The sequence below is a fragment of the Nitrospinaceae bacterium genome (assembly GCA_018669005.1).
Taxonomy (GTDB): domain Bacteria; phylum UBA8248; class UBA8248; order UBA8248; family UBA8248; genus UBA8248.
This window is the reverse complement of sequence record JABJAL010000072.1, coordinates 1-56,382: the sequence shown is the minus strand read 5'-3', so window position 1 is coordinate 56,382 and position 56,382 is coordinate 1. Positions and strand designations below refer to the sequence as shown.

General features: G+C 53.6%; 58 protein-coding genes (1 of these 58 only partly in view). 43 read left to right on the top strand and 15 right to left on the bottom strand.

What is annotated here, in order from left to right; translation table 11 throughout:
* From gyrB to HOJ95_09795, 7 genes are all read left to right on the top strand, one after another.
* Positions 1–2,143: the 3' portion of a DNA topoisomerase (ATP-hydrolyzing) subunit B gene (gene gyrB / locus HOJ95_09825; protein ID MBT6394991.1), read on the top strand. Its footprint begins 368 nt before the window's first position; only the last 2,143 of its 2,511 coding nucleotides appear in the window; its start codon lies off the left edge, out of view; it ends in the stop codon at positions 2,141–2,143.
* 384 nt (positions 2,144–2,527) lie between these two features.
* The gene (gene gyrA / locus HOJ95_09820; GenBank protein ID MBT6394990.1) at positions 2,528–4,951 is read left to right on the top strand and encodes a DNA gyrase subunit A; all 2,424 of its coding nucleotides are present in this window, start codon (positions 2,528–2,530) and stop codon (positions 4,949–4,951) included.
* A 15-nt stretch (positions 4,952–4,966) separates the two neighbouring features.
* Entirely contained in the window at positions 4,967–6,352 is a 1,386-nt protein-coding gene (locus tag HOJ95_09815) for an SUMF1/EgtB/PvdO family nonheme iron enzyme (GenBank protein MBT6394989.1), read from the top strand.
* Between the two features lie 62 nt (positions 6,353–6,414).
* On the top strand, positions 6,415–6,918 hold the full coding sequence (locus tag HOJ95_09810; protein ID MBT6394988.1) for a hypothetical protein: 504 nt from the start codon (positions 6,415–6,417) through the stop codon (positions 6,916–6,918).
* A gap of 33 nt (positions 6,919–6,951) precedes the next feature.
* The gene (locus HOJ95_09805; GenBank protein MBT6394987.1) at positions 6,952–7,845 is read left to right on the top strand and encodes a sulfurtransferase; all 894 of its coding nucleotides are present in this window, start codon (positions 6,952–6,954) and stop codon (positions 7,843–7,845) included.
* A gap of 42 nt (positions 7,846–7,887) precedes the next feature.
* The gene (gene truD / locus HOJ95_09800) at positions 7,888–9,186 is read left to right on the top strand and encodes a tRNA pseudouridine(13) synthase TruD (protein ID MBT6394986.1); all 1,299 of its coding nucleotides are present in this window, start codon (positions 7,888–7,890) and stop codon (positions 9,184–9,186) included.
* Positions 9,187–9,215: 29 nt separating this feature from the next.
* Positions 9,216–10,118: a complex I NDUFA9 subunit family protein gene (locus HOJ95_09795; protein ID MBT6394985.1), complete on the top strand. Its 903-nt coding sequence runs from the start codon at positions 9,216–9,218 to the stop codon at positions 10,116–10,118.
* A gap of 42 nt (positions 10,119–10,160) precedes the next feature.
* Here the strand turns inward: HOJ95_09795 and tcuA (HOJ95_09790) are convergent, their stop codons facing one another.
* Complete coding sequence (tcuA, locus tag HOJ95_09790; protein ID MBT6394984.1) at positions 10,161–11,651, bottom strand: FAD-dependent tricarballylate dehydrogenase TcuA; 1,491 nt, start codon at positions 11,649–11,651, stop codon at positions 10,161–10,163.
* Positions 11,652–11,776: 125 nt separating this feature from the next.
* Between tcuA (HOJ95_09790) and HOJ95_09785 the strand changes: the two genes are divergently transcribed.
* Complete coding sequence (locus HOJ95_09785) at positions 11,777–12,232, top strand: arsenate reductase ArsC (protein MBT6394983.1); 456 nt, start codon at positions 11,777–11,779, stop codon at positions 12,230–12,232.
* A gap of 5 nt (positions 12,233–12,237) precedes the next feature.
* Positions 12,238–12,543: a hypothetical protein gene (locus tag HOJ95_09780; protein MBT6394982.1), complete on the top strand. Its 306-nt coding sequence runs from the start codon at positions 12,238–12,240 to the stop codon at positions 12,541–12,543.
* An 11-nt stretch (positions 12,544–12,554) separates the two neighbouring features.
* On the opposite strand, the gene mutY is transcribed toward HOJ95_09780, so the two are convergent.
* On the bottom strand, positions 12,555–13,709 hold the full coding sequence (mutY, locus tag HOJ95_09775) for an A/G-specific adenine glycosylase (protein ID MBT6394981.1): 1,155 nt from the start codon (positions 13,707–13,709) through the stop codon (positions 12,555–12,557).
* A gap of 98 nt (positions 13,710–13,807) precedes the next feature.
* Between mutY and HOJ95_09770 the strand changes: the two genes are divergently transcribed.
* The 13 genes from HOJ95_09770 to HOJ95_09710 all read left to right on the top strand — a co-directional run bounded on the left by HOJ95_09770 (position 13,808) and on the right by HOJ95_09710 (position 24,983).
* Positions 13,808–15,001, top strand: a complete 1,194-nt coding sequence (locus tag HOJ95_09770; protein MBT6394980.1) for an ABC transporter substrate-binding protein — start codon at positions 13,808–13,810, stop codon at positions 14,999–15,001.
* A gap of 361 nt (positions 15,002–15,362) precedes the next feature.
* A complete protein-coding gene (locus HOJ95_09765) occupies positions 15,363–15,824 on the top strand; it encodes an Rrf2 family transcriptional regulator (GenBank protein ID MBT6394979.1) in 462 nt (153 codons plus the stop codon).
* Complete coding sequence (locus HOJ95_09760) at positions 15,821–17,041, top strand: IscS subfamily cysteine desulfurase (protein ID MBT6394978.1); 1,221 nt, start codon at positions 15,821–15,823, stop codon at positions 17,039–17,041. The genes HOJ95_09765 and HOJ95_09760 overlap by 4 nt, the downstream gene beginning before the upstream one ends.
* Positions 17,042–17,123: 82 nt before the next feature.
* A complete protein-coding gene (gene iscU, locus HOJ95_09755) occupies positions 17,124–17,537 on the top strand; it encodes a Fe-S cluster assembly scaffold IscU (protein ID MBT6394977.1) in 414 nt (137 codons plus the stop codon).
* Between the two features lie 113 nt (positions 17,538–17,650).
* Positions 17,651–17,983, top strand: a complete 333-nt coding sequence (locus HOJ95_09750) for an iron-sulfur cluster assembly accessory protein (GenBank protein ID MBT6394976.1) — start codon at positions 17,651–17,653, stop codon at positions 17,981–17,983.
* Between the two features lie 120 nt (positions 17,984–18,103).
* A complete protein-coding gene (gene hscB / locus HOJ95_09745) occupies positions 18,104–18,751 on the top strand; it encodes a Fe-S protein assembly co-chaperone HscB (protein ID MBT6394975.1) in 648 nt (215 codons plus the stop codon).
* Positions 18,751–20,580, top strand: coding sequence for a Fe-S protein assembly chaperone HscA (gene hscA, locus HOJ95_09740; protein ID MBT6394974.1), 1,830 nt, complete (start codon positions 18,751–18,753; stop codon positions 20,578–20,580). The genes hscB and hscA overlap by 1 nt, the downstream gene beginning before the upstream one ends.
* 23 nt (positions 20,581–20,603) lie before the next feature.
* Positions 20,604–20,966 carry a 2Fe-2S iron-sulfur cluster binding domain-containing protein gene (locus HOJ95_09735; protein MBT6394973.1) on the top strand — a complete coding sequence of 121 codons (363 nt, stop codon included), beginning with the start codon at positions 20,604–20,606 and terminating at the stop codon, positions 20,964–20,966.
* A gap of 17 nt (positions 20,967–20,983) precedes the next feature.
* Entirely contained in the window at positions 20,984–21,205 is a 222-nt protein-coding gene (gene iscX / locus HOJ95_09730; protein ID MBT6394972.1) for a Fe-S cluster assembly protein IscX, read from the top strand.
* Between the two features lie 12 nt (positions 21,206–21,217).
* The gene (locus HOJ95_09725) at positions 21,218–22,030 is read left to right on the top strand and encodes an enoyl-CoA hydratase/isomerase family protein (GenBank protein MBT6394971.1); all 813 of its coding nucleotides are present in this window, start codon (positions 21,218–21,220) and stop codon (positions 22,028–22,030) included.
* A gap of 7 nt (positions 22,031–22,037) precedes the next feature.
* A complete protein-coding gene (locus HOJ95_09720) occupies positions 22,038–23,240 on the top strand; it encodes a CoA transferase (protein MBT6394970.1) in 1,203 nt (400 codons plus the stop codon).
* Positions 23,241–23,299: 59 nt separating this feature from the next.
* The gene (gene rsmI / locus HOJ95_09715) at positions 23,300–24,004 is read left to right on the top strand and encodes a 16S rRNA (cytidine(1402)-2'-O)-methyltransferase (GenBank protein MBT6394969.1); all 705 of its coding nucleotides are present in this window, start codon (positions 23,300–23,302) and stop codon (positions 24,002–24,004) included.
* Positions 24,005–24,119: 115 nt separating this feature from the next.
* The gene (locus HOJ95_09710) at positions 24,120–24,983 is read left to right on the top strand and encodes a hypothetical protein (protein MBT6394968.1); all 864 of its coding nucleotides are present in this window, start codon (positions 24,120–24,122) and stop codon (positions 24,981–24,983) included.
* A 1-nt stretch (position 24,984) separates the two neighbouring features.
* Here HOJ95_09710 and HOJ95_09705 read toward each other — a convergent pair whose 3' ends face one another.
* The 3 genes from HOJ95_09705 to HOJ95_09695 form a co-directional block, all read right to left on the bottom strand.
* Positions 24,985–26,295 (bottom strand): MFS transporter, encoded by a 1,311-nt coding sequence (locus tag HOJ95_09705; GenBank protein MBT6394967.1) that lies wholly within the window; start codon positions 26,293–26,295, stop codon positions 24,985–24,987.
* A gap of 121 nt (positions 26,296–26,416) precedes the next feature.
* Positions 26,417–27,328 carry a histone deacetylase gene (locus HOJ95_09700; protein MBT6394966.1) on the bottom strand — a complete coding sequence of 304 codons (912 nt, stop codon included), beginning with the start codon at positions 27,326–27,328 and terminating at the stop codon, positions 26,417–26,419.
* Positions 27,328–28,527 (bottom strand): CoA transferase, encoded by a 1,200-nt coding sequence (locus HOJ95_09695; protein MBT6394965.1) that lies wholly within the window; start codon positions 28,525–28,527, stop codon positions 27,328–27,330. Before HOJ95_09695 ends, HOJ95_09700 begins: the two co-directional genes overlap by 1 nt.
* A gap of 190 nt (positions 28,528–28,717) precedes the next feature.
* Here HOJ95_09695 and HOJ95_09690 point away from each other — a divergent pair, with 190 nt between their 5' ends.
* The gene (locus HOJ95_09690) at positions 28,718–28,891 is read left to right on the top strand and encodes a hypothetical protein (protein ID MBT6394964.1); all 174 of its coding nucleotides are present in this window, start codon (positions 28,718–28,720) and stop codon (positions 28,889–28,891) included.
* A 137-nt stretch (positions 28,892–29,028) separates the two neighbouring features.
* Here the strand turns inward: HOJ95_09690 and HOJ95_09685 are convergent, their stop codons facing one another.
* Positions 29,029–29,448 carry a hypothetical protein gene (locus HOJ95_09685; GenBank protein MBT6394963.1) on the bottom strand — a complete coding sequence of 140 codons (420 nt, stop codon included), beginning with the start codon at positions 29,446–29,448 and terminating at the stop codon, positions 29,029–29,031.
* 2 nt (positions 29,449–29,450) lie between these two features.
* Positions 29,451–30,410, bottom strand: a complete 960-nt coding sequence (locus tag HOJ95_09680; protein MBT6394962.1) for an LLM class flavin-dependent oxidoreductase — start codon at positions 30,408–30,410, stop codon at positions 29,451–29,453.
* Positions 30,411–30,877: 467 nt separating this feature from the next.
* Here HOJ95_09680 and HOJ95_09675 point away from each other — a divergent pair, with 467 nt between their 5' ends.
* From HOJ95_09675 to HOJ95_09655, 5 genes are all read left to right on the top strand, one after another.
* Positions 30,878–31,129, top strand: a complete 252-nt coding sequence (locus HOJ95_09675) for a hypothetical protein (protein MBT6394961.1) — start codon at positions 30,878–30,880, stop codon at positions 31,127–31,129.
* A 109-nt stretch (positions 31,130–31,238) separates the two neighbouring features.
* The gene (locus tag HOJ95_09670) at positions 31,239–31,502 is read left to right on the top strand and encodes a hypothetical protein (protein ID MBT6394960.1); all 264 of its coding nucleotides are present in this window, start codon (positions 31,239–31,241) and stop codon (positions 31,500–31,502) included.
* Between the two features lie 196 nt (positions 31,503–31,698).
* The gene (gene tcuA / locus HOJ95_09665) at positions 31,699–33,198 is read left to right on the top strand and encodes an FAD-dependent tricarballylate dehydrogenase TcuA (GenBank protein MBT6394959.1); all 1,500 of its coding nucleotides are present in this window, start codon (positions 31,699–31,701) and stop codon (positions 33,196–33,198) included.
* 205 nt (positions 33,199–33,403) lie between these two features.
* Complete coding sequence (locus HOJ95_09660) at positions 33,404–34,708, top strand: DUF1015 domain-containing protein (protein MBT6394958.1); 1,305 nt, start codon at positions 33,404–33,406, stop codon at positions 34,706–34,708.
* 19 nt (positions 34,709–34,727) lie between these two features.
* The gene (locus HOJ95_09655) at positions 34,728–35,333 is read left to right on the top strand and encodes a YihA family ribosome biogenesis GTP-binding protein (GenBank protein ID MBT6394957.1); all 606 of its coding nucleotides are present in this window, start codon (positions 34,728–34,730) and stop codon (positions 35,331–35,333) included.
* Positions 35,334–35,425: 92 nt separating this feature from the next.
* On the opposite strand, the gene HOJ95_09650 is transcribed toward HOJ95_09655, so the two are convergent.
* Complete coding sequence (locus HOJ95_09650) at positions 35,426–37,690, bottom strand: xanthine dehydrogenase family protein molybdopterin-binding subunit (GenBank protein MBT6394956.1); 2,265 nt, start codon at positions 37,688–37,690, stop codon at positions 35,426–35,428.
* A gap of 234 nt (positions 37,691–37,924) precedes the next feature.
* Here HOJ95_09650 and HOJ95_09645 point away from each other — a divergent pair, with 234 nt between their 5' ends.
* The 4 genes from HOJ95_09645 (at position 37,925) to HOJ95_09630 (ending at position 39,750) form a co-directional block, all read left to right on the top strand.
* Entirely contained in the window at positions 37,925–38,215 is a 291-nt protein-coding gene (locus HOJ95_09645; protein MBT6394955.1) for a hypothetical protein, read from the top strand.
* A gap of 21 nt (positions 38,216–38,236) precedes the next feature.
* On the top strand, positions 38,237–38,455 hold the full coding sequence (locus tag HOJ95_09640; GenBank protein MBT6394954.1) for a hypothetical protein: 219 nt from the start codon (positions 38,237–38,239) through the stop codon (positions 38,453–38,455).
* Positions 38,456–38,556: 101 nt separating this feature from the next.
* Complete coding sequence (locus tag HOJ95_09635) at positions 38,557–39,339, top strand: hypothetical protein (protein MBT6394953.1); 783 nt, start codon at positions 38,557–38,559, stop codon at positions 39,337–39,339.
* Positions 39,340–39,363: 24 nt separating this feature from the next.
* The gene (locus tag HOJ95_09630) at positions 39,364–39,750 is read left to right on the top strand and encodes a CBS domain-containing protein (protein MBT6394952.1); all 387 of its coding nucleotides are present in this window, start codon (positions 39,364–39,366) and stop codon (positions 39,748–39,750) included.
* 25 nt (positions 39,751–39,775) lie between these two features.
* Here HOJ95_09630 and HOJ95_09625 read toward each other — a convergent pair whose 3' ends face one another.
* Complete coding sequence (locus HOJ95_09625; protein MBT6394951.1) at positions 39,776–40,000, bottom strand: hypothetical protein; 225 nt, start codon at positions 39,998–40,000, stop codon at positions 39,776–39,778.
* Between the two features lie 1,009 nt (positions 40,001–41,009).
* Here HOJ95_09625 and HOJ95_09620 point away from each other — a divergent pair.
* From HOJ95_09620 to HOJ95_09610, 3 genes are all read left to right on the top strand, one after another.
* On the top strand, positions 41,010–41,411 hold the full coding sequence (locus tag HOJ95_09620) for a CBS domain-containing protein (GenBank protein ID MBT6394950.1): 402 nt from the start codon (positions 41,010–41,012) through the stop codon (positions 41,409–41,411).
* 73 nt (positions 41,412–41,484) lie between these two features.
* Positions 41,485–42,129, top strand: coding sequence for a methylated-DNA--[protein]-cysteine S-methyltransferase (locus tag HOJ95_09615; protein MBT6394949.1), 645 nt, complete (start codon positions 41,485–41,487; stop codon positions 42,127–42,129).
* Between the two features lie 213 nt (positions 42,130–42,342).
* Positions 42,343–42,918: a cysteine dioxygenase family protein gene (locus HOJ95_09610; protein MBT6394948.1), complete on the top strand. Its 576-nt coding sequence runs from the start codon at positions 42,343–42,345 to the stop codon at positions 42,916–42,918.
* Between the two features lie 152 nt (positions 42,919–43,070).
* Here the strand turns inward: HOJ95_09610 and HOJ95_09605 are convergent, their stop codons facing one another.
* The 5 genes from HOJ95_09605 to HOJ95_09585 form a co-directional block, all read right to left on the bottom strand.
* Positions 43,071–44,111, bottom strand: coding sequence for a flippase-like domain-containing protein (locus HOJ95_09605; GenBank protein ID MBT6394947.1), 1,041 nt, complete (start codon positions 44,109–44,111; stop codon positions 43,071–43,073).
* 9 nt (positions 44,112–44,120) lie between these two features.
* Positions 44,121–44,801, bottom strand: a complete 681-nt coding sequence (locus HOJ95_09600; GenBank protein ID MBT6394946.1) for a hypothetical protein — start codon at positions 44,799–44,801, stop codon at positions 44,121–44,123.
* A gap of 92 nt (positions 44,802–44,893) precedes the next feature.
* A complete protein-coding gene (locus tag HOJ95_09595; protein MBT6394945.1) occupies positions 44,894–45,598 on the bottom strand; it encodes an SDR family oxidoreductase in 705 nt (234 codons plus the stop codon).
* A gap of 24 nt (positions 45,599–45,622) precedes the next feature.
* Positions 45,623–45,994, bottom strand: coding sequence for a TfoX/Sxy family protein (locus HOJ95_09590; GenBank protein ID MBT6394944.1), 372 nt, complete (start codon positions 45,992–45,994; stop codon positions 45,623–45,625).
* A gap of 3 nt (positions 45,995–45,997) precedes the next feature.
* Positions 45,998–46,708, bottom strand: coding sequence for an SDR family oxidoreductase (locus HOJ95_09585; protein MBT6394943.1), 711 nt, complete (start codon positions 46,706–46,708; stop codon positions 45,998–46,000).
* A 365-nt stretch (positions 46,709–47,073) separates the two neighbouring features.
* Between HOJ95_09585 and HOJ95_09580 the strand changes: the two genes are divergently transcribed.
* From HOJ95_09580 to HOJ95_09565, 4 genes are all read left to right on the top strand, one after another.
* Entirely contained in the window at positions 47,074–49,557 is a 2,484-nt protein-coding gene (locus HOJ95_09580) for a tetratricopeptide repeat protein (protein MBT6394942.1), read from the top strand.
* A gap of 241 nt (positions 49,558–49,798) precedes the next feature.
* On the top strand, positions 49,799–50,527 hold the full coding sequence (locus HOJ95_09575) for an HAD hydrolase-like protein (GenBank protein MBT6394941.1): 729 nt from the start codon (positions 49,799–49,801) through the stop codon (positions 50,525–50,527).
* Positions 50,524–51,192, top strand: coding sequence for a hypothetical protein (locus HOJ95_09570; protein MBT6394940.1), 669 nt, complete (start codon positions 50,524–50,526; stop codon positions 51,190–51,192). Before HOJ95_09575 ends, HOJ95_09570 begins: the two co-directional genes overlap by 4 nt.
* A 9-nt stretch (positions 51,193–51,201) precedes the next feature.
* Positions 51,202–51,714, top strand: coding sequence for a hypothetical protein (locus tag HOJ95_09565; protein ID MBT6394939.1), 513 nt, complete (start codon positions 51,202–51,204; stop codon positions 51,712–51,714).
* A gap of 70 nt (positions 51,715–51,784) precedes the next feature.
* On the opposite strand, the gene HOJ95_09560 is transcribed toward HOJ95_09565, so the two are convergent.
* A complete protein-coding gene (locus tag HOJ95_09560; GenBank protein ID MBT6394938.1) occupies positions 51,785–51,985 on the bottom strand; it encodes a cold-shock protein in 201 nt (66 codons plus the stop codon).
* A 208-nt stretch (positions 51,986–52,193) separates the two neighbouring features.
* Here HOJ95_09560 and HOJ95_09555 point away from each other — a divergent pair, with 208 nt between their 5' ends.
* The 4 genes from HOJ95_09555 to HOJ95_09540 all read left to right on the top strand — a co-directional run bounded on the left by HOJ95_09555 (position 52,194) and on the right by HOJ95_09540 (position 56,378).
* A complete protein-coding gene (locus HOJ95_09555; GenBank protein ID MBT6394937.1) occupies positions 52,194–53,078 on the top strand; it encodes an NAD(P)-dependent oxidoreductase in 885 nt (294 codons plus the stop codon).
* 69 nt (positions 53,079–53,147) lie between these two features.
* On the top strand, positions 53,148–54,071 hold the full coding sequence (locus HOJ95_09550; GenBank protein ID MBT6394936.1) for a TRAP transporter substrate-binding protein: 924 nt from the start codon (positions 53,148–53,150) through the stop codon (positions 54,069–54,071).
* Between the two features lie 119 nt (positions 54,072–54,190).
* A complete protein-coding gene (locus tag HOJ95_09545; GenBank protein ID MBT6394935.1) occupies positions 54,191–55,333 on the top strand; it encodes an aminopeptidase P family protein in 1,143 nt (380 codons plus the stop codon).
* A gap of 325 nt (positions 55,334–55,658) precedes the next feature.
* Positions 55,659–56,378, top strand: a complete 720-nt coding sequence (locus HOJ95_09540; GenBank protein MBT6394934.1) for a DUF1847 domain-containing protein — start codon at positions 55,659–55,661, stop codon at positions 56,376–56,378.
* Positions 56,379–56,382 lie beyond the last annotated feature (4 nt).

Below are 56,382 nucleotides of genomic sequence, written 5' to 3'. Positions count from 1 at the left end.
GGTTTCGGGTGGACTGCATGGTGTTGGTGTTTCCTGTGTGAACGCCCTTTCGGAGTGGATGTCAGTTGAAGTAAGAAGGGGAGGAAATTTATATACCATTTCCTTTGATCGCGGAAAAGCAAGAGCGCGCCTTAAAAAAGAGCGCAGCGTAAAAACCACAGGAACCACAGTAACCTTTAAGCCGGACCATGAAATTTTTGAGGTGTTGGAGTTTAATTTCGACACCCTCGCCCATCGATTGCGAGAGCTGGCATTTTTAAATAGCGGACTAAGGATTATTTTAGAGGACGCCAGGGAAAACAAAAAGGAAGAATTTTTTTATAAAGGTGGAATTGTTTCTTTCGTGGAACATCTAAATCGCACCAAAGATCCAGTTCACAAAAAACCTGTTTATATTCATACGGAGCGCGACGAGAAAATTGTCGAGTTAGCGTTTCAGTATAATGATGGCTACAACGAAACCCTACATACCTATGCTAATAACATAAACACCACCGAGGGCGGCACTCACCTTATAGGGTTTAGGACATCGCTGACCAGGACCATTAATCGCTACGCTACAAAAAACAATATGCTCAAAAACACGCCACCACCCACGGGCGACGATGTGCGAGAGGGCCTGACGGCTATCTTGAGCGTGAAGCTGCCAGAGCCGCAGTTTGAAGGGCAAACGAAAGCCAAACTCGGAAATTCGGACATGAAGGGAATAGTCGAGCAAGCTGTTAATGAGGGGCTGGGTAATTTTTTTGAAGAAAATCCAGCGGTTGCTAAGCGCATTGCAACAAAGGCAATCCAGGCGGCGCAGGCTCGTGAGGCGGCAAGAAAGGCCAGAGACCTGACTCGCCGAAAGGGGGCGCTCGATAGTGGCTCTTTGCCCGGCAAGCTTGCCGATTGTTCAGAGCGCGATCCTGCGCTTTGTGAATTATTTTTAGTTGAGGGTGAGTCGGCAGGTGGTTCCGCGAAACAGGGCCGCGACCGAAAATTTCAGGCGATACTCCCCCTAAAGGGAAAAATTTTAAATGTAGAGAAAGCGCGGCTTGATAAGATGTTGGGTCACGAGGAAATCAGGACGATGGTTACGGCCATCGGAACAGGAATAAAGGAAGATTTCGATACAGATAAACTTCGCTATCACAAAATTGTTATTATGACGGATGCCGATGTTGATGGCTCGCACATTCGAACTCTTCTTCTTACATTTTTTTTCCGTCATATGAGGCAACTCATAGAAGACGGAAATCTCTACATCGCACAGCCGCCGCTTTATAAGGTAAAGAGGGGCAAAAACGAGACCTATATCAAAGACGATACTGCGTTTGAGGATTATATTATTTCTGGAGGAATAGCAGACGCAGAGGTGGTCTCAGAGAAAAACGGCGCCCCAAAGAAAAGCAAAACTACAAAGAAAGCCAAGACAGGTGCCAAGGCGGCCGGAACGATGAAGGGAAATAAATTACGCGATCTTTTGTTGCTGCTGGGTGAGGCGGAAACAGCAACCGCTCATTACAAAAGGCGCGGCGTTGATGTCCGGATCGTTCAGCTTTTGGCGGATGAGCCGAAGCTGGACGCAAAGAGCATTCTTTCTGCCAAGGGCACCAAAGAACTCGAAAAAATGGTAAATCGGCTTTTCAAAGAAGAGCACCCAAACGATGGGAAGGCAAGTTTTGAAATTAGAAAAGATGAAGAGACCGGTGAGTTCCGAGGGATAATAGTTCATTCCAGAATGTCGGACAGGGATCTCCTTACCCGTGTTGACGCTTTTTTGCTCGACTCAAGGGAGTTTAAAACACTCCGTTCGGCCTCGGAGCAAATTATTGAAATCGGGCAGCCCCCGTTTATTGTTAAAAGCGGGGAGAGTGAAATATTTGTTAATCAAGGAGAGGATCTGCTTCATCAATTCAGATCGCTTGGGCAGAAGGGCTTGACGATCCAACGCTACAAGGGTCTTGGCGAAATGAACCCGGACCAGCTATGGGAGACGACTATGGATCCCGAGCAGCGCATTTTACGCAAGGTGACGATTGATCTAGAGAACCTGGTCGCGACTGAGGATATTTTCTCCACCCTCATGGGTGATGCTGTGGACCCGCGTAGAACTTTTATTGAAAAGCACGCCCTCGAAGTACAAAATCTAGACGTATAGAATTGGCTTGAGAAGAAAAGGCATACACTGCCACCAGGGACGCGTTCACACGGAAGCGCGAGGCCAGCGAGGGGTGGGGGTGTGGTCCAGGGTTTTGCCTCGTGCTTAGCTGGGGACATTTTAGGGGCTCTGGGTGCGTGTTTATGGGGGTGGCTAGACCAAGAAATTTTGCGCGATTTATCCCCGTCGGCAACCCCTTGAAAAGAGGGGTGAAATGAAGCCCTGTTTCCGCGCAAATGATTGTTTTATCAAGTTATAGCCAATAAACTGTGCTATATTGAAGATTCAGTTGATCGCCCGCCTGATCAAATCTGGGACCCGACGTCAGGTCTAACGAAATAGCGCTTGCATTTGCTTGCCGCAAGCGAGGAGAAAACCAGAAGTATGGATAATTTGAGCGACGTAAGAATTGATGATGAGATGAGCACGTCCTTCATGGACTATGCGATGAGCGTCATTATCGCACGCGCGCTGCCGGATGTAAGAGACGGCCTAAAACCGGTTCATCGACGCATTCTCACCACCTTGCACGATCTTGGATTGAATCATACGAAGGCATTTCGTAAATGCGCGAAGATAGCGGGCGATGTTAGCGGAAACTACCACCCTCATGGCGAGGCGGTGGTCTACCCGGCTCTGGCTCGAATGGCCCAGGATTTTTCGATGCGCGGCGTTTTGGTGGATGGCCAGGGCAACTTTGGTTCCGTTGACGGCGACCCGCCTGCCGCGATGCGCTACACCGAAGCGCGCATGACAGAAATTGCAGAAAATCTCCTTGTTGATATCGACAAAGAAACTGTGGATTTTGTCGACAACTACGACAATACGCGCAAAGAGCCTGCCGTTCTTCCCTCAAAGATTCCCAATCTCCTTCTTAACGGATCGACAGGCATCGCCGTTGGTATGGCGACTAATATTCCCCCGCACAATTTGGGTGAGATTTGTGAAGCTTTGCTTCTTGTCCTTGATGATGAGGACATCACCATCGATAAGTTGATGAAGGCAATTCCCGGGCCCGATTTTCCTACGCACGGAATTATTTATGGGCGCCAGGGAATTCACGATTATTTTAATACTGGTCGCGGCCACCTTCAGCTGCGCGCAAAAGCCAACCTTGAAATTGAAGAGAGGACCGGACGCCAGCGGATTATCATTAGTGAAATTCCCTACACTGTGAACAAGGCGAGGCTGATAGAGAAGATTGCCGACTTGGTGCGCGATGGGCGTGTAAAAGAAATTTCAGACATTCGAGATGAAAGTGATCGATCTGGTATGCGCATTGTTGTTGAGCTTAAGCGAGATGCGGTGGGCGGGGCCGTCCTCAACCGCCTCTACAAACACACTCAAATGCAGATCACCTTCAGCGTTATCATGATCTCCCTGGCAAACAATCAGCCGAAAGTGATGAACATCAAGGAAATGATGGTTCATTTCCTTCGCTTCCGCAGGGAAATACTTCTTCGACGCACTCGCTTTGATTTACGCAAAACAGAGGCCCGGGCCCATATATTAGAGGGCTACCGGATTGCCTTGGATAATATTGATGCCGTGATCAAGCTCATCCGCGCGAGCAAAACCGCCGAGATTGCGCGCGATGGGCTGGTGAAAAAGTTTAAGCTCTCGCTGATACAGGCCCAAGCCATTCTTGAAATGCGGCTTCAGCGCCTGACAGGCCTTGAGCGCGACAAAATCGAGGAAGAGTACAAGGAGCTCATCAAGTCGATTAAATATTTTAATCGTATACTGGTGGAGGAAAAACTTCAGACTAAAATTATTCACGAGGAAGTTGAGGAAGTTAAGAATAAATTTGCTGACAAGCGCCGCACCGTGATCGTTGAGCAGTCTGGAGAGATCGACATTGAAGACATGATCGTCGAGGAAGATATGGCGGTCACGGTTTCTAACACAGGCTACATTAAAAGAAATGCCATAAGTCTTTACCGCTCGCAGAGGCGCGGCGGCAAGGGCGTCGTGGGGATGAACACAAAGCAAGAAGATTTTGTGGAACATCTTTTTGTGGCGTCGACGCACGACTACCTTCTGTTTTTCTCCAGTATTGGCCGGTGTTATTGGCTCAAGGTGCACGAGATACCGCAGGCGGGTCGTGCCGCTCGGGGTAAGGCGGTGGTGAATGTCCTTAACCTTACGGCCGGAGAAAAAATAACGGCTGTTTTGCCGGTTCGCAAATTTGAGCCGGATCGTTATGTTTTCATGGCCACCAAAAACGGAACCATCAAAAAAACTGAACTAACCGCGTTCAGTCGTCCCAGGGTAGGCGGAATTATTGCGCTGGGGCTCGATAAGGGCGATGAGTTGATAGGTGTTGGCCAGACGGACGGAACGCGCGAAATTTTCATTGGAACCGAGCTTGGAAAAGCGGTTCGATTCCTCGAGTCCTCTGTTCGGCCTATGGGCAGAACTGCCAGGGGCGTCAGGGGCATAAATCTCGCCAAGGGCGATGTTGTTGTTGGTATGGAAATCGTTACCTCGGGCGATGCAATACTTACGGCGACCGAACTTGGATTCGGCAAACGCAGCGTTATCGACGACTACAGAATTACCAATCGAGGTGGCAAGGGTGTTATTAATCTCAAGATAACCTCAAAAAATGGCAAGGTAATTGGTGTTCGCAGGGTGAGCGAGGAGGACGAGTTCATGCTGATCACCACTGGCGGGCAGATGATTCGTGCCCACGTCAAAGATGTTTCCGTTATCGGACGATCCACGCAGGGAGTCCGGTTGATTGGGGTGAAGGGGACAGACAAGGTGGCGGCCCTTGCCCGGATCGAGGAAGCTGGAAACGCTTAGTTTGCGGAGTGGCATGTGTGGAAGTCTAGCGCCCGAATTTCGAGGATCGAGCTTTGTTTTTTGCTGACGTTAGCACTCGCAGGTTGCGCTGAGCGTCAAGAAAAAGCCACACCCTCCCGCCAGGCCGCCACGATTGTTGTTTCTGCTCCCAAGCCCAAAATTCCCAAGCCCCCTCCCGGCCCCTCCAACCTAGAGATAGCTGCATTAGAAAGCGAAAAAGGCGAGCGGGCGTATCGAAACGAATATTACAAAATAGCTGAACGCCATTTTCGAGCCGCCATGAAGCTGGCGCCTGGCGAACTGCACCCCATGTCAGGACTTGCCTGGACTCATTATGACTCGGGAAAATGGGACAAGGCGTTTCTGTTGTTTCAAAAAGCATACAAGCGACACCCTAAAGACGCGGGTTTGCGCCGCGGGCTTGGGTATTTGTATTACCGCTACGGCTGGGCCCTTGAGGCAAAAAAAATGCTCGGCTCCCTCGACAAGGAAAAATGGCCCGAGCTCTCGAATGTCGATGATGAGCTGAACAAAAGAAAATTGGCTGGCCTGCCCACCCCGGAGCTTCCGAGCGAAGACAATGTGTCGGATCGGCTCTTTGGATTCCTTAAGCCAAAGCCATCGAAAAAGAAAGAGAGGGTCCCTGATAGCCTACTGGAGGTCCTAAGGGCCGTGCCTCCCAAAAAAAAGAAGAAAACCCCTGAGCCCAAAAGAAAAAAATTAGTTCCGCCGCCCGCAAAAGCAGAGGCGTATGCTCAAAAGCCATCGTCTCAAGATATGGCAAAGATCCCTGGCGGCAAGTTTGTGCTAGCGCCCTCGGGGAGGGTGGGGTCTTTTCGCTTGGATCGACTTGAAGTAACGAACGCACTTTATGCGGCTTATGTAAAAGAAATGAGAGTCCCTGAGCCCCCTTTCTGGAGATGGGCTCGATTCTCTGGGCCGCATCTTCCTGTAGTGGGGGTTACCTGGCATGAAGCCAGGGCCTACTGTGGTTGGGCAGGCAAAAGACTTCCTACTGAAGATGAATGGGAATTTGCAGCCCAGGGGGGAGAAAAAAGACGGCGTTATCCTTGGGGAAAAAAGTTTAGGTCCCGGCATGCTGTGTTTGGCCTTAGGCCGGACAGGGGGGCTCCGAGGGCGGTGGGCCGCCATCCGGGCGGCGCAAGCTTTCATGGCGTGGAGGATTTGGCCGGAAATGTGTGGGAGTGGGTCGAGAGCAAATACGGGTTAAATCGCCGCAATCTGAAAACTGTTAAACTCAATGGGGTGGCGTACAGGGCCCTTCGAGGCGGCTCTTGGGTTAATAGCCGCTCGGCCCTTGCCAGCGATAGCCGAACGGGTGATTTGCCTGGGAGCAGGAGGCCCGTATACGGATTTCGCTGTGCAGCGGATTCTCCCTGAGCGTTTTTGTGGTAAATGTGTTTTGTCGAAAAACAAAATTATTGAGCCGGAGGATGTGAAGAATGATATTAAGTCGATTCGCGAAGTTATTTTCAGTGGCGGTCCTGGTGTTGGCGGTTTACCCAATTAGCCTTTGGGCGCAGACGCCAACAGAGCCCACATCGCCCATTCCTGCCATACCTGGGATTACTGCGCCATCCGCCACGCCATCCCCCGGGGCTCCCTCGCCCACGATAACGCTGCCGCAGACTCAGCGCCCTATCGATCTGGTAGTTACTGTTACGATGTCCAACGGGACTTCAGAAACATTTTCACGCGAAATTGATGTTATGGAGATTGTGCAACTACCGGATGGGCGTATCAATATGGTTCATCTTGTATTGGTCTCCGGCGGCGAGCGAAATACGCACATTTGGTATAATAATTCCGGTATCTCGAAGTTTAGTTATCGGTTTGTGACGGCGGAGGGAAAAAATAAAATCCGCATGCGCATTGTCCAGCCTTCAGCGCCAAGTCGGGATTTGACCGAAAGAGTAGAGCCGCTCAGCTCTAAGGATTTTCAATAATTATTGACGAAGAGTTTGTGATGAGGATTTAACATGACAATTAAAGGTTACGCCAATCCCGATCTTGTCTGGTCGCCAGAGAAACTCAAAGAGCGCATCGGCGAGCAGAAAGGCGAGGATCTTATTATTGTTGACGCTCGCCCGGCGCCGAATTGGAGCGATGGTCACATAGAGGGCGCGGCCCATCTGGATATATATGGCATTTCGCTTATTGATACCCGACCGCAAGCGCTAGCGGCGTTTACTTGGATGCTGGCGTACTTAATGGAAATCAGGGGCGTCGATTACGGCAAGACCGTCGTGTTTTATGAGGAGACCTCCGGATTTCGTTCAGCGCGCGGGTTTTGGTTTCTAGAATACCTGGGCCATGAGGACGTTCATGTCTTGGACGGCGGGATTGCCGCATGGAAGGCGGCGGGTAATCCGGTGACAAGGGATGCGTGGCCAATGGCGCAGGGTGCGCAAGATGCGGGCCCTGGCGGCGCAAAAAGTATTGTGCGCACTAGTTTCGCCAGCCACCTTAAGGGGCCGGTAGAGAGCCGGATCGCGACAGCGTCTTATATACTGGATAATCTCGATAGTCCCGATACGATTGTTCACGACACCCGAAGCGCCGAGGAATATTACGGAGAAAATGTACGAGCCGCGCGCGGAGGGGCCATCCCCGGCTCGCGGCATCTTGAATGGATGGATTTCGTTGGCCCCGATGGCGCTTTTCTTCCAGCGGCCGAATTGAGGGGGATGGTTGAGGGAATTGGCTGCACCCCCGACAAGGAAATTATTCCACTTTGCCAGGGCGGTTATCGTTCCGCTCACGCTTATCTGGTCTACCGCTTGCTCGGATATACACGCGCCAGGAATTATCTGGGCTCCTGGAAGGAGTGGGGAGACCGGACCGATCTGCCAATCGAGGTGCCAAAGCGTTAGCATTTTCCTGTGCGCCGCTTTCGGTTTCCCGGAGGCTCGCTGATGTCGGCTGTTGAGGGGCGCTTTCTGACCGAAGCCGTCCCCGGAACAGGTGGAGTGATCCGCACCGAGCCAGAGGACTTTCGCGTTGAGGAAATTTCCCTAAACCAGCCCGAAGGTGTTGGGGAACATCTTTATCTTCGAGTGGAAAAAAGGGGCGTTTCAACGCTTGAGGTTCTCAGGAAGCTTTGCGGTTTACTTGGGGTGGACGAGAAGAGCGCAGGATACGCAGGGATGAAAGATGCGCGGGCTGTAACGCGCCAGTGGATATCAATTTTGTCCCCTGCCCCAAGCACAGAACGAAAGCTGAGAAATCTTGGCAATGAATTGCCGACGGGTGTAACCGTACTGGAAATAAAACGGGGCCGCTCAAAGCTTAGGCGCGGTGATCTTCGCGGCAACCGGTTTGATATCCGCATCCGGAGGCCACGATCGGGAGTAGAGGATAGCGCCCGGGAGACCCTGAAGATATTAAGCCTCCGCGGCGTGCCAAACGCATTTGGCCCTCAGCGATTTGGTGCCCGGAAGAATTCTGCCGAGGTGGGCCGCGCGCTGGCTCTTGGGGATTGGGGCCGTGCTGTAGAATGTCTTCTCGGCCGTTGTCTTGAGGGTGGAGGCGAAGAGGCCGACCGAGAAGGGCAAAGCCGGGCTGATGAGGCGGCAGAGCGGTTTCGGGACGGGGACTTGATCGGCTCGCGTCGCCTTTATCCTGAAAGTTGGCGAGCAGAACAGCGCGTTCTTGCCGCCATGATAGATGGCGCATCGCCCGAAAAAGCAATGCGGACGATCACCCGACGAGAACGGGCGCTTTTTGCATCGGCGTTTCAGGCGGCGGTATTTAATGTTTGTTTGGCGCAGCGGATGGCTGGTGACACTCATGCCGAAATCTTGGCGGGTGATGTGGTGGTGAACCACCGGAGCGAAAAAATTCGGCGGGTTGGAGATCCGGCCAAAGAAAGGGCAGCCCGTGTCGCCTTTGAGATTAGCCCGACCGGGCCGCTGATTGGCGAGAAGATGCTGGAGGCCCGGGGTGTGCCGGGCGAGGTCGAGGCGCGCGTTTTTCAGGAGCTTGGCGTAGCACCCGATTCCGTGAGTGGCGGGCTTGTCCGGATGGGGGCTCGTGGCGGCAGGAGGTCGTATCGCGCACGCCTGAATGTTCTGAATGTTGTCGAGGAGGCGGGCGATTTGCGCTTGCAATTTGAGCTTCCTCCTGGGGCGTATGCTACCGAAGTGCTCCGTGAGGTAATGAAGGTGGAGCCGCCGGCGGGAGCGAGATTGTATCTATCGGATTTGGGCGGATGAAAATCAACGCTGGATGACGGAGGAGTTTCATGAAAGTTTTTGTCACGGGCGGAACTGGCCACATTGGGCAATCGGTTGTTCGCCTGCTTTCCGAGCAGGGCCATGAGTGTCGCATTCTTTCGAGGGACGCGGAGGCTACGAGGCGGTGGACGGAGTCGATTCCGCGTGCCTACCCGACCCGGGGAGACATTACGACGAGCACGACAGATCAACTCGCCGAGCTGGTTAAAAAATTTGATGCCGTGATTCATATTGTCGGCGTTATCATCGAAAAAGGTGGGCCTGGTTTTGAGGCGGTGCATGTTGGGGGCACGAGGCGAATCGTCGAGGCGGCCAAGCGGGCGGGCGCGAAGCGCTTTATTCACATGAGCGCCCTTGGTGCTCGTGAGGGAGCTGCCTCGCGCTACCATCAGACAAAATTTGCGGCCGAGCAGATTGTGCGCGAAAGTGGGCTGGACTGGACGATTTTCCGGCCCTCGATTGTTTATGGGCCCAATGATGAGTTTCTGAATACTTTCGCGAGCATTGCGCGGCTCTCCCCGCTCCTGCCTGTCATTGGTTCGGGAAGAGGAAAGCTACAGCCAATCTGGGTGGAAGATGTGGCTCGCTGTTTCGTCAAGGCGCTAGAAATGAGTGAGACCTTTGGTGAGACCTACGAGATGGGCGGAGACACAGCCCATTCCATTAAAGAAATTATGCGGCTGTTGCTTGGCGCGATGGGCAAGCGTCGAATTTTTGTTCACATGCCTGTGTCTATTGCCAGACTTAAAGCCAGGATGTTCGAATACATGCCGATGCGCCCGCCGTTCACGGCGGATCAAATTACGATGCTGGGTGAGGACAATGTCTGCGATCCCGCACCGCTCAAGAATACCTTCGGCCTGAGCCTAAGGCCCATAGCGGATTATCTCGGCGAGCAGTTCGGAAAGTAATATTCGCTGGGCTTAAGGGTGGCGGTGTGCTAGCCCCGTTATTTAAGAGGCGGCATGTCGTGCCGCGCCCTCTCCGGCGAGCTTGCCGAACACGGCTCCCGACATCAGCCCAGAGCCGCCCGGATAGTTGTAGTAGAACAATCCGCCCATCATTTCTCCGCAGGCGAACAGTCCTGGAATGTCTCTATTTTCTGAGTCGAGTACCTGCGCGTCTTTGGTTGTTTTGAGCCCGCCGAAGGTGAAGGTGATTCCGGCGGTGACGCCGTAGGCCTCATAGGGCGGCGCGTCCATTTTTTGCGCCCAGTTTGATTTGGGCGGCTCGATTCCCACCGTTTTTTTGCCGTCGAGTATTGTCGGGTTAAAGTCGGTGTCCTGCACGGCGGCGTTGTAGTCCTCGATGGTATTCACGAACCCATCCACATCGATTTCCATTTTTTGTGCCAACTCTTCAATTGTGTCCGCCTGGTGTTTGGTTACCTCGCGGATTCGGTACTCGTCTCGCATGAGAGGGTGGCATTTTTGATCGAAAATTTGCCAGGCAATTCGACTGGGCTGCTTGAGAACGCGGCGGCCGTATTCGGCATAAGTGTAGTTGCGAAAGTCGGCCCCCTCGTCTACGAACCGCTGGCCGTGAATGTTCACAATTAGCCCAAAGGGATAGGAGTGCTTTTGGAAGTTCTCGCCGACTTTTCTGTCGCCGAAAGGCGGTGCGCCAAGGTCCCACTGAACGGTATGAGATGAGCTCCAGTGACCATGTGATTGTGCGCCTGCGGTGAGGCCCATCTGGATGCCGTCGCCCGTGTTGTAGGGAGTGCCGCGCACCTTGGCGAGCTCCCAGTCCGGCCCCAGATAGCGGCAGCGCATCTCGGTGTTCGCCTGAAATCCGCCAGCGCCGAGCACAATGGCGCCCGCGTCAATCTCGTAGGGTCCCTCTGGCCCGCGAACTTCAACGCCGGTCACGGCGCCCATCTTGTCGGTCAAAAGACCGGTGGCCTTCGTCGCGTAGCGGATTTCAATTTCATCTCGTTCGGCCTGCTGAATCAAAAAATCCACCAAGCCCACTCCGCCGCCGACAGCCTCAAGTATCAGCCCGCCCCAAAAGCGCAGCTTGCCGTCTACGTTAAAGGCCTGCCGCCCGCTAGCAAGGACGAAGCGCACCTTTTTTTCACGAAGCCATTTCATTGTCGGAAGCGAATTAAAGATGAGCGTGCTGGCAAGGTCGGGGTCGGCCATGTTGTCGGTGAGACGATAAAGGTCGCCAAAAAAATCATCACTCGTGTAGGGCTTGATATCGACGCCCTCTTTTTCTGCGTCTGTCATATCCCCAACGAGATCGAACAGCTCATTCACGTCGTCGAATGCAAAGCGGAAAAGCCCACCCGTGAAATATGAGTTGCCGCCGCGCCATTCCTCGGGTGCTTTTTCGAGCACAAGAACGTTGGCGCCATTTTCTTTGGCGCTCAAAGCCGCGCTCAGGGCCGCATTCCCGCAGCCGACAACAATCACATCAAAACGCTCCCTGCTCTCGGACATGAATCAAAGCCTCCGTAATTTTAAGTGGGGCCGATTATAATAAGGTCGTTCTTCAAAAGGTGCCGATCCAAGGTTTCGGCGCATACCCTAAACCATTTATATTGGTGGGGCAAAATCATACTAGAATGGGCAGCAAGGCGGGAGGGCTCGTGGAAAAAACAAAAATCTTATTTTTATGCACCGGAAACGCCTGCCGGAGCCAAATGGCCGAGGGCTGGGCGAGGCACTTAAGGGCTGATATTTTAGAGCCTTTCTCTGCGGGGATTGAAACCCACGGCTTGAACCCGAGGGCCGCTCGGGTAATGGCCGAGGCCGGGGTGGATATTTCCGGGCATAAATCAAAGACCTTGAGTGATTTAGGGGGCAAGGTTTTTGATTATGTCGTGACAGTTTGCGGCCATGCCCATGAGAGCTGCCCGGTTTTCTCGGGCGGCGCCAAGGTGGTTCATGTCCCCTTTGATGATCCGCCCAAGCTCGCCGAAAGTGCCCGAAATGAAGACGAGGCGCTGGCGCATTACCGCCGGGTGCGCGATGAAATTCGTGCGTTTATTGAGTCGCTCCCTGGGGCGCTCGGAGGGTAGACCTGATGGAAAAAGTCCTTCAAACCGCAAAAATATTATGGGCCGGCAAAATGCCCCTTCGCCCGGCGTTTTGGATTTACGGCTTCACCGGGGTGTTGCTTTTCAAGTGGGCGATGCGCGTGCTGGCGGCAAGCGATTTTGCCGCCTCGCCGCTTTATTCCGCGATGGGCATCCTCGCGGTCATCTATTCGGGTTTTGCCGCAATAGTCGTATGGAAAAGCGCTTCAAGGTTCGAGGGAGACGCTGGTTGGGCCTGGGCCGCGCGTATGGCCGTTGTCGTTTGGCCCACAACAATTTTCTGGGGCCCGTGAATATTTCTTATCTAAAAAAGCTTTCCCTGCCCGTCAATCTCTGCTTCCCGCACAGCATCAATAACGGCCCTTTGTGCGGTGGAGATGGGTAGGGCGGCGAGGTCGTCCTCTTTGGCCCATAGGGCATCATCGCTGGCAGGCGATTTTTTCGCGGCGCTGCCTACCTCGGCTCTGTAAACAATAAATAAAATTTTTCGATGGGTGAGGGTCCGAACGAGGCGGGTGGTCTCTTTTCCCGTTTTCCAGCCGGGCCCCAGCGTGGCGCGACGCAGGCTTGCAAGCGCTTTAAGGTCCGGGCTATCGGGCCGCCCTTCCACCATCAGGCTCGGCAACTCCCACATTCCTCCGAACAGGCCATTTTCGTCGCGTTGAATGAGCCGGATGGTTTTTCTGTTTTCCGCCCAGAGCTGAAAGACGGTGACCTCCAGGGGTGGTTTCTTTTTGGTTTTCACGGGCCGAAGGTGGGTGGTGCCCTTGAGGGCGGCAGCGCATTGTTTTGCGATAGGACATGTATGGCAGCGGGGGGCCCTTGGCAGGCAGACCCCGGCGCTTAGATCCATGATGGCCTGGTTGAAATCCCCTGGCCGAGAGGGCGGGACCAGGATTTCGGCCTCGGTATCGAGAATCGTCTTTCCTGCCGGGTGGTCTGTGGCCTCGGCAAGATCGACAAGCCGGCTCAGGACTCGTATGGCGTTTCCGTCCACCGCCGGGGAGCGTTCTCCAAAAGCGATGCTAGAGACGGCGCCAGCCATATAGGGGCCGAATCCGGGAAGGGCCTGAAGCGATATTTTGTCTTCGGGCAGATTGCCACCATGTGATTCGGCTAGAATCCGTGCGGCGCGATGGAGGTTTCGGGCGCGCGAGTAATAGCCGAGTCCTTGCCATTCTGTGAGAACAGCCTCAAGCGGCGCATCGGCAAGGGCGGCGAGTGTTGGAAAGCGGGAGATGAATGCCGGGTATCGCCCCTGGATAGTGTCGGTTCGGGTTTGCTGGAGCATGACCTCGGAAACCCAGATACGGTAAGGGTCTTTTTCGCCGCGCCAAGGAAAAGACCTTTTTTCCGAGTCGTACCATTTGAGAAGTTTTGCGCGAATCTGTCTCCGCACGACGGGTGTGAGGGTCGAGGAGAGCGACGTTTGTTTTTTTGGCCTGCGTTGATTTGACATGTCTTCAAAGTAGCGGATATTAACGAGAGTCTATAATCTTTAATGTGAGTTGATTGGGATTTTATAGGATGTAGAGATGTTTAGGGGTTTTGTACGGCATGAAATGTAAAAAAAACGGCTACTGGATTCGATGGACAACGACACTGGCGGCGTCGCTTTTGCTGGCTGGCCTCGCCTTCCCGAGGTTTGGGTATGTCCAGGAAAAGCCCGAGAAAAGGGTTGTGGTTGGGGCGGTCTTGGATCTTACGGGTCCGGGGGCGGCGCGTGGACGCCATGCGCGCGACGCGCTGCTTTTAGAGGAAACCCGGTTTAATGAGAATAAAGATTCGTCAGTAGCGCGAGTGCACCTCGTGACGATTGATTCGGAAGGAAAGGCCCTGGTTGCTGCCAAGGCAGTGGAAAGGCTGGCAGATGAGTTTGGCGCCGTGGCTGTCGTAGGTCCTGGCGGAAGGGGGGAGGCGCTTGCTGCGGCCCAAAAGGCAGAAGAAAAGCGCATTCCTCTTGTTGCGCTATCGGCGCCCGAGGAAATTTTTGAACCCTTGAAAAGGTGGGTGTTTTCGACGGCTCATCGGGCAACGACTGCGGTGAGCCTCTCTTATTTTCATGTCCGCTCCAGGGGTTTTAATAAAATTGCTATATTGTCCTCGGATGATGCTATGGGCAGAGAAGGCCGAGAGGCGCTCAGTGCCTTGGCCCCCGAAGCGGGTCTTTCGATTTTTTTAAACCATAAATTTTCAGACAAGGAACATAATTTTCTTCCCTTCCTTAAAAAGGCGAATCTGCGAGGAGCGCAGGTATTTCTTCACTGGAGCAATGGTGCCTCGCGTCTGGCGCTTGCGCGTGCCCGGCAGGCGCTCGATCTAAGGATACCCGTATATCTTTCGACAATGGTTTCGAGGCGCTACGGCAATGGAAGTTCGAGTCGCTCGACTGAAGGGTTGATATTTCCTGTTCCAAGATTGTTCGCTGTCCATCTATTTTCGAAAACGGCGACCGATTGGCGAGAAGCGCATGAGTTTCGCGCTAGTTTTTTAAGCCGTTTCGGCCAGACGCCAGATGGGTTGGCTGGGTATGCGGCGGATGCTTTTCGGTTGATTGCCGAATCGCTTAAAGGCGCTAATGCGAGCAGGGGAAAAGTACGCAGGAAAATTGAGGTCTCATCTCCATTTGTTGGCCTGACAGGTACCTATCGGTTTAGCGAGACCGATCATAATGGCCTCAAACCCAATTCTCTTGTTCTGATTCAGATAAAAAAGGGAAAATGGACGCTGGCCAGGACAAAAAACCGATAATTTCCATAAAATCCATATAACTTATTGATAGTAAATAGGTAATGTGGGTTTTTTGGATTTGTTCACGCGGCTGAGGTTTGTCCAGGGAGGGTTCTGAGGCGCAATTTGTAATTGTAAGTTGTTGATAATAAACAATTAATTTGTTTTCTCCTCCTGAAACGATCCGGCAGTGGGTTTGTGTCTACTTTTGGCTTGTCCTGGTGTCAGGTGACGCTGCCAAAAGAGGTCAAAATAATCCTTTTTCTTTGATTTTCCTTGGTTTTTCCGTTGACAAAGCCAGGTTGCTGGCCTATATACACGACAGAACTTATCGGCGACTGAATGGGTCGGCAATAGGTGGCATTCTAATGGGGCGCATGGATTGATCGGCGCCCCCTATTTTTGGGTGGATTTGGCGATGATTACATTTTCAAAGAGAACGGATTACGGACTTATCGCCCTCTCCCATCTGGCGGCTCAGGAGGATGGCGAGGCAACGAACGCCAAAGCCATCGCCGCGCAGTATGGAATTCCCCCTGAGCTTTTGGCCAAAACCCTTCAGCTACTGGCGAAAAACGATATTGTTGAATCAAAAAACGGGCCCAAAGGAGGCTATGTCCTCTCCCGAAGCCCGGAGAGTATTTCTGTGCATGAAGTCATACAGGCGATAGAGGGACACGTCGCCATGGCAAACTGCCAGGTTGCAGAGGCCTCGGTTTGTGATCAGCTTGAGAGTTGTCCTCTACTTAGACCAATGGAGCGTATCCAGCAGAGAGTTGTCGAGCTTTTGAAGCAGATGACTGTTCTGGATATGTCCGATTTATCCGTAGGAGAAATTAGATGAGCCTTAAGTTTCCAATCTACATGGACTACCAGGCGACGACGCCGCTGGATCCGCGTGTGCTCGAGGAGATGATCCCTTATTTCACCGACACATTTGGCAATGCCGCGAGCCGCAACCACAGCTATGGCTGGGACGCAGAAAAAGCTGTTGACGATGGTCGCGAGCGAATCGCAAATGTTATTGGCGCAGACCCGCGCGAGATAGTATTCACAAGCGGCGCCACCGAGTCCGACAACATGGCACTCAAAGGCGTCGCCGAGATGTACAAGACGAAGGGCAAGCACATCATCACCTCGATGATCGAGCACAAGGCCATCATCGATTCGGCCAAGCGTCTTGAGACATGGGGTTTTGATGTGACCTACCTCACGCCCCGTGAAGACGGCATGACCACCGCAAAGATGGTGGAGGAGGCTATGACCGACGAGACTATCCTCGTCTCCATCATGTCCGCCAACAACGAGATCGGCGTCCTTAACCCGATCCGCGAAATCGGCCAGCTTTGCCGCTCAAGAAAGGTGCTCTTCCATACCGACGGCACCCAGAGCTTCGGCAAAGTCCCTGTCGATGTAAACGATGACTTTATTGATCTGATGTCCATGTCCGCACACAAGATTTACGGGCCCAAGGGTGTCGGCGCGCTTTATGTGCGTCGCAGAAAGCCCCGCGTTCGCCTCGCCGCCATTATTGACGGCGGCGGCCATGAGCGCGGTATGCGCTCAGGAACGCTGAACGTCAGCGGCATCGTCGGTTTCGGCAAGGCGGCCCAGCTCTGCCAGGAGGAGATGGTCGAGGAGGGTCTGCGCCTCTCGAATATGCGCGATAAATTTAAGTCGACGCTCATGGAAAGCCTCGATGAAGTTTACGTAAACGGCCACGAAACCCAGCGGATTCCCGGCAACCTCAACATCAGTTTTCCGTATGTCGAGGGCGAGTCGCTCATTATGGGCCTCAAGGACGTGGCGGTTTCCTCCGGTTCGGCCTGCACCTCAGCCAGCCTGGAGCCGAGCTATGTACTCAAAGCAATGGGCCGAGGAGACGAATTAGCGCATTCGTCGATTCGCTACGGCCTGGGCCGTTTCACCACACAAGAGGAAGTGGACTTCGTGGCCGAAAAAACGGTCGAAGTCGTAAACCGTATGCGCGAAATGAGCCCGCTCTACGAGATGGTCAAAGAAGGCGTCGATCTCTCAAAAGTGGAATGGGCGCACCATTAATCGACAAGCAATTTAAGAACTACTTTTACTAAAATGAATATCGAGGCAGCTTCTCGATAAAAAATTAAGGAGAGATAAAGAAATGGCTTACAGCGACAAGGTGGTCGATCATTACAATAACCCACGTAATGTGGGCTCTATGGATAAAAACGATACTGAAGTGGGCACTGGCGTCGTGGGGGCCCCGGAGTGCGGCGACGTGATGAAGCTTCAGGTGAAGGTGAACGGGGACGGCGTTATTGAAGATGCGAAATTTAAAACCTTCGGCTGCGGCAGTGCCATTGCTTCAAGCTCTTTGGCTACTGAGTGGCTAAAAGGCAAGACCGTGGATGAGGCGCAAGAGATCAAGAACACGCAAATCGTCGAGGAGCTGAACCTTCCTCCGGTCAAAATTCACTGTTCGGTCCTAGCCGAGGATGCCATTAAATCAGCGCTGAACGATTACCGCACCAAAAAAGGCATGCCGACTGTCGGGGATGCCCAGTCTGCCGTTTAGGTTAATGCTGGTGGTCTGGAAAGTAGCTAGCGGTCTTAATTCAAGGCGTGGTAATTTTTAGTCAGTCGGCTATTGATTAAAGGACAAAGACCATGGAACTTGCCGAAAAGAAAATGACAATTGAAGTTACCGAAAAGGCAATCGCCAACGTTAAAAGGTTCATGGAAAGCGAAAACAAACCCAATAACATTGTCAGGGTTGGTGTTCGCGGCGGTGGTTGCTCGGGTCTTTCTTATGTTCTTCAGTTCGAGGATGCCGCTACCATCAACATGATGGATCAGGTCATTGAAAAAGACGGTGTCCGAATTGTTGTGGATAAAAAGAGCATGCTTTATTTGGCGGGAACGACCCTCGACTACGAGGATGGCTTGTCGGGCAAGGGGTTTACCTTCAAGAATCCCAATGCAAGGCAGGCTTGTGGTTGCGGAGAAAGTTTTTCTCTTTAGCGGGCGGCATTAAAAACGCGCCTCGCCCCTCCTATTTGCTTGCGGGTGGGCGTGACGCGTTTTTTCTTGTAACTGAATATCAGGCAAACCCACCCCAGGGCGGTGTTTGAATCAAGCGCGATGAATCGAACGAGCACAAAAAATAAAAAGCTCTTTTCTGTTTTCGATGAAGACGGGGAAATCCAACCCGTCCCCGCTAGCGTTGATCATTTTGCGTTTTTAGAATTGCCTAAAAAAATGAATATCAATGAGGCTGTTCTCGAATCAACTTTTTTTGAATACAGCCGCAAACTCCACCCTGACTTTTTTATGAACGCCCCTGCCTCGAAGCGCATTCTCAGCCTAGACGCTTCGGCTCGTCTTAACGCGGCATACAAAACACTCAAAGATCCCATCCAAAGAGCGGTTTATCTTGTTGAGCTAGAAAGCGGGAAGCTTGAAGAGAACGATTCGAGCCCGCCGGTGGAGTTGCTTGAAGATATTTTTATGGCCCAAGAGGCCGCCGCCGACTATAAGTGCTGCGAAAACGGCGGAGAGGAGGCCGAGGGGCTTCGCGCCAACCTGATGGCGGCAAAAGAATGTTTTGAGGCCCAACGCTCTGGTCAGCGCGCTGCGTTGGATAAGCTAGGTGGTCGCTGGGACGAGGCCGTGGACGCTGGCGAAGAGCCTCCTTCGGAAGTTATCGATAAACTGCGCTCGGTTTTGGGGCTTCGAAATTATATAGAAAATATTCTTCGGAATGTAGATCGGGCACTGGAAGAGGCTTGATGAGCGATATAATAGGCATAGATCTAGGTACGACGAACAGTCTAGTTGCCGTCATGAAGGACGGCAGTCCCGTGGTTGTATCCCCAGAGGCAGAGCGCTCTATCGTGCCCTCTGTTGTGAGTTTTCGATCCGATCGGGTTTTGGTGGGCGATAAAGCCAGGTCTGATCGTACAGACAATATTCGAAATACAATTTATTCCATCAAGAGATTTATGGGTCGCGGGTACAACGACATTGAGGCCGAGCGCCGCCACCTGCCCTATGAGTTTGATTCGAGCCAGACCGAAGCGGTTTTTGTAAAAGCCAGAGGGCGCACCTACGGCGCACCCGAAATCAGCGCAATTATTTTACGTGAACTGAAATCCCGTGCAGAAAAATCGATTGGCCACCGTGTGCAGCGAGCCGTTATTACGGTGCCTGCGTATTTCAACGACGCTCAACGTCAGGCGACCAAAGATGCGGGTCGCCTTGCAGGTCTCGATGTCCTCCGTATCGTGAATGAGCCGACAGCGGCTTCTCTGGCCTATGGCCTGCACGAGCGAAACCGGGGAATTATTGCTGTATATGACCTGGGCGGCGGCACGTTCGATATCTCTATCCTGAAGGTGAAGGACGGGGTTTTCGAGGTGCTTGCAACCGGTGGCGACACCCGCCTCGGTGGTGACGATATCGACCGTGCATTGGCGGATTATTTAATTGAAAAATCCGGGGTTGAAAATGGCGTTAAGGAAAATCCCGAAATCGTTGGTTTGTTTGTTCTGGCGGCAGAAAATGCAAAACAGGATTTGACGGACAATGAGAAAACGGAAGTCGTGGTGGAATGCTCTGGTGAGAGCCCGCTCTCTTTTAGTCAAACACTTACCCGAGAGGAAATGGAAAAAATTGCGTTGCCCATCGCAGAGCGCACGATAGGTCCCTGCAGGCGGGCGCTCAAAGATGCCGGACTGGCTACGAGTGAAGTGGATGAAGTGGTTCTCGTGGGCGGCTCAACACGGATGCCGCTTATCGGGCGCATGGTCACGGAGTTTTTTGGGAAAGAGGCAAAATCAGAGTTGAACCCGGACGAGGTGGTGGCGTTGGGCGCTGCGGTGCAGGCTGACATTCTTTCGGGCGGGCGCACCGACATGCTTCTTCTTGATGTTACGCCCCTTTCCTTGGGTATCGAGACGATGGGCGGGGCGATGAGTTGGATCATCCCGCGAAATACAACAATTCCGACGAGCCAGCGTGAGGTGTTCACCACCTTTAAAGACAACCAGACCGGCGTGGATATTCATGTCCTTCAGGGCGAGCGAGAGTTGATTAAAGATAATCGCTCGTTGGCCAAATTTGTTCTTGGCATCGATCCGGCACCGGCGGGGATGGCCCGAATCGAAGTGTCTTTTTTGATAGACGCCAATGGCATACTAAGCGTAACCGCAAGAGATCTGCGAAGCGGCAAAGCGGCGTCGGTGGAAGTTCAGCCTTCCTACGGCTTGACGGATGAGCAGGTGGAAAAAATGTTGCTTGAATCGTTTGAGCATGCCGAGGCTGATATACATGCACGCCAGGTTCTTGAGGCTCGAACGGAGGCAGAGAGCGTGATGGCGGCGACAATGCGTGCGCTCCGGGATTATGGGGAAGATAAGGTCGGAGATGAGGAGAGGAACGTTATTAAGCAAGCGTTATCCGAGCTGGAAAAAGTCATGGATGGGGACGATCATCAGGTCATCCGCGACAAAATTGATGCATTGAATGAGGTGACCCATCCGTTGGCCGAGCGGATGATGGACAATGTTCTCAAGGAGGCATTGGCTAATAAACGGCTTACAGAGGCGATGAGCGATTAAAACGTCACAAGTGGCGTTAAGGGATGAGGGGTATTATGGCAAAATTGCATTTTATAGACGAAGACAAAACGTTTGATATCGGGGTGGGACAGAATATCCTGGAAGTTGCTCTCGATAATGGGTTTGATCTTGATCACGCCTGTGGCGGCGTATGCGCCTGCTCTACTTGCCACATCAAGGTTCGCGAAGGTTTTGATCTATTTCCGGAGGCCGAGGAGGAGGAAGAGGACCAACTCGACAACGCTCGGGACGTGGATCTTAGCAGTCGCCTGGCTTGCCAGTGCGTACTTCAAGAAGAGACGGGCCAGGTGATCACGGTTGAGATTCCGTTCTGGAACGTGAACCTGGTCCAGGAAGGCCCCGACGCCGCCCGAGAGAGCCACTAAAAAAATAAGGGGACCGGATTTTGGAAAAGTTTTCATGGGACGATGCCGAGGACATTGGCATTGCGCTATCTGAGAATCATCCCACCATCGATCCGCTTCAGGTCCGCTTCACGGATCTGCATCAAAGGGTTCTTGATCTTGAGAATTTCGAGGACGATCCGAAAAAATCCACAGAAGGAAAGCTTGAGGCGATTCAAATGGCCTGGCTTGAGGAATTTCAGGACGCGCAAAATGACTAGCGGAGACATGCCTTGAGTGCCGCAGAAGAAAAATTCGCAGGTGGAAAACTCCTTGTTCGTCGCGAGGGGGCGATAGCCTCCATTACGCTTAATCATCCAGATAAAATGAACTCGATTGAGCTTGAAATGTGGGCCGCGCTGGCGCGGCTTGTGCCCGAGCTTGACGGAGATGATGCGATTCGCGTCCTCGTGTTTCGGGGGGCGGGAGAGCGCGCCTTTTCGGCGGGTGCTGATATTTCGCGCTTTGCCGAGGAGCGCTCGAATTCTGCCCAGGCGCGAGAGTATTCTGCGCAATTTTTGCCCGGCCTCGATGCCGTTGAGGCGTTCTCCAAGCCCACTGTGGCGATGATAAGAGGGGCTTGTGTTGGTGGTGGCGCTGAATTGGCCGCTGCGACTGACATTCGAATCGCGGGTGAATCTAGCCGTTTCGGCGTGCCGGTGGCGAAGCTGGGTCTTGTGGCCGGGTATTCGGAACTGAGGCGCTTTGTTCATATCATTGGCCCTGCCCGCACGATGGACATGTTGCTCACGGCCCGGCTTTATTCGGCCGAGGAGATGCTTGGCGCGGGATTTTTGGCCCGTGTGGTGTCCGATGAGGAAGTAGAGAAAACGGTGATGGAGACGGCCGAGCGCATCGCCTCCCTCGCTCCTCTCACACAGAAGTGGCATAAAGAATTTGTGAAAACCATTCTTCGCGATCCGGCCCTTGCCTCGCTTTCCGAGGAGGATATCTCTAAGCAGTTTGCCGGATTCGACACCGAGGACTTTAGGGAGGGCGTTGATGCCTTCCTTAACAAACGCTCGCCCCGCTTCAAAGGGAGATAAGCCTCCGATGAACCCAGGCATGGACGGTGCGCTTGAGGGCGTTCGCGTCCTGGAAGTGTGTCAGATTATGGCGGGGCCTTTTTGTGGCGCCCTTCTGGGCGACATGGGGGCCGACGTCATTAAAGTTGAGAAACTCGCTGGCGGGGATGATGCTCGCCACATGGGCCGTCACTTCGACGGTGGCGAGGGTCACGGCTTTATGAACCTGAACCGCAACAAGAGAAGCCTCGCCATTAACCTTAAGGATGAAAAAGGCCTTGCCCTTCTCCGCGAATTAGCCACAGGCGCCGATGCGCTGATTGAAAATTTTCGGCCGGGAACGATGGATCGCCTGGGGCTCGGCTATGAAGATCTCCACGCACTGAACCCCGGTCTTATCTACGCCTCGATTTCGGGTTATGGCCAAACGGGTCCTTTCAGGGACAAGGGTGGGTTTGATCTGGTGGCGCAGGGCCTCGCAAGCCTGATGAGTTTTACCGGCGAGCCTGGTCGCCCGCCCGTCAAGATACCGATTCCGGTATGCGATCTGAATGCGGGCATTTACACGGCCATGTCAATTCTGTCCGCCTATATTTACAAGCTAAAAACCGGCAAGGGCCAGCGCATCGACACCTCACTCGTAGATGCAGGCCTGGGCTATACCTTCTGGCAAGCCTCGCAATTTTTTCCCTCGGGCGAGGTCCCAACGCCTCGTGGTTCGGCCCATGAATTGGCAGCCCCCTATCAGGCCTTCAAGTGCACGGACGGCTACATCGCGCTCGGCGCCGCCAATCAGTCGAACTGGGAGCGCACCTGCAAAGCCATTGGACGCGAGGATTTGCTTGAACGGGATGAGTACAAGACCGACAAAGATCGCGGGAGCCATTATCTCAAGCTGGCAGAAGAGTTGGATAGCGTTTTTGAGACAGATGCTCGCGATGCCTGGATTGAGCGATTAGAGGCCGAGCGTGTGCCTTGCGGCCCGATACTCGACATGGCCGAGACGTTTGATCATCCGCAGATAAAGGCCCGAGAAATGGCTGTCGATGTGTCACATCCCGCTGCCGGTAAAACCCGTGTGCTCGGTTTTCCGCCCAAGTTCTCCGAGACCCCCGGCATCGTCCGCAGGCCCTCGCCAACCCTGGGCCAGCACACCGATGAAGTGATTAAAGAGCTTGGCAAAAGCGATGAGGAAATTCGCCATCTTCGAGAAGAGGGCGTTCTCGCTTAGGGGTATGATCCCCTGAAATACACCCGTCATTTTTGCGCAGTCCCTGGAGGGAAAGAGCGATGGCCCGCGAGCCAGATAAATTTCCCCCCGGCATATATCTTGTATCCACTCCCATTGGAAACCTTGAGGATATTTCGGAGCGCCAGCGACGCGTTCTAGAGGATTGCGATGTGGTCGCCTGCGAGGATACCCGCAGAACGGGCCAGCTTCTCGCGCGTCTATCCATCAAAAAATCGCTTCTCAGCTATCACGAACACAATGAATCGGCTCGTGCCGAGCAGCTTGCAGAAAAAGCCGAGGCGGGCGAGCGCATCGCGGTAGTCTCTGATGCAGGAACGCCCGGCATTTCCGATCCCGCCTATCGGGTGGTTCGGGCGGCAGTGGATCGAGGCGTCACCGTTTATCCCGTGCCGGGCCCCTCGGCAGTGGTGGCCGCTCTCGTGGCGTCCGGCCTGCCTACTGATCGGTTTGTCTATGAGGGTTTTTTGCCCCAAAAAGGGGAGAAAAGGTGGCGCCGGGTCGATGAGTTACTAGAAGAGGATCGCACGGTGGTTCTTTATGAATCTCCCCACAGAGTTGTTCGTCTTATCGAGGAGATATCGAATCGCACTCCTAGCAGGCCGCTAGTTCTTGCGCGGGAAATTACCAAGCTCCATGAAGAGTTTTTGCGCGGAACAGCCTCTGAGCTTGCCAACAAAACAAATGGGAAAAACGTAAAAGGTGAATGTGTTCTGTTAATTGGGCCCAAACGGATGGAAAATTAACTTTCCCTCGCCGGATTAATGGGAAGTTTTTTAAAAAATTAGTGTTGTATTGAATAGGTCAAATAAATAGTAGCGGCTGGCATCTCATCGGCCCTTTAAAAATAAGGAGTATTTTATGCGTGTTTATCGACGAATTTTGTGCGCTTTTGTGAGTGCGTTATTTGTTGGTTCTCTGGGCGCAGTTTTTGCGGCGGAAAAAAAGTCAGCGGCTCCCGGAGAGGTCGTAGTGGCCACCGTCGGCAATAGCAAGATTACTCTCGAGGATTTAAATGTATTTATCGCTGCCCTTCCTGCCAATGTGCAGGTGGCAGCGAAGCTTCAAAAAGGAGATATTTTGGATGGCCTCGTTAGCCGCCTTTTGATTTATAAACACGCAAAAACGCAAGGTTTTGAAAAAAGAAAGGCCGTCAAAAAATTTATAGCCCGTGCAAAGCGGGAAATCATTGTTCGGCTTGCAGTTGAGGAACTACAAGAAAAAAATAAACCAAACGAGAAAGAGCTCAGGGCGGTATACGACAACAACAAGAAAGATTATCTGAAAATTGGCAAGGTGACAGCATCGCATCTCATGGTGACAACCGAGAAAGAAGCCAAAGATCTTTTAGAAAAATTAAATAAAGGCGCTGACTTTGCCGAGTTGGCGAAAAAATATTCTCTCGCTCCCGAAAGACAAACTGGAGGGAGCCTCGGAGAGATGACCAAAGGCCACCACCTGAAAACAGGCCTTCCTGAAATTATCGAAAAAACCGCTTTTTCTCTGAAGGCGGGGGCACATAGTGGTGCAGTGAAAAGTGAATTTGGCTGGCATCTAGTTAAAACATCTCAAAAAGATGAATCAGGGCAAATGACATTTGCTGAGGTTCGGGGCTCGATCGAGAATAGGTTAAAAGAGACGAAGCAGGCTGCAGCGTTAGAGGGAATGTTAAAGATGGCCGGTGAAAATTTTAAAACTAAAAAATACCCGGAGCGGCTTAAGTAAGTTAGCTGGCCGTCTTCGTTTTCGCGTTATCTAGGCTCTTTTGCAGTGTTAGGGATGCGATGATGGAGATGAACAGAATGACGATAATAAGCGAGAACGGCACCGAATAACTTTGGGTGTAGTCGAAGAAAAATCCCGCCAGGGGCGGCCCAACGACCCCGCCCAGGCCGTAGCATATTTCTGTGAAGCCAACGATCACGCCGTAGGTCGGGCCCTCGAAGATATCCCCACCAAGAGCCGAGCCGCAGGCGCTCATTGCGCCGATCCCGATGCCGTAGACAATCGCGAAAGTGTAGGCGGGAACAAGCCCGCCGCCCATCGCTGGAATTAACAGAAGTAAAATCAGACCCGCGTTTACCACAACAGCCGCGATGGCCGCTCCTCTTCCGCGGCCGATCAAGTCGCCTATCCATCCACCCGATATGCTTCCGGCGGTCCTTAAGAACCCAACTGCTCCGAGGACGAGAGCCGATGCGGCAGTCGTGAAACCGATGTCCACGAAATATAGATGGACCTGGCTCATGATGGTGTTGTTGTTGAATCCGATGGCGAAGTAAAGAAACATTATTGACCAGAATCGATAATCGCCTTTTAGGGTAAGAAATACACTGCGAACACTTTTGTCGATGACGGGCTCGTCAGATGGAGCCGTTTCTGGGCCCGTTTGTTCATCCGGGCGGGAAGGCAACCCGTCTCGCTCCTGTCCCACGTCCTCTGGTCTATCGCGAAGAATGAAGTAGCTGGCGGGCGTGATAACAAGAAGCACGATGGCGCCGTAGCCAACATAAGCGAGACGCCAGCCCCACATGTCTATCATTCTCTCGATCATCGGAACGAGAGCCAGGATTCCAATTCCAATTCCAGACAGGACGATACCGGTTGCGCGACCTCTCTTGTGGACGAACCAGCGGGGCATGATGGCCGTGTTGGTGGCGAATCCATTCATCGCCAAACCGAGGCCGCCCACGCAGCCGATCAAGATGTAAACATGCCAGATGGCGCTGATAAAATATCCGCCAAAAGCGGCAAGCGCCACCAATAGACAGCCTATTGGCATGATGGCGCGAGGGCCCTTTCTTTCGAGTAAAGAGCCTACATAGGGGGACGCCACTGCGTAAGTTAAAAGAGAGAGTGAAAAGGCGCCGCCGAGAACGCCTCGGCTCCAGCCAAATTCTTGGATGAAGGGAACCTGAAACACTGCGAAAGAGAATCGGTAGACAACCTGAAAGGCGAGGACTACGAAGCCCAGCCCAACAATTATCCAGCCGTAGTACAAACGGGGAGCCGCGGGGGGTTGTGGGGCTGATGTCATGTTGGTGTCTCTCCGGCAGGCTATCCCGTGAGACGCCTTAGGTAATTGAAAGAATATATAATTAGCTTAAAAATGACGTACGAAAGTCTTCAACTATTTCGCATCGTAGCGTTATGGGTCGTTATTCTGCAATCTCACCCGCCCTTTTTAGGGCCTCCCAAAACGCAAAAGCAGTTTGGACGTGGATATCGACGGTATCCTCGGAATTGCGAGCGTAGCCACCACCCAGCGTTCCAGCCACGGGAATAGCTCTTTTTCGACATTCGGCGAGGATGAGGTCGTCTCGCTGGCGTAGGCCCTTTTTGGAGAGTTTTAGCGTTCCGAGCTGATCGTCCATGTAGGGGTCGGCGCCTGCCTGATAAATGACAATTTCGGGGCGGTGTTTATCGAGGATTTGAGGAATGTTGTCCTGAATCTTTTTCATGTAAGCAGCGTCATCCGTTAGATCGGCAAGGCCGATATCGAGGGAGCTTCTCTTTTTGGGTGGGTAGATGTTTTCCTGGTGAATGGAAAATGTAAATACGGATTCATCTTTGCGAAAAATTGAAGCCGTTCCGTTTCCCTGATGAAGATCGCAGTCGATTATGGCGGCGCGTGAAACGGCTCCCTCGTTTTGGAGGGTGCGCACCGCCACGGCAAGATCGTTCATATAGCAAAACCCTTCGGCGCAATCGGGAAAAGCGTGGTGAAATCCGCCGGATAGGTTTAATGCAAAGCCGTGGGCCATTGCTTCGCGGGCGGCAAGTGTGGTTCCGCCGACGGAGAGGAGGCACCACCGAACAATTTCAGGCGATAGGGGAAGCTCACTGGGAAGGGTGCGGGCGGTGTGTTGGCCTGAGCGCATATCGGCCAGGTACTCGGGAGTGTGAACCAGAAGAATATCTTTATCCGGCGCCTCGTCGGGCTGTGCAAACGCGCTTTCGGGGATGCCAGTTTTTAGAAGGCATTTGTGGGTTTTGTGAAACTTTTCTGCCTGAAGGACATGGTTGCCAATATCTGCGAAGTAATCCGGGTGAAAAATAAAAGTGGCCACTAGATAACGCTGGCCTCTCGAAGTTGGGTGATTTCGTTATCAGTGTAGTTAAGGGTTTTGAGTATTTCGTCGGTGTGTTTTCCTTTTGGAGGCCCAGGCCACCGAATTTTTCCGGGCGTTTCTTTTAGGTTTGGTATGGGGCCTTGGATGCGGACGGAGCCGAGTTCTTCGTCTTCAAGCTCGACGAAGGTCCCCCGGTGCTGAACATGGGGATCTTCAAGAAGTTGTTCAATGTCGTAGACGGGGCCAAGGGCGCCTTCGAATTCTTGAAAATGGGTGACGGTATCGTTGAGGGTGTGAGCCCCGATCCATTCTTGGATAGCGTTGTCGAGTTCGGCGGTGTGGGTGACGCGGCCTTCTTGGGTTTGCATGCGTGGATCGACGGCGAGGTCATCTCGACCGATGGCCTGCATGATTCGTTTGAAAATACTCTCGGCGCTGGCGGAGAGAACTACATAGCGGCCGTCTTTGCACCGGTAGGTGTTGCGCGGGGCGACGAAGGGGATTGAATTTCCGGTGCGGGTTTGAATGGTGCCCATGTGGTCGTACATGAGCGATTGGGGCCCGAGGATGGTGGTCATTGGCTCGTAGATGGCGGTGTCGATCTCTTGGCCGAGGGCGTCATGCATGTCTCGGTGATAGAGCGCCATCATGACGCCGTAGGTGCTGCACATGGCGCTGATGCCGTCGGCGAGGGCGAAGGCGGGAAGGGTTGGCGGTCCATCGGGCGAGCCTGTGATATGCGCAAAACCGCTCATGGCCTCGGCGAGGGTGCCAAAACCGGGCCGCTTGGCGTAGGGGCCTTCCTGGCCGAAGCCGCTGGTTCGCGCGAGGATGAGCTTGGGATTTATTTCGTGAAGTGCTGACCAGCCGAGACCCCATTTTTCAATTGTGCCGGGGCGGAAATTCTCGACGAGTACATCTGCATCAGTGCAGAGTTTTTTTAGGATTTCCTGGCCCGCGGGTTTTGAGAGATCGCAGGTGAGTGATTTTTTGCCGCGTCCGGCGAGTTTCCACCATAGCGAAACGCCGTCCTTGTGGGGTGCGAAATTTCGGATTGAATCGCCCTTGGGGTGCTCGACTTTGATAACCTCGGCCCCGAAGTCGGCCATGTAGGTGGCAACCCAGGGGCCGGCGAAAAGTGTGCCGATGTCGAGAACTTTGATGCCTTCGAGGGGAAGTTTTTTCTGGTTGGACATTTTGTGTGCGTGCTCCTGTCCAGGCACTATATATTGTGGTCTGGGGATTGTGAGCTGTTACCTCGAAAGTTCATGTTAGCAGAGCCCCTTCTTATGTGCACCGCTGTGGAGAATGCGTGATCGGCGGCGAATGGAGTTGTTTCCATAATCTATTTGTAATCAATAGGTTGATGTTCGCGGTGGGGGTTATGTGCGACATGTTGCACTCAAACGATATGCCCCGCCCCCGCTGGGTGGCTCCTCGGTCAGCGCCGTGGGCTCTTTGACGCCCCGGACAGATCGAGATATTCGCCCGCTCGTGGACTTGAAATCCCTCCGTTGGGATAATCTGCTCTCGAAAATGATGCCGCCGGTCTTAACCTGATCGCTCCCGCCCACCTCCCTTTTCCTACCTTTGGGCCAGAGGGCACTCGTTGGTCTAGTAATTATGCTGAAGCTCACTTTGGTCGAATGCGGAGTTTTGGTTTTCGTGGTTCGCGGGGCATGTTCAAGTCAAGGCGTTCATTCAGTGGTTTTGGCGGCAGTTTTATGGGTGGCTTCACCGGGATGATTGTTGGAGGCAAGATCGGGCGGCTCCTCGTCTCCGTAGCGTCTGCCGCCCTCCCAGTCCTTGAGCGACCACCAGAGATAAAGGATGCCGCCGAGGATGGTCGCCATGACGCCGCCGAAACCCGCGATGAGGAAGAAGGGGAGCCCGCCGCGATATGCGCCGGCAGGCGGTTGGCCCACGGCCCCGGCGGGGGGTGCTTGTGCGGTGGACCTTCTGGCTGCGATCATAGCCTGCTCGGCCTGGAACTGCGTATAGCCGTAGTAGATCAACGAGCCGAGCGCGAGGACGATCAATAATGTGCAGATCGGCCACTTGAGGCCGCCGCCTTTTTTTGTTTCGGCATCTTCCATGCTCATCGTTTCGTTTTCCATGTTTACTCTTTCACCTTCGGGACGACCTCCTCGGCCAGCCGGGTCATCTGCTCCAGGTCGGTCTCGGGCTCGCCCACCGTCCTGAGGATAAAGTGCGACGCTCCGGCCTCGACAAACTCGGCGAGCTGCTCGGCGCAGCGCCCGGGCGGGCCGTGGATTAAGTATTTTTCGGCGATGTCCTCGAAGTTCATGTTATAGCGTCGGGTGAGGTACTCCGTCCCCGTCCGCAGGGCGCGGGCTTCGTCGTCATCCAAATAAATAAAGGCATGGTGCGCCGCTGTCCAGCCGCCGCCCTCGATGTCGAGCGCCCGCCCGGCCTCTTCGGCCCACTGGCGTACCTGGGCGATGCCCTTGGCGAAGCGTTTTGCCGTGAATAGGTAGGAGACCCAGCCGTCCCCGAGGAGGGCGGCGCGTTTTCGGGCCGCGTCACTCCGGCCACCTATCCAAATGGGCGGTCCACCTGAAGTAAGGGGTGGTGGGCTCTGACTAGTTTCCCCGAAGGACCAAAATCGCCCATCATGGCTTACCTTCTCGCCGGTCCATAGTTTTCGAATAATTTCGATGGCTTCGTCAGTTCGAGCGCCACGTTCGTTTACAGGCACCCCACAAAGATCAAATTCTTCCTTGCCTTCGCCTCCAACACCGATTCCGAAGACAAACCGTCCTCCACCGGAGAGATAATCCACTGTAGCAGCACATTTTGCAGCTACACCTGGCGTTCTCAGGGGAAGGAGGTAAACCGAGGTGCCAATAGTAAGGCGAGTGGTGCGCGCCGCAAAGGCCGCTAGCGTTGTCAGACACTCGGTGAAGTGGCCGCCATGAAAAGCGATATGATCTCCCATCCAGAGCGAATCAAACCCGAGGTTTTCAACTGTTTCGGCGATTGAAAGTACCATCTCGGGTGGGGAAATTATTTCAGGGTGCAAACCCCAGCTGATTCCGAATTTAATTGGAGGAGCCATGATAGGACCTTATTATGCGAGCCACCGGGGAGGCATTCGTATACGCCAGATCCTAGTGTAGTGGTATGAGCGGCGGGATTGTAGCACGAAGAGTGCTAGTCGGCCTCATCTCCTCGAATAGGAAGTGCATGTTGTGTCGTGGCGTCTCTGGAATCTAGGGCGAATATCTCGATAATGCCTAGCTCCTACGCCCACGGCGGCAAATCTCGCCGTGCGTCAGGCCCGAGCCGGTCAGCCTGGGCTGGGGCGTCAAGGAGCCCATCGCCGAGCGTCAGGGATCCCTGCGCTTTGAGTGCCACATGGCGCTCATAGGCCCCATGTTAAAATCTTAACTGATTGATAATATTACAGTTATTTCTCTTTCCCGTTTGGCATCGATCCTGCTCTACCTATCAGAGAGCAAGCATGTGCGCACATGCCTGCTGCGTCAGGTATTTTGCTAATCGAAGCTTAGGGGAGACATAGAAATGGTGGAAACCCGCATGGACGTGATGATCTCGAGGCTCGCCACTCAGCCCCAGACCATCGCAAATCGCCCAAAAGTCCAGGCCGGAGAGCAAGTACTCAAAGCCCGCCCATCAGAGGGCCCGAGCTCTGTCGAGAACGATGTGGCCAGAATCTTCGCCCGGCGTGCTTTTCAGGCCACGTCAGCCCCCGAAAAACCGGCCATAGTCCAAAACGAAGGTCCTCGCGGCGGAAATCTCGACATTTTAGCCTGATTTTTCGTAAAATATTCGCTATGTCTCCGTTTAGTTAATGCGGCCCATATGCTAAAATCTCCTCGTGGTCATAGGTAGTACGCCACAACTTCCGGGGGAGATGTAGCAAGTGATAGAAGCCATCGCATCCGTTTTGCCGGTTCATTTGCGGAACAGGCTCGAGAAGCCGCCACCTGTGCCCGAGGCGCAGTTTCAGGTCATCGAGCAAGTCTCAGAGCTTGGTGTGGCCAGCCAACGCGCTATGTCTCTTCTCTCCCAAATGGGCAAAACCAAGGCACCTCCCAAGGCCGATCCCAAGCAACCCACCCGCACAGAAGACGATTACCCCGAAGTCGAAGTCTCGCGGGGCACAGCTGTCAGCGTCACCACATAAAATTCACTGATTCACAATTGCTGTTTTTCCATACCATGCGAAGGTTTTACGTGCCCCGGTTTTTGTGTTTTTTTGCGCCTGCCCTTTACGGGCGGCCTCTGCCCTAAATAAATCTGCTGACACAGAAACCGGACAAGATAAATTTCATCTGGCCGAGAAGATTAGAAAAGTCTTTTATTGCGATTAAGGATAGCGAATGTTAAGCGAGAACAGGCGCGTAGATGTGGTCGTCGTAGGTTGTGGCAACGCGGCATTGTGCGCCGCTCTGAGTGCCCGTGAAAATGGCGCCAATGTAGTTGTACTCGAAAAATCTCCCGAGGCCTGGCGGGGCGGCAACTCTGCTTTTTCCGGGGGGAATCTTCGATTCGCTTTCAATGACGTCAAAGACATTTATGAACTGGTGCCTGATCTCTCCGATTCTGAAAAAGCGGGTATGGAGGTCATACCCTACACACATGAAAATTTTTTCGACGACCTGGCGCGACTAACTGAATTCCAAACTGATGGTGAATTGGCCTCTACGCTTATCGAAAACTCTTTTTCAACTTTGAAGTGGATGCGCACCAAGGGCGTTCGGATGATTCTTACGAAAGGCCAAAGCGCTTCGAGTAAAGGCGGCAAGCGACGCTTCAAAGGCGGTTTGTTTCTGGAGGTCGTTGGTGGTGGCCGTGGTCTTGTGGATTACCTTTTGGACCGGGCAATCGATGAGGGCGTTGAAATTAGGTATGCCTCCAAGGCGACTCGCCTCCTTAGGGATACCAATGGGGCAATCTCAGGCGTCGAGGTGCATGGAGAAGATGGGCCTTACGAAATTCATGCCCCCTCGGTAGTGCTTGCCTCTGGTGGTTTCGAGGCCAATCCCGAAATGCGGTGCCGCTATCTGGGGCCAGGCTGGGATCTTGCCAAGGTACGGGGCACCCCATACAACACCGGTGATGGCCTTGGTATGGCCATGGAGATCGGGGTTCAGCCCTACGGCCACTGGAGCGGGTGCAGTGCGGTGTCATGGGATTTGAATGCACCACCGCACGGAAATATTTCGGCGCCTGAACCCTACCAGAGAAATGGTTACCCCATAGGTATCGTGGTGAACGCCATGGGCAATCGTTTTTTTGATGAGGGCTCTGATTTCCAAAACTACACTAACTCAAAATATGGCAAGCAGATTATGGCGCAGTCCATGCGTACGGCGTTCCAGATATTCGATAGGAAAACTATCGATTTACTAGGCGATGCCTATCGCAGCCGTAAGGCAACGATGGTCGAGGCGAACACCCTTGAGGAGCTTGCAAAAAATCTCGAAATCGATGTCGAAGGATTTGTAGATACGGTTCAATCGTTCAACGCTGCAGTCCTGCCAGGTGAATTCAACACCGACATAAAAGACGGCAAAGCCACCCAAGGAATTCACCCCCCTAAATCTAATTGGGCCCTTCCCATCGATGAGCCCCCTTATTGGGGATTTTCCGTCACCTCGGGAATCACATTCACCTTTGGAGGGGTCCGAGTGAATACCAAGGGCCAAGTCCTCAATACAGAGAACAATATCATTCCGGGTCTTTTTGCCGCCGGAGAATTGGTGGGCGGGATCTTTTTCTTCGATTATCCGAATGGAGCCGGATTGGTATCCGGGGCGGTCTACGGGCGGCTTTCCGGGTTGGGCGCAGCTAAATACGCATCAAACGGCGCCTCGTGAATTGCTTGAAAATGAATTGTTACTAAGTTCCGCCAACGTTCATTTAGCCTGGTTTTTATATTTAAAAATAGATTTCACTTCGATCCTTTTTCCGTGTAGTCTCATGTCCGTTCATAGTGGGCGATTTTGGCCGCAAAGTTATTTTCAAAAACATTAACTCACAGCTTCTCCCGTCTGAGAGGCGCTACACCCAAAGGAGTTTCAAATGGTCGATATCCGCCCTTTCCGCGGATTACGTCATGCGGGCCTTTCCCCCGATAAAATCGGCGAGGTCACATCGCCCCCTTATGACGTTTTTGATCCCGAAATGCAGCGTGCCTATTACGAACGCCATCCGAACAACGTCATTCGCCTCATTCTTGGTATTGTTGAGCCGGGGGAGTCCGATGATAAAGGACGAATCGACCGCGCTACCCAACATATTAAAGATTGGAAACGCGAAGGCGTTCTAGCTCTAGACGACACCCCGGCTATTTACCCCTATCTCCAAAAATTTACCCTGCCTGACGGCACCGCTCTTGAGCGTCGTGCGTTTTTCACTTCGATCCGATTGGAAAAATACGGCGAAGGGAAAATACACCCCCACGAGCAGACCTTCCCCAAAACAAAGACTTTTCTTTTCAATCTCTATGGAAGCTGCGGCACACATTTTGGCCCCATCTTTTCTTTTTACGACGATCCCGCTGATGCCGCCTCAAAAGCGATGGCCGCCACAATGGCGGGCGAGCCAGTTGCCGATTTTGAAGAAGATGGTGTTCGCCACACCCTCTGGCGGTGCGATGATCCCGAGACCATTGCGTCTGTACAAAAATCACTTTCCGGGTGCGAAGCATTTATCGCCGATGGCCACCATCGCTACGAAACGTCGCTTGCTCTTAAGGATGCCGCACGAAAAGCAGGCGCAGCGGAAGGCGGCGAGGCCGACTACACCCTCATGTGCCTTGCCAATGTCTCTGATCCTGGCATGGCCGTTTTGCCGACGCATCGCTTGTTGAAAAAAATTAATGCCACTGTCGATGAAGTTCTCGCGAGCATTGCATCCGGCTACGAGATTACCGAAGCCCCCGCTCCGGCTACCGGCGCAGGCGGCGAGGTTGCCCAAAAGCTAAAAGAGTTAGCAGGTGGCGGGCGCTCGGCGTTTTGCCTTTATGACGGCAAAGGCTCGCTTCGCTATCTTGTAAAAAATGAAAGCGGCGCAGCCTCGGGTGATGTAAACAAAGCTGTCGCCTCGCTCGACGTTAGCCGCCTTCACGCTGACATAGTGGACACCGCTTTTGGCACCTCGCACGATGAGGCCGAAATTGCCTTCACACCGGACCCCGAAATCGCCCTTGCCTCTGCAAGAGACGGCGAATGTGAAGTAGCCATTTTACTCAACCCAACCCCGGTTGAGGCCGTGGTGAAAATTGCCCGCGCAGGCGGCAAGATGCCTCACAAGTCCACCTACTTTTTTCCCAAACTGAGGACCGGCCTCGTCTTTCATGCCTTCGCACCTCCCGCGACGGACTGAAAAAGACGGCTAACCTGCCATGAAGATCGAAAGCGCAGAATTCATCACCAGCGCCGCCGACCGCCGGGGGTGGATTTCCGAATCACTACCCGAGATCGCCATTGCCGGGCGGAGTAACGTGGGCAAATCCTCGCTCATCAATGCCCTTGTGCGCAGGAAGCGCCTTGCCAAAACGAGCGGCACCCCTGGCAAGACCCAACTTGTGAATTTTTTCCGGGTGGACGACGCGTTCATCCTCGCCGATCTTCCCGGCTACGGTTTTGCGAAAGTGCCGCTAGCCGTAAAAAACAAATGGCGCCGATTGGTCGAGGAATATTTGAGAGACCGCGATACGCTGCGCGGGGTTATTGTTCTTGTTGATTCCAGGCGCGGGCTCAAGGACATGGACATCGATTTGCTCGATTGGTTGGCCGAGTGTGACCTTTCCGTTTGCCTTGCGCTCACCAAGATCGACAAGCTCAAGCAACGCGAGATAAAGCCCGCCATCCAAGCGTTGACGCAAACCCTCGAAGCGGGCGGGCCTCGCTTTGGCCGCTGGTCCGGGCCCATCCTCACCAGCGCCGAAAAGGGCCTGGGCCGCAAGGAACTTACCGCGCAGATCGGGGAATGGTTGGAGGCGGAGTAACATTCCGACATAAGGCTGGCTGAGAGATTGTACGAAAACAAAAAAGACCCCGGCGAAAACCGGGGTCTTTTTGTTTTTACGAAATGGCTAGTCTAGTGGCCGTTGCTCCCGTTTTTCTTGGCCCGGACCGCGCGAAAGACGCGCTCGGGAGTGATGGGAAGCTCGCTGAGGACCGTGCCGATGGCGTCGTTGACGGCGAGCGCTACCGCAGCAGGTGCGTTGTTGCAGGGAGGCTCCCCCACCCCGCGCGCGCCGTAGGGGCCTGCGCCCTCGCCGCATTCGAGCACTACGGTCTCAAAGTCCCCGATGTCGGATGAGGTGGGGATAAGATACTCGTGAAAACTTTGCGAGCGGCAATCGCCCTCGGTCATCGTGACTTCCTCGTGTAGCGCGTAGCCGATGCCCATGACGGCGCCGCCCTCGAACTGGCCCTCGACGCTCATCGGGTTGAGGGCGTAGCCAATTTCGTGTGCGGCAACGTGTTTGAGGACATTCACCTCGCCGGTGTCGATGTCCACCTCGACCTCGGTGGCGTGAACGCCAAATGTGTAATCGGCCCAGCCGCCCATTCCGCCCATGTAGCGTTCGGGATTTTCATACTCGTGGCCGGGCATGCTGAAGCCGTGGGTGCAGTGAAGCGACTCGCCTTGTTTTTTGGCCTCGGCGGCGGCCGCGCCGATTGCGATGCGGCGGTCCGGGGCCGAGGACACCCAGGCCTCGCCCCCGCCCACGCGGATGTCGTTTTCAGAGGCCTCAAGAAGGGTGGAGGCTCCCTTAACCAGGGACTTGCGAATTTCCTCGGCGGCGAGCTTGATGGAATGGCCCGCCATGAGGGTCTGCCGGCTGCCGGCGGTGATGCCCGAGAGCGGGGTTGTTGCTGAATCCGAGAGCCGGGTTGAGACCTGATCGAGCCTGACGCCGAGAGATTCGGCGGCGAGGCTCTGGAGCGTTGCGCCCTGTCCCGCACCGATGTCGGGGGCGCTCACCCGCACGACGGCGCTGCCATCGGGCTCCATGTGAACGGCGGCCTCGGCGGAGTCGTTCGGGCGGCCATAGCCGGTGATGTTGGCCGCAAAGCCCTGGCCGACGCGTTTGCCGGGGCCCGATGGCTTGGACGGCTCACCGAGCGCCTTGATGGCCCCATCGAGGCAGCCCTCAAGATTGGGCTCATACTCGATCGCCTGCATGGTGGCGAGGTGGCCGCCCTTTTGGAGAAAGTTTCGCCGCCTGAACTCGAACTTGTCCATGCCGAGTTTTTGAGCGACGAGGTCCATCTGGTTTTCGTAGGCAAAGCACAGCTGATTAGAGCCGACCCCGCGCATGGCGTTCGTGATGGGATTGTTGGTCAGGTAGCCGTGGCAGCGCACCTGCACGTTGGGCACCTCATAGGGCCCTGCGGCGATGCACATCGCGCCGAGGAGAAACAGGTTCGATTTATAGGGGTAGGCCCCTGCGTCGCCGACAACGTCTGCCTCCATGGCGAGAATTTTTCCGTCCTTGGTGGCGGCGGTGCGGTATTTCATCGTGAAGGGGTGTTTCTTGACGGTTGAGCGGAGTCCCTCCTCGCGGCCCATCGCCATGTAGGCGGGTCGCTTGGTGAGGTGGGTGACGAGTGCCAGATAGGGCTCAACGGTGAGCATGCCCTTGGCCCCGAAGCCGCCGCCGACATAGGTGCCCTGGTGGCGCACCTTGCTCTGCGGCAGGCCGAGCATCATCGCCATTGCCCGATAGTATTCAACAAGCTGGGTGCCGACGCGGATGGTGAGAACGCCGTCCTCTTCAAGCCACGAGGAGCCCGAGGCGGGCTCAAGAAAAGCGTGCTCGGCTAGCTGGGTTGTGTAGGTGTGCTCAACGATGACATCCGCCCGCGCGAAAGCGGCGGCGGCGTCTCCTCGATTGACTTCAAAATTGCACACCTGGCGTTTCTCGGCGCTATTTTCCTCGTGGCGGGTGGTCCATATGCCTTCGCGCGCCTCAACCTCAACCTTGATAGCCGCGATGCCGGCATCAAGCGCCTCTCTTGATTCGGCGGCCACGATTGCGAGCGCATCTCCGGTGTACTCAATCATGTCCTCGACGAGAACCGGCTGGCCGGGGAGGGTCGCCGTATTCGAGCCAAAGCGGAAGTTCTTTCCCGGAATGTCCTTGGCGGTGATGACGATGGCGACGCCGGGGATATTCTCGGCCGCTCGTGTGTCGATGTTGTTGAGTTTGCCGTGGGGCACGGGGGTGTAGAGAACGCCAGTATGAAGCGCTCCGGCAGGAATTTTGTCCTCCCCGTAGGGCATCGAGCCGTCCGCCTTGGGGATGGCGTCGTAGCGAATATTGGGTTTTCCAACGATGTCGAGAGTGGGCATTGTTTCGCTCCATAAAAATTGTGTGGTTTTAAAGGCTTTCCAGGATAGCCTTATGAAGTCTTTCTAAGTGGAGAGAATCTTCGCAGAAAACAGGCGGCGGGAAAAGGGGAATTAGCAGATTGATGGCTATGTTTAGGAGTCTAATATCTGCTTTATTTTGGACGTAGACAGCGCCTGCCCGGCGATAATATGATAGCTGTGTCATCAACGATTAATTATCAAAGGAGATGCGCCATGGCGGCGAATACAGGTTTTATCGATCCCGCAGCGGGAAGCGCGAGCGTGGCGGTTTCGCTCGCGGTCAGACCGGGAGATCTCAAGGGCAAGGTTGTCGGTGTCCTCGACAACACCAAGGAGCAGGCCGAAGTAATTCTCCAGACGCTCGGAGAGGCCCTGCGCGACAAATACGGCGCCAGCGAAGTGATCATGCGCCGCAAGGAGCACTACTCAAAACCAGCTCCCCAAGAGATGATTGAGGAGATGGCCGAGAAGTGCGATGTGGTGATCTGCGCCCTTGGGGGCTGAGGCTCCTGCACGTTGTGCAGTGTGCACGACACCGTAGAGTTCGAAAAACGCGGCATCCCATCCACCACCGTAATCACCGAGGCGTTCCGGACGGCGGCGGACTTTCAGTTCAAAGGCAAGGGCATGGCGGGGCATCCCTACGTCCAGCTACCCCATCCGGTTAGTAACTTGACGACCGATGAAATGAAGTCCGTCACTGCCGGATTCGTTGACGAGGTGGCGGGTCACCTTAAAGGCTAGCCGCTTCCCGGGGCGCGGCCTCAAAAGAATTATCAGGATATCATAATACCCCGGAGAGCGTGGATGGTTCATGCTCTCCGGTTTTTTTTAGGAGGCGGCACATGCGCGAGTTCACGGAAATTAAATATAAATGTGAGGCTGGCCTCGCACGAGTAACAATCAATCGCCCGGATCGGCTCAACGCCCTCGGGATGAATCTGGCCGAGGAGTTCAATGCGCTGGGCGAGGCGCTTGCCGAGGAAAAACAAGTGCGCGTAGTGGTGCTCACCGGCGAGGGCCGCGCGTTCAGCACCGGTCGCGATTTGAAAGAGAGCGCCACCCACACAAAAGAGGACGCCGACCGCTACCAGCTCATCGGCATGGACGCGGTGACGAAGTGGGAGGCTCTCCCCATGCCCACCATAGCCGCCATCAACGGCCACACCTTCGGCTGGGGGATGGAGATTGCCCTTGCTTGCGACATTCGTCTTGTGGCCGAGGAGGCAACGCTGTGCTTTCCCGAAACGGCGCTCGGCGTGTTTCCCGGTGCGGGTGGAGCGGTAAGGCTGGCGAGGCTCATCGCACCAGGTGTCGCCAAGGAGCTGATATACACATCAAAAAGATTTGACGGTATAGAGGCGGCGCGAATTGGATTCGCCAACCGGGCCTACCCTGCCGATAGTCTGGTGGACGAGGCGCTTGCCCTGGCTGCCGCCATCGCCGCCAACGGCCCGCTCGGTGTACGAGGCGCAAAAAAAGTCATCGAGCAGACCCGTAACATGGCTATGGCTCAGGGGATAGCGTTCTCGAATGCCGTGCGTATGCCGCTCAACTTCACCAAAGATTTTGCCGAGGCGCTCGCCGCGTTCAAAGAAAAGCGCAAGCCAGAGTTTCGGGGCGAATAATTTCTTGTCGGGCGTGAGAAAACTATGAAAGTGCGCGAGTGTTTTTTGCAGGCGGTTTCTATGGTTGGGCCGGATGATGATGCCCGTGCGGCGTGGGTTGCGATGAACAAAAAAAATGCGCCCTGGGCGGCGGTGTGTGCCGAAGAGGGGCGTCTGCTCGGTCTTCTTAGGGGCGATGAGCTTTCTGTTCGAGTCAGAGTGCCTGAGGTTTTTCTGACGGCTGGGGAGCTTGCGGCCGAGGCGGTGGCTAGTGTCCGTGCGCTCCGTATTTCGCCGGACGAGGATCTTGATGAGGCGGCGCTTCGCATGGAGATGGCGGGTGCGGATGCCGCCCTGGTCGAGTCCTCTGGTAGGCCGCCCGGTGTTCTTGAACTTGAGCGTGCGCGCTCGAAGCTGTCAGGGCCGCTCTAGCGGCGGCAAGTAAAACATTCTTTTACTAATTCGGTGTTGCGCCTGGAAAGTCGGATTGAACAGGAACGTAGGTTGAGCGATTCTCTTCCCAGTCGTCTTTATAAAAATCGAGTTCAGCTTCAACGTAACGAGTCAGATCGTCAATCGGTAGCTTTTTATTGTTCTGATCTTTTGGCTCAACTTTTTGCTGGCGGTTGAAAATTCGTTTTCTGGGTTTCTTCTCGGGGCCACTCGTCGGCTGCTCTTTCATCTCCCTACACCCCTTCGCGTTTAATTCACTTCGAAAATTCATTATTTAACCCAAATGTTGATAGCCTGCGGAACGTTTTTTTGAGCGTTTCCCGTGATCGCACCATTTGTGATCGAGTGTATGGAGAGGAGGGCAAGCGCACCCAAGCAAACACCGAGAGCCGTTAACTTGAGATAGAGAAAAAACGAGCGAGGGCTGGGCGCCAGTTTCGTGTGTGCAAAATTTCCCCCAGCACCATAAGGGTATGAAACACCTCGGCACGCTAAGGGGTCTGTGCTGATTTTTTGTCTTGAACTGAATTTTCCGAGCTCTCTTTTTGCCTTCTTGTGATTCATTGTTCCCCCTTGCCCGGGCCCCCCGACCGAGTGTTGCTGAGTACTGTTTTTGGGCAACCCTGGCCTTGCTTTACTGGTGAGCCAGAGCCCTTTCACTTTTTATTTAAGCAACGCCCATGCCAAAAATAGACAATTGAGCTATTAAGTATGTAAGTATTTGATTTAAAAAAGGATAAATAAAATATTTATTAAAGGTCGAGAAAGTGAGGGTTCATTTTGGAAAACTGGCGTCAAATTAAAAGATAGAGAATTTTTAGAATTTAACTGGGATCGTCAAAAATTATATGGTCGATAAAAATAAAAATTATTAATAGAAAGTGGAAAATGCTATGAATCAGCTGGGCGCTTTTCTCGGAACAGAGACTATTAAGTGAGGGGGGTGGCACACTGACCCAGTTGGGGCAAAGAGTCTCCCGGCGAGATAGTTTTGGGGCGTTTTGGACCGATTTGAGGATGGAGGGGAAGGGCTGGCGCGTGCCTGAGTTCTCTTGGTGGAGGCCGGAGGATAGGAGGGGGTTAATTTTGTCCTGGTTTTATTGTGTTTACCGCTAACATTTATGAAATATCTGGCTGATGATTTTTTTAAAGTCCCAGTATCTCGCACGGCACGAAACTTGGAGTGATATTTAGTAGAGATATGCGCCCGAGGGGCAGGGGCGCGAAAGGAGGGAGAGATGAAAGTAAAAGAATTGATGGCCAGCCAGGTAGAAACCCTTGGTCGCAACGACACGCTCTCGTTTGCCGAGGATCTGATGAAAATGAAGCGATTTCGACACCTTCCCGTTCTTGAGGATGAACTTCTGGTCGGTATCGTGTCGCAGCGGGACTTGTTCCGGGCGGCGCTTTCCTCCGCCATGGGTTTTGGAACCAAGGCCCAGGGCGAGTACTTGAAAACGGTGCTGGTCAAAGAAGTGATGACTGATGAGGTTGTTACCATTCGTCCGGATGATGATATCACCAAGGCAGCAAAGAAAATGTTACGGGAAAAGATTGGCTGCCTCCCGGTGGTCAATGGCGACAAGCTAGTGGGCCTGATCAGCGAGAGCGATATCGTGCGGCTAGCTGCAGAAAGCTAACCCCACCAGGGTTGGCCCGAAAAACCTGAAATTCCATCTTGTAATGTAGTGCCTTTTGCGTTACGTTATAGGCATGAATATTAAGCGAAAATCCGAATTCTCCCATCCATTGAACATCCGGGTTTCCTTGGTGCAATTGGGCGAGATTCGCGAGGCGGCGGAGTTCGCTCAGGTATCTGTGTCGGGATGGATGCGTGATCGGCTGGGTGGGGCGGCGAGGCGGGAGATTCGAGAGGCGACGAAGCTGCAGCACGACAGGGGGATGAGCGAGCGGATTAACAACGAGGAGGTTGGCATGAAAAAAACGAATTCATCGGAGAAATTGATTGGTCAGGTGGCCAAGGAAATTTCGGTTGGCGCCGCAGGCGGTGCCTCGGGCGGCGGCGCAGGCGCAAAGGTGTCCGCCGTTCGAATGCTTAATGGGCGGGGCGGGGCAAAGCTTGATGATAGCGCCTTTGGCGGGGACCCTACGATTCTTCGCCAGGCGAGAAAAGAAATCGGGGAATATCTCAAAGGAAAAAGAACGGAGTTTGGCTTAAAGGTGGACTTATCGGGCCTGACCTCATTTTCTCGCGATGTTCTTCGCGCAGCTGAAAAAATCCCCTACGGCGAAACACGCTCGTACGGCTGGGTGGCGAAAGAGTCTGGACATCCCAAGGCCTCGCGTGCTGTGGGCGGTGCGCTTCATCGAAACCCGGTACCGCTACTCATACCCTGACACCGCGTCATTGCCAGCTCGGGCGAGCTGGGAGGCTTCGGGGCAGGTGTCGAGCTTAAGGCGGCGTTGATTGCGCATGAGCTACAATATGCAGGCTAGGAAATAGGAAAAACAGCATAGACCCAAGACGCGCAGGCTCATATCATGGAAGCGTAAATTTTTAGTCGCTGATAGTCGCTGATAGTCGCTGATAGTCGCTGAAGGAGATAGTGCATGCCAGAGTCAATGGAACGTTTCATCGGAGAGGTGCGCGAAATTGTTCGCGCGGGCGGCACGGAAGAAGAAATGACCGCCAGGGTGGCCGAGCGGCTTGGAAAAGTTTTGGACGATCCAGAGCTTCTCACCGAGGCGCAGCTACTTGTTAAAAAAGAGGGCTTCACCCTCAACTGTGTTCACATCGAGCAAGACGATAGTTTTTCCATCGGTGCGGGCATCTGGGATGTGGGCCAGACGACACCCGTCCACGATCACGGCACCTGGGGCGTGATCGGTATTGTCCGCGGGGTCGAGAAGGAAGAGAGTTTTCACCGAGAGGGGCCTCGCCTCATGGAAGGCCGCGCAGTGATCAAGCCTGCCGGTAGTCGGCTGGCAAAGCCCGGTGATGTGTTTGTCTGTTGCACCACCGACCAGGATGCCCACCGTGTCACCTGCGCCTCAGACGAGCCCGTTGTCGGCATCCATGTCTACGGCGACGACCTCGCTAAAATTCCCCGCCTGAAATACGATATCGACACCGGGGAAGTCACCTCTTTTCAAACGGGCTGGGACTATGCCAGCATGTCGGCCTGATAAAAATCAATCAAATAAAAAAAACCGGTAGCTTCCTCGGAAGTCGCCGGGTTTTTTTGTGGTGGAATTATTTTCGAAAAGGGGTTTTCTTTTGGGATTTAGTTATTCTTAATTTGAGGTTAGGTGAAGGTAGCCTGAAATTTTTTTGATGTTTAGGTGCCAGGTGTGGGTTTGGCAGGCGGGATGGCGACGGCGAAAAGGCTGCCGAGCAAAAGCGTTGGAATGACGCCGGTCAGGTGTAGTAGCGTGGCGTAGGCGAGCGCCTCGGCGGGGTCGATTCCGTAAAGCGTGGTTAATAGCTGGCTCACGAAAAAATGGGTTGTTCCGGTGCCGCCCGGCGATGGAAGCGAAAACGATATCGCCACGACGACGGTAATCACCACAGCATCGAGCAAGGAGAGCGATGATATTTTGCTCAGCGGAAATGCAAAAGTCAGCGTCCAGTTGGCGACGAAATAAAGGGCCCAGATTCCTGCCGTGAGGAAGAGCATCCGGAGGGCGCTTTCTTTAAGGAAAAGGCCCTGGAAGCCTTGAAAAAATTTCTCTCCCGCTTTAGCGAGATTCTCCGCTCGCGTAGGCCATATCTTACCCAGGGGGACTCGAAGCCAATCCGCTGCCCGCTTTGGATGGCTTCCAAATATCCAGACGACTACCAGCCCGATTAAGCCTGTTGCAGATACAGCTAGCATTGCTTTGCCCACCCCTGGAAAAATCTCTTCGAGGCGCTGTTGATAGAGCGGAAGAACCGAGGCAAAAAGCAGGCAGAGCGTCACAACATCAATCAGGCGCTCGGCCACGACCGAACTAAGGCCAGCGGCCAGCGATGTATGTGAGAATCTTTTGAGAAAAACGGCCCGCGCAATTTCTCCTCCGCGGGGAATCACGGTGTTGACCGCATAGCCGATGGTTGTGGCGAAAAAAGCGTGGCGTTTTCGAAGCTCTGGGTGGGAGGGCAGAAGCAATATCTTCCATCGCCAGCCGCGAATTACGATGGAAATAATTTGATAGGTAATCGCTCCTAGCACAGGAATGATACTGATTTTTTTCATGGCGTCGATGAATTTTCCCATCGGCGCATTTCTGAAAGATAGCCACAGGAACAGCGCCATAAGGGCCAAGCCCGCGAAAAGCTTCCACGAGATAATGGAACTATTTTCTGCGTCAGGAGATTCGTTTTCGGTGTTCTGATTCAATGAGGTTGCTCAATCGTAAAATTTGGAAACGGTGAGGTAGCCTTCTTTCGGAAGATTGACTACGACCGGAAGCTCCAATAGCCCTTTGAGCCGCTGGATGCTTCTGAGGTGGGCGAGTAGTTCCCAGTAAATCTGTCTAATAACCGCGATAAGCTCCATGGGGAAATTGCCGGGTGTATCCGGATCCTCGTGGACGCCGTAGGGATGCAGCTCGGCCAGCATCCGCCACAGGTCAATGGGCCGCTCGGGGGCATCCTCGCGCCAAATCTCGGTGTCCACCAGCCGGATACACGTGAGCGCGCGAAAAGACTCCGGAGTCTGGCGGTCTAGAATTTCAATGCAAAAATCAAACATCCTACGCGTGTGCGCGATGAGCGAGGCGCGATCCGGGCAAATCTCGGGCGGAACATGGCGGCCACCACGCTCGGCGATGGTTTTCATGTCCACATCGGGCAGGCTGTATCCTTGAGCCTCAAGGCTCTCGCGAAATATCCCGAGGAGCCAGCGACAAGGAACGCAAGCGATATGTCGAAGTTGAACCTCTGCCGACCAGCGCGCCCATACGGGCTCATCCTGGCAAAAATCCATCCGCGCCTCCGGGAAGTCGGCTAGCTCGTTGGCGAGTAAATCACCTGCAGCCGAAAGCCCCTTGCGAAGATGTTTGATCTCGTCGTTAATTTCTGCACTCAAAGAATTATTTCTCCTTAGCCCTTTGAGAATTAAAGCATCATTTACGCTGGCACAGGTTTTACACGAAACAGGTTCGCTCGGCGATTGCCATCCTACCAATCGAATGGTTTTCGGTCGAAATAAAAGCCACCCGTTGGCCCATCGTCCGGGAGCAGAGCGAGCCATACCGGGGTATCTGCTCCATCTTCGAGTTCTCGAACCGCGTTTGGCCCACCCATGTCGGTTTTTACATGACCCGGATGAACTGAATTCACCAAAATGCCCGAGCCCGAAAGCTCGTCGGCGAGGATGCCCGTTACCGCGTTCAGGGCTGTTTTGGTGATGCGGTAGGCCGGGGATCCGCCCTTCATTTTGGCGAGCGAGGCCATGCCGCTAGAGAAATTGACGATTCGCCCGGCCGCGCTTTTCTTGAGTAGCGGAATAAGCCGCTGACAAACCGCCAAGGGGCCATAAACGTTTGCTTCCATCATTTCACGAAGGGTGTCGATGCTGACGTCCTCGCCGCGTGTGCCCTGGTCCGTCCGGATGGCGGCATTGTTGACCAGAATATCGAGGTGCCCAAATTCCCTTTCGATAAACGTGCCGAGCTTGTCGATACTCTCTGGCGAGGTTACGTCCAGTGGATGAAAAATGGTTTCCGCGCTCGCGGCTTTTAGTTCCTCGATGGCGGTTTTTCCCCGGCCCTCGTCCCGGGCGGTTAAGACAACCCGAATTCCCTTGGTCGCTAGCTGGCGGCAGACCTCCTTGCCGATTCCCTTGTTGCCGCCCGTAACGACCGCGATTTTTTCATCACTCATTGAAACACTCCTTTAAAGGTATTGTTATGAATCCAATTTCTTCCGGCCCCTTCGGGCGCGGGCATTTTCTTTAATAAGCGTAGCTTCTTGTTGTGCGGCGATGGCCTCAAGCGCCCATTCGGCCAGCGCATCCGCGTCCTCAATAATATCGACGGGAACCTCCCAGAGCGTCTTGAGTGTAACCTTGCTCCTCGGGCGAAACGGCCCCATCCCCTCCGCCTCGTATCGGGCGCGGGTATTTTCGCTTGTCTTGAAATAAAGGCGCTCTTTGAAAACGATACCGAAAAACACCCCGCGGTGGCTGATGTGCCAGCCGCCGAACATTCGCCGGGTGTCAATATCGCCCAGGCCGCTTAGTTGATCCACCACGAAGGAGAGTAAGTTGTCTTTCGTCATTCCTCACCAGGCGTGGGGTTTTCTGTCCTGAAAAAATCCCTTGTTCGGCCCGCCCTTATCCTGAAGCGCTAGCCACACAGGGGTGTCCGCACCCTCTTCCCAGGAGTTGGGCGCGCCGGCGGCGCCCATGTCGGTGCGAACCCAGCCGGGGCAGGCGGCGTTCACCGTGACGTTCGTATCCCGAAGGTCCTCGGCCATAATCTGCGTGAGTGCGTTGAGCGTGGCTTTCGTCATCCGGTAGGCGGCGTAGCCACCCCCCTGCAGGTTGGCCATCGAGCCGAACCAGCTCGACACATTAACGATTCGCCCGGTGGGGCTAGCTTTGAGCAGCGGCACAAGGGCCTGGCTCACGCGAAGCGCTCCGTATACGTTCGTGTCCATCATCTCTTTGAGCGTGCGCAGGTCCACCGTTAGCGAGGTTAGCGAGCGATCATTCAAAATGGCCGCGTTGTTGATCAAAATATCGAGGTGTCTGTATTCCTCGGTAATAAATACCTTGAGGGCGTACACCGAGACGTCATTGGTGATGTCGAGCTGGTGAAAGTGAACATCAAGCCCCTGGCTACGAAGCTTGTCCGCCGCCTCGCCGCCGAATCCTTCGCTCCGTGCGGTCAAGATAACGCGAACCCCCGCCTTCGCCAAAAGCTGGCAGGCCCCAAAGCCCACGCCTTTGTTGCCGCCCGTTACGAGGGCGATTTTTTTAATTCCGGCCATAGCCACCTCTTTGCCCGGCAGATTTTTCTTGTTCTGTATCCTCATGGTATATCACACCTACTCCAAAGAGTAACAAAACCAAGGGAAACGGGCTGCTTTCAATAGCGAAATACGAAATCTCTTTTTATCTATTTTTGCCTGTTTTTAGTGGCTCGTAGTTACAAGTTTGGCTAAAGGGTACGGCCAAATAGAACCAGTTTGTCGAGGCAGTGGGGTAGGACTGCGGATTAGTAATCCGTAGGTCAAGAAACTACGGCACCTTCCCAAGCATCGGTCATAATTTGAGAAGTGGAGAGCACTCCTGCATAATTTCGGTAAATATACTAAAATAATGCTTTAATTCGCTAAACAGGAAACGCTTGACAGTGACTCGTAAGCTCAGTTCTTCGTCCAAGAAGTCCCGAAAACCTCGCCGCCGCCGGTCTTCTAAGAGCCAATTCCACCATTCAGCCAAAGCGAATTCAATCGAAATTGCCAAACAGTATCATCGGTCTGGCAGTCTCTTGAAGGCAGGGGAGATTTGCCAGAGCATTTTAAATCTGGATCCGAATAATGCGGAAGCGCTGCATCTTCTTGGTATAATTTCCTACCAAGAAGGAAAAAATGAAAACGCTGTTGATCTCATGTCGAGGGCTCTCGACATCAATCCCGATTTTACCGATGCACATAGCAACCTTGGCATTGCGCTCCATGACCTCGGAAAACTGGATGAAGCCGTCGCCAGCTACCGCAAGGCCCTCGACATCGAACCCAATTCCCCCAATGCGCTTGGCAATCTTGGTAGTGCGCTCCGGGATCTCGGGAAACTGGATGAAGCCGTCGCCAGCTACCGCAAAGCTCTTGATATCAGTCCCAATTTCGTCGGTGCGCATAACAATCTTGGCACTATAATCAGAGAACTGGGAAATCTGGATGAGGCCGTCGCCAGCCACCGCAAGGCCCTCGACATCGATCCCAATTTCGCCAGTGCCCATAACAATCTTGGCATTGCGCTCCGGGATCTCGGAAAACTGGATGAGGCCGCCGCCAGCTACCGCAAAGCTCTTGACATCGATCACGATTTCACCGATGCGCATAACAATCTTGGTGTTGCGCTTAATAACCTCGGAAAACTGGATGAAGCCGTCGCCAGCTACCGCAAGGCCCTCGACATCGATCCCGATTTCGCTGATGCGCATAACAATCTTGGTGTTGCGCTCGGGGAACTGGGCGAGCAGGAGGAGGCCATCACATGTCACCGGCGTGCGACAATCCTCAATCCCCAGAATGACTTGTTCTGGGATAGTTTGGCTTGGACTTTAGAATCTATTTCGTTCACTTCTGTTGATGACATTATCTTACAGGACCTGTTGTTTCTATTAGGGCGGCCTACGGTGCACCCTGGCTATTTAGTTCGGCCAATTATTAGCGCGCTTCGCTGTCACCCTGGTTTTTCGCAGATTTTGGAGGCGGCAAGCTCTGGGAGACTGGAGATTGGAATTGCTTACAGGGACGCGGTCGAGCAGCTCTCGACAATCCCTCTTTTTCTCCGGATCATAGAATTGATCCATATCGATGACTTGGAAATAGAGCGGATGCTCACGTTTTTGCGTCATGCAATGTTAGAAGAGACAATGGCGGAAAAAATGGATGAAATGGCCCTACCATTTTCAGCGGCCTTGGCTCTCCATTGTTTTACAAATGAATACGTTTTCTCCGAATCCGATAAAGAAAAGGTCGTGGTCGAGCAGCTCCAGGAAAAAATTGCAGCGTTGTTGGAAAAGGAACAGGAGGTTCCTCCATCGTTCGTTGCCGCTCTAGGTGCCTACAGACCGATTTATAGCTTTTCCTGGGCCCAAGAATTGTGTAAACGCGATTGGGCAGGCAACATCAAGGAAGTGATAGAGCGGCAGATATTAGAACCACAGGTCGAGCGGTCTTTGCGTTCTCAAATACCTAGCTTGACTCCCATACAAAATGCTGTTTCCCAATCTGTTCGAGAACAATATGAGGAAAACCCATACCCACGCTGGGTCAAGACAGGCTTAGCGGCTAAGGACCGTACGGTTGGCGCCGTTTTGCAGGGGGCGCCATTTTACTTTGATCTGGGAGACTATAACTCTCCCGCAAGCCCGCAAATCTTGGTAGCGGGCTGTGGTACGGGTCAGCATGCCATAGGAACAGCGTCCAGACTCTCAAACGAGGGTGTGCTAGCCGTGGATTTGAGCTTGAGTAGCCTCTCCTATGCCTCTAGAAAGACTGTTGAGCTCGGATTCTCGAATATCGAATATGTTCAGGGAGACATCATGGAACTTGGTGATCTCGGGCGGCAGTTCGATATCATCGAATGTGCTGGAGTCCTCCACCATCTAGGCGACCCGTTGGCCGGATGGCGGGTCCTGGTGGACCTTATGCAACCCGGGGGACTCATGCGGATCGGTTTATATAGCGAAACCGCACGCCAGCATATCATTAGTGGGCGTTCCCTAATTTCAGAGAAGGGGTATTCGTCGACCTCTGAAGACATTCGCCGTTGTCGGCAAGAAATCATAGCTTTGGCTGAAGATGGAAATCGGAAGATGGAAAGAATATGCACTAGCCCTGACTTTTTCAGCTTAAGCAATTGCCGCGATCTACTTTTCCATGTCCAGGAGCACCACTTTATGCTGCCGCAAATCGAGGAGGCCTTACAGGTTCTCAAGTTGGAGTTCCTTGGTTTTGAAATGCGGAGCCAAATAGTGATGAGGAAGTTCAGGAAATCTAACCCGAACAAGCGCTCGCTAACTTCACTCTCCTTGTGGCATAAATTTGAACTTGAAAATCCCTATACGTTCTCTCGTATGTATCAGTTCTGGTGCAAGAAGATGTAGGTTGGGTGGGACAACAAGAAGTCAAAACACCAATCCTATATATGGTTTTTTTGTCTCCGAAAGGAGAATTGTATTTGATTCGCTCTTTTGGGTTGTTTTTAGAATTTATCTTGAAATTGTTGTAGCAGCATAAGAGCAAAGGTGAATTGAACAAAATCGAGAATATTTTGCGAGCCTCCTTTCATGGCTTATCAGGTGGAGCGCGGTTGTCGCTCTACATTTTTTAATCGGGTGAATCTGAATGAATTTCACGATCAATGTTTTACTCTTTGATATTGACGGCACAATTCTGCTCTCGGGCGGGGCGGGCCGGAAGGCGCTCGACGCCTCTTTTGAGGCGCTCTGGGGGGTGCCGGGTGCCATGGGCGCAGAGAGCCCCCACGGCAAGACTGATTTTTTGATTTGCCAGGAGATGTTTCGTGATCATTTGGGGCGCGAGGGAACCTCTGAGGAGTGTGAACGTTTGCTCGAAGGCTATGCGGGCACTTTGGCGTCTGAGGTGGCGGGGTCCGAGCGTTATGAGGTGATGCCTGGTGTTCCAGAGTTACTTGAGGCGCTTGATGGCCGGCCCGATGTCATGTTGGGGCTTGGTACTGGAAATATCGAGACGGGCGCGCGGATCAAGCTGGACCGGGCGGATTTGAACCGCTATTTCCCGTTTGGCGGATTCGGCTCGGATGCGCCCGATCGAGCTGGCCTGATAGAGGCTGGTTTTAGGCGCGGTGAGACGCGGGCGCGCTCTGAGCGTCCCGGAGCTGAGATTGTCCGCTGGGTGGTTGGGGATACCTGGCGGGATGTCGAGGCGGCCAGGGCTTGCGGCGCACGGGTTGCCGCCGTCGCGACGGGTGGCGACACTCTTGAGGCGTTGGAGAAAACAAAGCCTGATTTTTTGTATTCCGATCTTTCGGATATCGGACGGTTTCTCTCAATGCTGAGCGAGGATGTGCCTCCTGGAAGCCCGGCCGGATGAGTGCCTATCCTGAAGCTGTCTCCGAGGTCGCCGAGGTTTTCCGCCTGCTCTCGGGGTGGGTGCGAGATGAGATAGCGGGTCTGACACAAGAGCAGCTTGCGCGGCGGGGTCCTGAGGAATGGGCCAGGTGGTCTCCTCACTATCAACTGAGCCATATGGCCTATATCACGACGCGATGGTTTATGGTGCTCTACGGTGCCACCGCGCTCCCCTGGCATCCGGTGGATATGAGTCAGTTTGGTAGCTTCACTAATACCCCGGAGGATGATCGCAGGTTCTCAGCAGAGTGCTACGCGGATGTCTGGTGGCTACTGGCAAGGCTTGAGGAGGCTTGTGGCGCGGCGGCGGCGCGGTTAGATGACTTTCAACCCGAGGAGGAGGAGACTCTGGTATTTGTTTTCGGTAAGGAGTCCTTTGTCGGCGCGACCAAAGAGCGTGCGCTCGACCTCTGGGAGCGCAATGCGATTTGTCATCCAGGCGGTGTGGTCCTCGATTTGGAGCAAGGTGAGGTTCTGCTCACCACCCTTGCTACGCTGCGCCATGTTCTTTGGGATGATTTGATTCACCTGCGCTCTGTTCGGATGCACCGCGAGGCGATGAATCTTGCGCCCGTGCATCCCGATGCCCCGGTGGGTGGATATGCCCCCGCCTACCCTGTTAGCTGAGGCGATACCATGTCTGTCGTTTCGCCTGCGCCGAAGAAAATTTTTTTCTGGCTCTTTGCGGGAGTATTTGTCGCACTGGTTTCGGTTTTTTTGTTCTGGGCCGAGCCGCTCTTTCTTAAGCAAAAAGGCGCGCAGGCGCAGCTTCGGGCACGCGCTGCCAGCCTTCGCGGCGGCCCGCCGAGCGCGGTGGTTTCGGATGTTGGCAGGATGCTTAAAGATTTTCTTGATGCGTCCAAACATGCCAGCCGGGTGGAAGTGAAGGTCGAGGAGGCCACGGCGTCCCGGCTCGGGATAACCTTAAGCTTGCCCCGCTCGGCACGCAGCGAAAAGATTTTGCGGCGGCGCGGGAAAACGACTGTTAGGCTCGCAGCCAGTTTGCTTGAGAGCGCAGGAATCGCAGGAGTGAGTATTGTCGTGAGGATACGCAGGCGAAAAACCGCCGCAGGCCAGAGCGAGCCCGCCGGTGCGGCATCCCGAGAATCGGGATCAGGGGCGGTTATTTGGGGCAGCCAGAATAATTAGCAAACCAACGTTATAAGAATAAAAACGGCGGCCGAAATCGACCGCCGTTTTGTCTTCGAAGGTTATGGAGCTACGACTTCATGACATTCGAAGCCTGGAGCCCTTTGGGGCCTTCGACAATGTCGAATGTTACAGACATTCCCTCCTCCAGGGTCTTGAAACCATCCCCTGAGATCGCGGAGAAGTGGACGAATACGTCATCCCCATCTTCCTGAGAAATGAAACCGAAGCCTTTTGAGTCGTTAAACCACTTTACTGTTCCTTGTGCCACCTTTGATTCTCCTGCAATCTAGCCAGTGCGGCCCGAAATGTCCCTGTGACATATTGGGGCCAACACTTAAAATGATGCTGCCCACGCCATTCGTGGAAGATTTATTTATACTACAAGACATGTTTTTGTGCAAGATAGTGAAAAAATACCTATTAATCGAAAATGTATACTAAAAACAAGGGGTGCATTTTTCTAAGGAGATACAAATATGCCAATTCAAACCGTTGCAATCATGAGTCCCGGGGAAATGGGGCATGCTGTTGGCCGAGTGTTGATTGAGGGTGGCCTAGAGGTCATCGCCTGTCTGGAGGGGCGGGGTGATTTGACCAAGAACTTCGCCGCAAAGGCTGGAATCCGGGATGCCGGGAGTCTTGAAACGATGGTCGGGGAGGCCGATCTGGTGCTTTCCATCGTTCCGCCGGCCAAATCGGTGGAAACCGCTGCCGCTGCCTCCCGGGCGATGCGCAGCGCAGGCAAGACGCCGCCGTATGCCGATTGCAACGCGGTGTCACCTGACACGACACGGCTTGTTGGAAAGGAGATTACTCGCGCTGGCGCCGAGTATATTGACGGCGGCATCATCGGTGGGCCTCCCAGCAAAAACTCGGTGCCCCGATTTTATGTCAGCGGACCAAAAGCCTCTTTGATGAGTGAGCTCGACGGCAAAGGGATAGCCGTGCGCCCCATCGGGGATGAAATTGGCCGCGCCTCGGGCCTCAAAATGTGCTACGCCTCGATGACGAAGGGCACGCTGGCGCTTCAGGCGGCGGTGTTCACCACAACCGAGGCACTGGGGCTGACGAGTGAGTTGAAGAATGAACTTATGGAAAATAGCGAGGGGCTTTTTGAAAAGATCGAAAAAGGCACCCGGCGATTGCCTTCCGTCTCGGGTCGCTACATCGGAGAGATGGAAGAGATCGCCGCGACCTATGCTGCCGTCGGTATGACGCCGAAATTTCATCAAGGGGCTCTTGATGTATATCGATTTCTTGTCTCAACGCCCCTCGCCGAGGAAACTTCCGAGACAATCGACGCCAGCCGGACCTTGGAGCAGACGGCAAAAGTTTTTGTCGACCATCTACCGATGAAATAAGGAAACAACTCTTTTCATAAAAGCCGTGTCAGTCTTAGCCATAAATATCTGTGCAAGCAGGGGAAATATATGTCTTTGAGCAAGCCAATACAGATTCGAATGGGAGGATACGGTCCTCCGACAACTTCATTTAGCCAGGCACTCAAGTTGATTGGGGATCGCCTTGAGGCGCAATTTGGCGATGCTGTTGATATTAAGTACATCTGGAATATTCTCGATCTCGGATACCGTGGCGAGGATATTTTGTGGCTGGCAGAACATGGCTTTCTCACGATTGCCTACCAATCGACAAGCTATCTGACGGATCGTGTCCCGGAGCTGGGTTATGTAGATTTGCCCTATCTATTCGATACGAATGAAAAAGCGAGAACGGCTATCGATGGGGCGCTGGGAAAATACCTCACACAAAAAATTGAGGAGCGCGTGAATTACCGAGTTCTTGGATATTTTGAGAACGGCTTCCGGCAAATCTCAAACCAGTTACGCCCGGTGCATACCCCGTCCGACCTGGCTGACATGCGGATTCGCGTTCTTCCAAGCGATGTCCAGGCCCGCAGTTTTGAATTGATGGGGGCAAAGCCGCTTCGCCAGGATCTTTCCGATGTCATCAAGGCAATCAACGACGGCAAAATTGATGCGCAAGAAAATCCACTGGCAAACACCGTAACTTATGGGGTTCACAAGCTTCACCCCTACCACACGATTACCAACCATTTTTATATTTCTCGCGGCATCTTTGCGAACCGTACGGCGTATTATGGCTGGCCAGAGGAATTTAAAGAGGCCATGAATGAAGCGGTGCAAGAGGCTGTGGTTTTTCAGCGCGGCCTTGCTGTGGAAGAGGCGAAAGAGGCAAGAGCGTCCATCGAAAAGCAGGGTTGCGAGATTGTTGATCTTACCCCTGATGAACACGATGAATTTGTAAAAGCGGTCAAGCCGCAGCTTGACGATGCGCGTCAAGTCTTTGGAGATGAAATTTTGAGTTTTAGATAAGTTGCAATTCCGCGACGCATCAAAACTCCAATCGAATAAAATATATATTGAACCGCATAAATTTTTAAAGGACGCGGCAATTTAATTTTATTCAATGAATATTCGGTAAAGGAGATTAGATGGATCTTCCCTACGATAGTTCAAGACTTGATCGCCTGATGGACGAGGCGGGCGCCGACGTCCTGCTGGTGGGAACGCGCCACAATATTCGTTACTTGTGCGGCGGGTACTACTATCATTTCTACGCCCGCTTCACGGCGGTTGCTCAAGCTGTCTATACCCCGTTGTTGGGAATTCCTAAAAACCAACCCGACAAAGCATTTTTTGTCGGTATCGCGGGCGAGGTTGGTCAGATCAATGACCAAGATGTTTGGGTGCCCGAATTTATTAGTGCCGGTGCAAACGTCAGGCCGAACCCGATTGCTTCTGCCCAAAAAACAGCCGAAGCCATCAAGGCGCGCGGACTCGAAAAAGGCACCATCGCGACCGAGTTTCATTTTCTTGCATCCACTACGATGGACTGTCTGAGAAAAGAATTGCCCGACGCTACCTTCATTGAAGTGATGCCTATCATGGAAGAGCTTCGGGCCATCAAAACCCCGGAAGAGCTTGCCATTATGAACCGCATTACCCAGGCCGACTCCGAGGCCATCCAGGAGTCCTTCCGCAATTCGCCACAAGGCGCCACTACTTTTGAAATCGCTTCCATGGTCGAGCAGGAGATGACAAAGCGGGGATTGCTCTTTCTTTGGGTATTTACTTGCGCGGGCAACACGATGTTGCGCTCGCCCTCCGAGAAGGTTTGGGAGATGGGTGAAGTACTCCATCTCGACGCTGGGGGTGCTTACGACGACTATCTCACCGATGTATGTCGAATGGGGGTCCGGGGCGAGCCGACGCCTTTGGCCGATGAGATTTACAAGGCCTGCCTGTCGACTCAAGACAAAGTGCGGGCGGCCATCAAACCCGGTGCCGTATGCGGTGACCTTTTCGAGTTTGGCAATAAAACCTTCGGGGAAACAGACTTTGGGGATCTTGGCTACTTTATTATCCACGGCGTTGGTCTTGTCTCACACGAGTTGCCGCGCTTTGCCCAGGGTGTTGAGCGCAAACTTGAGGAGGGCATGGTGATCTCGGTCGAGACGGATGTGCGGCATCCCGATGTGGGATACGTCAAAATTGAGGATACAGTTGCCGTCACGGCAGACGGCTGCGTTGGTATGGGAGATCTTGGCCGCGAAAACTGGGCCATTGTGGATTAGGTTTTTCCCAAAATTTATGGTGATTCGATTCTGAAATGAGTTTGGACTCAATTTTTTGAATCTCATGACTGCCAGTTTGCCGGGGAGGTGCGCTGGCACTTCAGGCGGCGAAAATCTTTGCCGGACCCATTTGTCGATGAAATAAGGGCCCCGCAGCAAAGCGAAAAAGGGTATTTTGCTTTTCCAGTTCAGGGGAAAAGTGATGCGTTGGCCTAAATAGTGGAGATTCGGGTCTTATTAAACTATATTATAGATGCTTCTATCTCGTGCGTGCCGAAGTTATCCAAAAGGCGCACCACTCAGGAATTTCGGGAGGTTTTCAATTATGAGCTATGAAAATCCGGGATGTGCATATTGCCCGTCAGAGGTGCGCGCCTGCCGGGTAGGCGAAGGTGAGGAGCGAGGGCCGGGATTTTGTCCATCTAATATAGCCGAGGAAGATCTTTGTCTCGCCATGTACAGATACAACGATCCTTTCGTGCTTCAGGTGGCGCAGGAGTCCGCTCGGGTAGAGAGCGAGGGCTACTGCGAGTGGACGCGTGTCGAGGAGATTTGTCAGTTCGCCAAGAAGATGGGATTTAAAAAGATCGGTATTGCGACATGTATCAGCTTTGTTGATTTGGCTCATGTTCTTAGTGCCATACTGGAGAGCCACGGTTTCGAGGTGGCTTCCGCCGCATGCAAGAACGGCGGCATCGCTAAGGAAAAGATTGGGCTATTGGAGGAGGAAAAAATCAGGCCCGGTGGACATGAGTCGATGTGCAACCCGGTTTCGCAGGCTGAGCTTCTCAACAGCGCAGATTGTGATTTAAATATCGTGCTAGGCCTGTGCGTTGGGCACGACAGCTTGTTCTGTAAATTCTCAGAAGGGCTCGTCACAACCCTTGTGGCCAAGGATCGGGTGCTGGCTCACAACCCGGTGGGCGCGCTTCACCTTGCCGACACATATTTTCAAAAAGTTTGGGGCCCCGAGCGGCTAGAGTCGCTACCCTCGCTGCCAGCCGAGGGTAGAAAGAAGGCCGCCACTAAAAACGGCCAAGCCTAGTGGG

What these genes read in the sequence shown, in the direction of transcription:
- gyrA (MBT6394990.1), top strand. Translation starts at nt 2,528, where the DNA reads ATGGATAATTTGAGCGACGTAAGAATTGATGATGAGATGAGCACGTCC.
- HOJ95_09810 (MBT6394988.1), top strand. Translation starts at nt 6,415, where the DNA reads ATGATATTAAGTCGATTCGCGAAGTTATTTTCAGTGGCGGTCCTGGTG.
- HOJ95_09805 (MBT6394987.1), top strand. Translation starts at nt 6,952, where the DNA reads ATGACAATTAAAGGTTACGCCAATCCCGATCTTGTCTGGTCGCCAGAG.
- truD (MBT6394986.1), top strand. Translation starts at nt 7,888, where the DNA reads ATGTCGGCTGTTGAGGGGCGCTTTCTGACCGAAGCCGTCCCCGGAACA.
- HOJ95_09795 (MBT6394985.1), top strand. Translation starts at nt 9,216, where the DNA reads ATGAAAGTTTTTGTCACGGGCGGAACTGGCCACATTGGGCAATCGGTT.
- tcuA (MBT6394984.1), bottom strand. Translation starts at nt 11,651, where the DNA reads ATGTCCGAGAGCAGGGAGCGTTTTGATGTGATTGTTGTCGGCTGCGGG.
- HOJ95_09785 (MBT6394983.1), top strand. Translation starts at nt 11,777, where the DNA reads ATGGGCAGCAAGGCGGGAGGGCTCGTGGAAAAAACAAAAATCTTATTT.
- HOJ95_09780 (MBT6394982.1), top strand. Translation starts at nt 12,238, where the DNA reads ATGGAAAAAGTCCTTCAAACCGCAAAAATATTATGGGCCGGCAAAATG.
- mutY (MBT6394981.1), bottom strand. Translation starts at nt 13,709, where the DNA reads ATGTCAAATCAACGCAGGCCAAAAAAACAAACGTCGCTCTCCTCGACC.
- HOJ95_09770 (MBT6394980.1), top strand. Translation starts at nt 13,808, where the DNA reads ATGAAATGTAAAAAAAACGGCTACTGGATTCGATGGACAACGACACTG.
- HOJ95_09760 (MBT6394978.1), top strand. Translation starts at nt 15,821, where the DNA reads ATGAGCCTTAAGTTTCCAATCTACATGGACTACCAGGCGACGACGCCG.
- iscU (MBT6394977.1), top strand. Translation starts at nt 17,124, where the DNA reads ATGGCTTACAGCGACAAGGTGGTCGATCATTACAATAACCCACGTAAT.
- HOJ95_09750 (MBT6394976.1), top strand. Translation starts at nt 17,651, where the DNA reads ATGACAATTGAAGTTACCGAAAAGGCAATCGCCAACGTTAAAAGGTTC.
- hscB (MBT6394975.1), top strand. Translation starts at nt 18,104, where the DNA reads ATGAATCGAACGAGCACAAAAAATAAAAAGCTCTTTTCTGTTTTCGAT.
- hscA (MBT6394974.1), top strand. Translation starts at nt 18,751, where the DNA reads ATGAGCGATATAATAGGCATAGATCTAGGTACGACGAACAGTCTAGTT.
- HOJ95_09735 (MBT6394973.1), top strand. Translation starts at nt 20,604, where the DNA reads ATGAGGGGTATTATGGCAAAATTGCATTTTATAGACGAAGACAAAACG.
- HOJ95_09720 (MBT6394970.1), top strand. Translation starts at nt 22,038, where the DNA reads ATGAACCCAGGCATGGACGGTGCGCTTGAGGGCGTTCGCGTCCTGGAA.
- rsmI (MBT6394969.1), top strand. Translation starts at nt 23,300, where the DNA reads ATGGCCCGCGAGCCAGATAAATTTCCCCCCGGCATATATCTTGTATCC.
- HOJ95_09710 (MBT6394968.1), top strand. Translation starts at nt 24,120, where the DNA reads ATGCGTGTTTATCGACGAATTTTGTGCGCTTTTGTGAGTGCGTTATTT.
- HOJ95_09705 (MBT6394967.1), bottom strand. Translation starts at nt 26,295, where the DNA reads ATGACATCAGCCCCACAACCCCCCGCGGCTCCCCGTTTGTACTACGGC.
- HOJ95_09695 (MBT6394965.1), bottom strand. Translation starts at nt 28,527, where the DNA reads ATGTCCAACCAGAAAAAACTTCCCCTCGAAGGCATCAAAGTTCTCGAC.
- HOJ95_09685 (MBT6394963.1), bottom strand. Translation starts at nt 29,448, where the DNA reads ATGGAAAACGAAACGATGAGCATGGAAGATGCCGAAACAAAAAAAGGC.
- HOJ95_09680 (MBT6394962.1), bottom strand. Translation starts at nt 30,410, where the DNA reads ATGGCTCCTCCAATTAAATTCGGAATCAGCTGGGGTTTGCACCCTGAA.
- HOJ95_09675 (MBT6394961.1), top strand. Translation starts at nt 30,878, where the DNA reads ATGGTGGAAACCCGCATGGACGTGATGATCTCGAGGCTCGCCACTCAG.
- tcuA (MBT6394959.1), top strand. Translation starts at nt 31,699, where the DNA reads ATGTTAAGCGAGAACAGGCGCGTAGATGTGGTCGTCGTAGGTTGTGGC.
- HOJ95_09660 (MBT6394958.1), top strand. Translation starts at nt 33,404, where the DNA reads ATGGTCGATATCCGCCCTTTCCGCGGATTACGTCATGCGGGCCTTTCC.
- HOJ95_09655 (MBT6394957.1), top strand. Translation starts at nt 34,728, where the DNA reads ATGAAGATCGAAAGCGCAGAATTCATCACCAGCGCCGCCGACCGCCGG.
- HOJ95_09650 (MBT6394956.1), bottom strand. Translation starts at nt 37,690, where the DNA reads ATGCCCACTCTCGACATCGTTGGAAAACCCAATATTCGCTACGACGCC.
- HOJ95_09645 (MBT6394955.1), top strand. Translation starts at nt 37,925, where the DNA reads ATGGCGGCGAATACAGGTTTTATCGATCCCGCAGCGGGAAGCGCGAGC.
- HOJ95_09635 (MBT6394953.1), top strand. Translation starts at nt 38,557, where the DNA reads ATGCGCGAGTTCACGGAAATTAAATATAAATGTGAGGCTGGCCTCGCA.
- HOJ95_09630 (MBT6394952.1), top strand. Translation starts at nt 39,364, where the DNA reads ATGAAAGTGCGCGAGTGTTTTTTGCAGGCGGTTTCTATGGTTGGGCCG.
- HOJ95_09625 (MBT6394951.1), bottom strand. Translation starts at nt 40,000, where the DNA reads ATGAAAGAGCAGCCGACGAGTGGCCCCGAGAAGAAACCCAGAAAACGA.
- HOJ95_09620 (MBT6394950.1), top strand. Translation starts at nt 41,010, where the DNA reads ATGAAAGTAAAAGAATTGATGGCCAGCCAGGTAGAAACCCTTGGTCGC.
- HOJ95_09615 (MBT6394949.1), top strand. Translation starts at nt 41,485, where the DNA reads ATGAATATTAAGCGAAAATCCGAATTCTCCCATCCATTGAACATCCGG.
- HOJ95_09610 (MBT6394948.1), top strand. Translation starts at nt 42,343, where the DNA reads ATGCCAGAGTCAATGGAACGTTTCATCGGAGAGGTGCGCGAAATTGTT.
- HOJ95_09595 (MBT6394945.1), bottom strand. Translation starts at nt 45,598, where the DNA reads ATGAGTGATGAAAAAATCGCGGTCGTTACGGGCGGCAACAAGGGAATC.
- HOJ95_09590 (MBT6394944.1), bottom strand. Translation starts at nt 45,994, where the DNA reads ATGACGAAAGACAACTTACTCTCCTTCGTGGTGGATCAACTAAGCGGC.
- HOJ95_09585 (MBT6394943.1), bottom strand. Translation starts at nt 46,708, where the DNA reads ATGGCCGGAATTAAAAAAATCGCCCTCGTAACGGGCGGCAACAAAGGC.
- HOJ95_09575 (MBT6394941.1), top strand. Translation starts at nt 49,799, where the DNA reads ATGAATTTCACGATCAATGTTTTACTCTTTGATATTGACGGCACAATT.
- HOJ95_09570 (MBT6394940.1), top strand. Translation starts at nt 50,524, where the DNA reads ATGAGTGCCTATCCTGAAGCTGTCTCCGAGGTCGCCGAGGTTTTCCGC.
- HOJ95_09565 (MBT6394939.1), top strand. Translation starts at nt 51,202, where the DNA reads ATGTCTGTCGTTTCGCCTGCGCCGAAGAAAATTTTTTTCTGGCTCTTT.
- HOJ95_09555 (MBT6394937.1), top strand. Translation starts at nt 52,194, where the DNA reads ATGCCAATTCAAACCGTTGCAATCATGAGTCCCGGGGAAATGGGGCAT.
- HOJ95_09550 (MBT6394936.1), top strand. Translation starts at nt 53,148, where the DNA reads ATGTCTTTGAGCAAGCCAATACAGATTCGAATGGGAGGATACGGTCCT.
- HOJ95_09545 (MBT6394935.1), top strand. Translation starts at nt 54,191, where the DNA reads ATGGATCTTCCCTACGATAGTTCAAGACTTGATCGCCTGATGGACGAG.
- HOJ95_09540 (MBT6394934.1), top strand. Translation starts at nt 55,659, where the DNA reads ATGAGCTATGAAAATCCGGGATGTGCATATTGCCCGTCAGAGGTGCGC.